Annotated in this window: 49 protein-coding genes (1 of these 49 running past the window's edge); 37 read left to right on the top strand and 12 right to left on the bottom strand. The window is 69.2% G+C overall.

Features of this window, described 5'->3' with window-relative positions; all coding sequences use genetic code 11:
- Window positions 1-564: the 3' portion of an alpha/beta fold hydrolase gene (locus tag ACXJ3V_RS19330; RefSeq protein WP_457101978.1), read on the top strand. Its footprint begins 276 nt before the window's first position; 564 of the gene's 840 nt are visible here — the last part of the coding sequence; its start codon lies off the left edge, out of view; it ends in the stop codon at window positions 562-564.
- A 6-nt stretch (window positions 565-570) separates the two neighbouring features.
- Here ACXJ3V_RS19330 and ACXJ3V_RS19325 read toward each other — a convergent pair whose 3' ends face one another.
- A complete protein-coding gene (locus ACXJ3V_RS19325) occupies window positions 571-906 on the bottom strand; it encodes a hypothetical protein (protein ID WP_457101977.1) in 336 nt (111 codons plus the stop codon).
- Window positions 907-1,124: 218 nt separating this feature from the next.
- Between ACXJ3V_RS19325 and ACXJ3V_RS19320 the strand changes: the two genes are divergently transcribed.
- The 7 genes from ACXJ3V_RS19320 to ACXJ3V_RS19290 all read left to right on the top strand — a co-directional run bounded on the left by ACXJ3V_RS19320 (window position 1,125) and on the right by ACXJ3V_RS19290 (window position 6,079).
- Window positions 1,125-1,859, top strand: a complete 735-nt coding sequence (locus tag ACXJ3V_RS19320) for a hypothetical protein (RefSeq protein WP_457101976.1) — start codon at window positions 1,125-1,127, stop codon at window positions 1,857-1,859.
- A complete protein-coding gene (locus tag ACXJ3V_RS19315) occupies window positions 1,837-2,250 on the top strand; it encodes a phage holin family protein (protein WP_457101975.1) in 414 nt (137 codons plus the stop codon). Before ACXJ3V_RS19320 ends, ACXJ3V_RS19315 begins: the two co-directional genes overlap by 23 nt.
- Window positions 2,247-2,855, top strand: coding sequence for a DUF3618 domain-containing protein (locus ACXJ3V_RS19310; protein WP_457101974.1), 609 nt, complete (start codon window positions 2,247-2,249; stop codon window positions 2,853-2,855). The genes ACXJ3V_RS19315 and ACXJ3V_RS19310 overlap by 4 nt, the downstream gene beginning before the upstream one ends.
- Before the next feature lie 73 nt (window positions 2,856-2,928).
- Window positions 2,929-3,285: a hypothetical protein gene (locus tag ACXJ3V_RS19305; protein WP_457101973.1), complete on the top strand. Its 357-nt coding sequence runs from the start codon at window positions 2,929-2,931 to the stop codon at window positions 3,283-3,285.
- 83 nt (window positions 3,286-3,368) lie between these two features.
- Complete coding sequence (locus tag ACXJ3V_RS19300) at window positions 3,369-4,184, top strand: isocitrate lyase/PEP mutase family protein (protein ID WP_457101972.1); 816 nt, start codon at window positions 3,369-3,371, stop codon at window positions 4,182-4,184.
- Between the two features lie 118 nt (window positions 4,185-4,302).
- Window positions 4,303-5,556 (top strand): amidohydrolase family protein, encoded by a 1,254-nt coding sequence (locus tag ACXJ3V_RS19295; protein ID WP_457101971.1) that lies wholly within the window; start codon window positions 4,303-4,305, stop codon window positions 5,554-5,556.
- Between the two features lie 67 nt (window positions 5,557-5,623).
- Window positions 5,624-6,079, top strand: coding sequence for an SRPBCC family protein (locus ACXJ3V_RS19290; protein ID WP_457101970.1), 456 nt, complete (start codon window positions 5,624-5,626; stop codon window positions 6,077-6,079).
- A 13-nt stretch (window positions 6,080-6,092) separates the two neighbouring features.
- Here the strand turns inward: ACXJ3V_RS19290 and ACXJ3V_RS19285 are convergent, their stop codons facing one another.
- The 3 genes from ACXJ3V_RS19285 to ACXJ3V_RS19275 are packed head-to-tail and all read right to left on the bottom strand — an operon-like array spanning window position 6,093 to window position 9,717.
- Window positions 6,093-6,473: a VOC family protein gene (locus ACXJ3V_RS19285; protein WP_457101969.1), complete on the bottom strand. Its 381-nt coding sequence runs from the start codon at window positions 6,471-6,473 to the stop codon at window positions 6,093-6,095.
- Window positions 6,474-6,514: 41 nt separating this feature from the next.
- On the bottom strand, window positions 6,515-7,633 hold the full coding sequence (locus tag ACXJ3V_RS19280) for a metallophosphoesterase family protein (protein WP_457101968.1): 1,119 nt from the start codon (window positions 7,631-7,633) through the stop codon (window positions 6,515-6,517).
- Window positions 7,630-9,717, bottom strand: a complete 2,088-nt coding sequence (locus ACXJ3V_RS19275; protein WP_457101967.1) for a DUF5054 domain-containing protein — start codon at window positions 9,715-9,717, stop codon at window positions 7,630-7,632. The genes ACXJ3V_RS19280 and ACXJ3V_RS19275 overlap by 4 nt, the downstream gene beginning before the upstream one ends.
- Window positions 9,718-9,814: 97 nt before the next feature.
- Between ACXJ3V_RS19275 and ACXJ3V_RS19270 the strand changes: the two genes are divergently transcribed.
- On the top strand, window positions 9,815-12,838 hold the full coding sequence (locus ACXJ3V_RS19270) for an alpha-mannosidase (RefSeq protein WP_457101966.1): 3,024 nt from the start codon (window positions 9,815-9,817) through the stop codon (window positions 12,836-12,838).
- A gap of 243 nt (window positions 12,839-13,081) precedes the next feature.
- Here the strand turns inward: ACXJ3V_RS19270 and ACXJ3V_RS19265 are convergent, their stop codons facing one another.
- From ACXJ3V_RS19265 to ACXJ3V_RS19250, 4 genes are read right to left on the bottom strand one after another with little or no spacing between them, the layout of a single operon-like run.
- A complete protein-coding gene (locus ACXJ3V_RS19265; protein ID WP_457101965.1) occupies window positions 13,082-14,959 on the bottom strand; it encodes a hypothetical protein in 1,878 nt (625 codons plus the stop codon).
- A complete protein-coding gene (locus tag ACXJ3V_RS19260) occupies window positions 14,956-16,401 on the bottom strand; it encodes an alpha-N-arabinofuranosidase (RefSeq protein ID WP_457101964.1) in 1,446 nt (481 codons plus the stop codon). Before ACXJ3V_RS19260 ends, ACXJ3V_RS19265 begins: the two co-directional genes overlap by 4 nt.
- A gap of 30 nt (window positions 16,402-16,431) precedes the next feature.
- Window positions 16,432-18,306, bottom strand: coding sequence for a beta-L-arabinofuranosidase domain-containing protein (locus tag ACXJ3V_RS19255; protein WP_457101963.1), 1,875 nt, complete (start codon window positions 18,304-18,306; stop codon window positions 16,432-16,434).
- 27 nt (window positions 18,307-18,333) lie between these two features.
- On the bottom strand, window positions 18,334-20,676 hold the full coding sequence (locus ACXJ3V_RS19250; protein WP_457101962.1) for a TIM-barrel domain-containing protein: 2,343 nt from the start codon (window positions 20,674-20,676) through the stop codon (window positions 18,334-18,336).
- Window positions 20,677-20,694: 18 nt separating this feature from the next.
- On the opposite strand from ACXJ3V_RS19250, the gene ACXJ3V_RS19245 reads away from it, so the two are divergent.
- From ACXJ3V_RS19245 to ACXJ3V_RS19175, 15 genes are all read left to right on the top strand, one after another.
- The gene (locus ACXJ3V_RS19245; RefSeq protein WP_457101961.1) at window positions 20,695-21,732 is read left to right on the top strand and encodes a LacI family DNA-binding transcriptional regulator; all 1,038 of its coding nucleotides are present in this window, start codon (window positions 20,695-20,697) and stop codon (window positions 21,730-21,732) included.
- Window positions 21,733-21,902: 170 nt separating this feature from the next.
- Window positions 21,903-23,720 carry a glycoside hydrolase family 2 TIM barrel-domain containing protein gene (locus ACXJ3V_RS19240; RefSeq protein ID WP_457101960.1) on the top strand — a complete coding sequence of 606 codons (1,818 nt, stop codon included), beginning with the start codon at window positions 21,903-21,905 and terminating at the stop codon, window positions 23,718-23,720.
- A 21-nt stretch (window positions 23,721-23,741) separates the two neighbouring features.
- Window positions 23,742-24,980 carry a glycoside hydrolase family 32 protein gene (locus ACXJ3V_RS19235; protein ID WP_457101959.1) on the top strand — a complete coding sequence of 413 codons (1,239 nt, stop codon included), beginning with the start codon at window positions 23,742-23,744 and terminating at the stop codon, window positions 24,978-24,980.
- Window positions 24,977-26,749: an ABC transporter ATP-binding protein gene (locus tag ACXJ3V_RS19230; RefSeq protein ID WP_457101958.1), complete on the top strand. Its 1,773-nt coding sequence runs from the start codon at window positions 24,977-24,979 to the stop codon at window positions 26,747-26,749. The genes ACXJ3V_RS19235 and ACXJ3V_RS19230 overlap by 4 nt, the downstream gene beginning before the upstream one ends.
- Window positions 26,746-28,878: a beta-galactosidase gene (locus tag ACXJ3V_RS19225; RefSeq protein ID WP_457101957.1), complete on the top strand. Its 2,133-nt coding sequence runs from the start codon at window positions 26,746-26,748 to the stop codon at window positions 28,876-28,878. The genes ACXJ3V_RS19230 and ACXJ3V_RS19225 overlap by 4 nt, the downstream gene beginning before the upstream one ends.
- The gene (locus tag ACXJ3V_RS19220; RefSeq protein ID WP_457101956.1) at window positions 28,875-30,698 is read left to right on the top strand and encodes a glycoside hydrolase family 35 protein; all 1,824 of its coding nucleotides are present in this window, start codon (window positions 28,875-28,877) and stop codon (window positions 30,696-30,698) included. Before ACXJ3V_RS19225 ends, ACXJ3V_RS19220 begins: the two co-directional genes overlap by 4 nt.
- 122 nt (window positions 30,699-30,820) lie before the next feature.
- The gene (locus ACXJ3V_RS19215; RefSeq protein WP_457101955.1) at window positions 30,821-31,825 is read left to right on the top strand and encodes an aldo/keto reductase family protein; all 1,005 of its coding nucleotides are present in this window, start codon (window positions 30,821-30,823) and stop codon (window positions 31,823-31,825) included.
- A 200-nt stretch (window positions 31,826-32,025) separates the two neighbouring features.
- The gene (locus ACXJ3V_RS19210; RefSeq protein ID WP_457101954.1) at window positions 32,026-32,964 is read left to right on the top strand and encodes an ABC transporter permease; all 939 of its coding nucleotides are present in this window, start codon (window positions 32,026-32,028) and stop codon (window positions 32,962-32,964) included.
- Window positions 32,951-33,937, top strand: a complete 987-nt coding sequence (locus tag ACXJ3V_RS19205) for a carbohydrate ABC transporter permease (protein WP_457101953.1) — start codon at window positions 32,951-32,953, stop codon at window positions 33,935-33,937. Before ACXJ3V_RS19210 ends, ACXJ3V_RS19205 begins: the two co-directional genes overlap by 14 nt.
- A gap of 116 nt (window positions 33,938-34,053) precedes the next feature.
- The gene (locus ACXJ3V_RS19200; protein ID WP_457101952.1) at window positions 34,054-35,604 is read left to right on the top strand and encodes an ABC transporter substrate-binding protein; all 1,551 of its coding nucleotides are present in this window, start codon (window positions 34,054-34,056) and stop codon (window positions 35,602-35,604) included.
- An 83-nt stretch (window positions 35,605-35,687) separates the two neighbouring features.
- Entirely contained in the window at window positions 35,688-36,347 is a 660-nt protein-coding gene (locus ACXJ3V_RS19195) for a YesL family protein (RefSeq protein WP_457101951.1), read from the top strand.
- Between the two features lie 5 nt (window positions 36,348-36,352).
- Window positions 36,353-38,746 (top strand): glycoside hydrolase family 2 TIM barrel-domain containing protein, encoded by a 2,394-nt coding sequence (locus ACXJ3V_RS19190; protein ID WP_457101950.1) that lies wholly within the window; start codon window positions 36,353-36,355, stop codon window positions 38,744-38,746.
- On the top strand, window positions 38,743-39,963 hold the full coding sequence (locus tag ACXJ3V_RS19185; protein ID WP_457101949.1) for an ROK family protein: 1,221 nt from the start codon (window positions 38,743-38,745) through the stop codon (window positions 39,961-39,963). Before ACXJ3V_RS19190 ends, ACXJ3V_RS19185 begins: the two co-directional genes overlap by 4 nt.
- A 27-nt stretch (window positions 39,964-39,990) precedes the next feature.
- Window positions 39,991-42,672 carry a beta-galactosidase gene (locus ACXJ3V_RS19180; RefSeq protein ID WP_457101948.1) on the top strand — a complete coding sequence of 894 codons (2,682 nt, stop codon included), beginning with the start codon at window positions 39,991-39,993 and terminating at the stop codon, window positions 42,670-42,672.
- A gap of 5 nt (window positions 42,673-42,677) precedes the next feature.
- Window positions 42,678-44,444, top strand: coding sequence for an alpha-galactosidase (locus ACXJ3V_RS19175; protein ID WP_457101947.1), 1,767 nt, complete (start codon window positions 42,678-42,680; stop codon window positions 44,442-44,444).
- A 5-nt stretch (window positions 44,445-44,449) separates the two neighbouring features.
- Here the strand turns inward: ACXJ3V_RS19175 and ACXJ3V_RS19170 are convergent, their stop codons facing one another.
- Together ACXJ3V_RS19170 and ACXJ3V_RS19165 are read right to left on the bottom strand one after the other, a co-directional pair.
- A complete protein-coding gene (locus ACXJ3V_RS19170) occupies window positions 44,450-45,145 on the bottom strand; it encodes an aquaporin (RefSeq protein WP_457101946.1) in 696 nt (231 codons plus the stop codon).
- Window positions 45,142-45,489: a metalloregulator ArsR/SmtB family transcription factor gene (locus ACXJ3V_RS19165; protein WP_457101945.1), complete on the bottom strand. Its 348-nt coding sequence runs from the start codon at window positions 45,487-45,489 to the stop codon at window positions 45,142-45,144. The genes ACXJ3V_RS19170 and ACXJ3V_RS19165 overlap by 4 nt, the downstream gene beginning before the upstream one ends.
- Window positions 45,490-45,536: 47 nt before the next feature.
- Here ACXJ3V_RS19165 and ACXJ3V_RS19160 point away from each other — a divergent pair, with 47 nt between their 5' ends.
- From ACXJ3V_RS19160 to ACXJ3V_RS19125, 8 genes are all read left to right on the top strand, one after another.
- A complete protein-coding gene (locus ACXJ3V_RS19160) occupies window positions 45,537-46,889 on the top strand; it encodes an NAD(P)-binding domain-containing protein (protein WP_457101944.1) in 1,353 nt (450 codons plus the stop codon).
- Window positions 46,889-47,401, top strand: a complete 513-nt coding sequence (locus tag ACXJ3V_RS19155) for an N-acetyltransferase family protein (protein ID WP_457101943.1) — start codon at window positions 46,889-46,891, stop codon at window positions 47,399-47,401. Before ACXJ3V_RS19160 ends, ACXJ3V_RS19155 begins: the two co-directional genes overlap by 1 nt.
- A gap of 39 nt (window positions 47,402-47,440) precedes the next feature.
- The gene (locus ACXJ3V_RS19150; protein ID WP_457101942.1) at window positions 47,441-48,325 is read left to right on the top strand and encodes a metalloregulator ArsR/SmtB family transcription factor; all 885 of its coding nucleotides are present in this window, start codon (window positions 47,441-47,443) and stop codon (window positions 48,323-48,325) included.
- Between the two features lie 55 nt (window positions 48,326-48,380).
- On the top strand, window positions 48,381-48,797 hold the full coding sequence (locus tag ACXJ3V_RS19145; protein ID WP_457101941.1) for an arsenate reductase ArsC: 417 nt from the start codon (window positions 48,381-48,383) through the stop codon (window positions 48,795-48,797).
- 90 nt (window positions 48,798-48,887) lie between these two features.
- Window positions 48,888-50,018 (top strand): peptidoglycan-binding domain-containing protein, encoded by a 1,131-nt coding sequence (locus ACXJ3V_RS19140; protein ID WP_457101940.1) that lies wholly within the window; start codon window positions 48,888-48,890, stop codon window positions 50,016-50,018.
- A gap of 94 nt (window positions 50,019-50,112) precedes the next feature.
- The gene (locus ACXJ3V_RS19135; protein WP_457101939.1) at window positions 50,113-51,009 is read left to right on the top strand and encodes an SDR family oxidoreductase; all 897 of its coding nucleotides are present in this window, start codon (window positions 50,113-50,115) and stop codon (window positions 51,007-51,009) included.
- A 56-nt stretch (window positions 51,010-51,065) separates the two neighbouring features.
- Window positions 51,066-51,632, top strand: a complete 567-nt coding sequence (locus tag ACXJ3V_RS19130; RefSeq protein ID WP_457101938.1) for a Dps family protein — start codon at window positions 51,066-51,068, stop codon at window positions 51,630-51,632.
- Entirely contained in the window at window positions 51,629-52,402 is a 774-nt protein-coding gene (locus ACXJ3V_RS19125; RefSeq protein ID WP_457101937.1) for an alpha/beta fold hydrolase, read from the top strand. Before ACXJ3V_RS19130 ends, ACXJ3V_RS19125 begins: the two co-directional genes overlap by 4 nt.
- Before the next feature lie 35 nt (window positions 52,403-52,437).
- Here the strand turns inward: ACXJ3V_RS19125 and ACXJ3V_RS19120 are convergent, their stop codons facing one another.
- The gene (locus ACXJ3V_RS19120) at window positions 52,438-52,797 is read right to left on the bottom strand and encodes a DUF7882 family protein (RefSeq protein WP_457101936.1); all 360 of its coding nucleotides are present in this window, start codon (window positions 52,795-52,797) and stop codon (window positions 52,438-52,440) included.
- 170 nt (window positions 52,798-52,967) lie between these two features.
- On the opposite strand from ACXJ3V_RS19120, the gene ACXJ3V_RS19115 reads away from it, so the two are divergent.
- Window positions 52,968-53,510: a MarR family winged helix-turn-helix transcriptional regulator gene (locus ACXJ3V_RS19115; RefSeq protein WP_457101935.1), complete on the top strand. Its 543-nt coding sequence runs from the start codon at window positions 52,968-52,970 to the stop codon at window positions 53,508-53,510.
- 1 nt (window position 53,511) lies between these two features.
- On the opposite strand, the gene ACXJ3V_RS19110 is transcribed toward ACXJ3V_RS19115, so the two are convergent.
- Window positions 53,512-53,979, bottom strand: coding sequence for a heme-binding protein (locus tag ACXJ3V_RS19110; RefSeq protein ID WP_457101934.1), 468 nt, complete (start codon window positions 53,977-53,979; stop codon window positions 53,512-53,514).
- A 221-nt stretch (window positions 53,980-54,200) separates the two neighbouring features.
- Between ACXJ3V_RS19110 and ppk2 the strand changes: the two genes are divergently transcribed.
- Genes ppk2 through ACXJ3V_RS19090 form a run of 4 tightly spaced genes read left to right on the top strand, consistent with a single transcriptional unit; the run spans window position 54,201 to window position 57,580 of the window.
- Window positions 54,201-55,001, top strand: coding sequence for a polyphosphate kinase 2 (ppk2, locus tag ACXJ3V_RS19105; protein WP_457101988.1), 801 nt, complete (start codon window positions 54,201-54,203; stop codon window positions 54,999-55,001).
- Window positions 54,998-56,017 carry a diacylglycerol/lipid kinase family protein gene (locus ACXJ3V_RS19100; RefSeq protein ID WP_457101933.1) on the top strand — a complete coding sequence of 340 codons (1,020 nt, stop codon included), beginning with the start codon at window positions 54,998-55,000 and terminating at the stop codon, window positions 56,015-56,017. The genes ppk2 and ACXJ3V_RS19100 overlap by 4 nt, the downstream gene beginning before the upstream one ends.
- On the top strand, window positions 56,014-56,715 hold the full coding sequence (locus ACXJ3V_RS19095; protein ID WP_457101932.1) for a phosphatase PAP2 family protein: 702 nt from the start codon (window positions 56,014-56,016) through the stop codon (window positions 56,713-56,715). Before ACXJ3V_RS19100 ends, ACXJ3V_RS19095 begins: the two co-directional genes overlap by 4 nt.
- Window positions 56,716-56,773: 58 nt before the next feature.
- On the top strand, window positions 56,774-57,580 hold the full coding sequence (locus tag ACXJ3V_RS19090) for a DUF1206 domain-containing protein (protein ID WP_457101931.1): 807 nt from the start codon (window positions 56,774-56,776) through the stop codon (window positions 57,578-57,580).
- Window positions 57,581-57,671 lie beyond the last annotated feature (91 nt).

Here is a 57,671-nt window from a genome sequence, read left to right as displayed (position 1 = left end):
GGCCTCGGAGACAGCGATCCTGCTCCGGGCCCTCGTCAGCTCAGTGACCTCGTCGGCGACCTGGAGGACTGGCTCGATGCTGCAGGGGAGACCAGTCCGTTCGTCCTCGTGGGCACCTCCGGTGGCGGCTACATCACCGCCGGCTACGCGGAGACGCACCCCGATGACGTGGCGGGGATGGTGTTCGTCGACACCGGGGCGCCCTTCCTCGACCCGCCGCAGGAGATCATCGATGAGACTCGCCCCGACAATCCGGAGAACCTGGAGCAGCGCGACTTCCTGCAGGTGGAGAAGGACGCCTGGGCGGCGCGGCGGCTGATCGGCGACATCCCGGTCACCATCATCTCCAACCACTACTCGACCGACGAGATCGCTGCGGAGCAGGATGCTTCCGCGCGGCGAGGCATGGTGGCGAATGTCGACGAGCAGAAGGGGTGGCTCGTCCTCAGCCCCCGCGCCACGCAGATCGTCGTGACCACCGGTCATGCCGTCGAGGAAGCCGACCCCCAACTCGTCATCGACGCCATCCTGGCTGTCGTCGACGACGCCCGAGGGGCAGGCTGAACCGCCTCACTCGAGGTCGGGATCGAACCCCGCACGTGGCCCGTCCTCGACCGGCACGATGACGGCTGCCGGGTGCAGCAGCCGCATGCGGCGAGCGAGTTCTTCGACGACGTCGGCGTGGCTGTGGTCGCTGATGTCGTCGCCGGCGACCGTCGCATAGAGCTGGCTGGCCGGTCCGAGCAGGAACTCTGCCGTGACGCTCTCACCCTCGTCCGTGAGCACCGGCACGGTGACGACATCGGAGCCCTGGGTCTCGGCGAGGGCTTGGGCGTAGCGGAGGAGCGCGTCGCAGACGTCGTCGGCCACCAGCACGGACTGTCCTGTGAAGTACAACGTCATCATCACCCCATGATGTCGCGCCCGATCTTCTCGGTCAGTGGGGTTGTGCGTTCCCACTCGCCGCCGTACTCTCCCGGCGCACACGGCCCGCCCCTCGCAGGGCCTCGACGACCTCCGCTTGCACACTGCGGTGCTCTTGGCAAGGCCCAGTCCGGTATCGCCGTATTGACGTAGGAAAGGGGGACGCCGGTCTCCCGACCGGCACTCGAGAGAGGGGCATCATGCCGGAGAACTATGAGCCGATTCCGCAGACCGGATCGGATGTCGCATACGGCGACACCTCGACGGTCGACGCCGCAAAGCACGAAGCCGTCGACCTGAAAGACACCGCTGTCGAGCAGGCGAAGGATGTGGCAGCGACCGTCAAGGACGAGGCATCCGTCGTCCTCGGCGAAGCCAAGTACCAGGCGAAGGACCTGTATGCGCAGACGCAGCAGGAGCTGAAGGAGCAGGCGAACACCCAGCAGCAGCGCATCGCCGCCGGGTTGAAGTCGGTCGGCGCGGAGCTGCGCGCGATGGCGGCGAACTCGGCAGGCGCGGCGAATTCGGGTGTCGCCACCGACATCGTCCAGCAGCTGTCCGGACGCCTCTCCGGAGCGGCGACATGGCTGGGTGACCGCGACGCGGGTGCCGTCCTGACGGAGGTCAAGCGGTATGCGCGGCGCAAGCCGGGCACGTTCATCATCGGCGCAGCCATCGCCGGCATCGCGTTCGGTCGTCTGACGCGGGCCCTCGCGGCCAATGCAGCCGCCGACAGCGAGGCCGCAGCCGCCCGCACGAACGCGGCAGCGCGCACGAGCCCGCCGGCGGTGGACGCGTGGCGGACGCCGAGCGCGACGACTCCCGCGGTGACGATCGCGGAGGGGGAGACCCCCMTCTACGCCCAGTCCACCGCCGCGTACGGCGATGCACTTCGCTCGGAGGGTGGCCGCGATGACCGATCCGACACCTTCTGAGACCAAGGCCGCGACGACCTCGCTCGGCGACCTGCTCGCTGAGGTCAGCCGGGACATCTCCACCCTGATGCGTCAGGAGCTGGAGCTCGCCAAGGCCGAGCTGAAGGTCTCCGCAACGCGCACCGCCAAGGCGGGCGGCCTGCTCGGCGGCGCAGGGTACGGCGCTCTGATGGCGGTGTTCTTCCTGTCCGTCGCGCTGTGGTGGTGGCTGGCGACCGGCATCGGCGGCGGATGGGCGGGCGTCGTGGTCGCGCTCATCTGGGCGGCGATCGCGCTCGTGCTGTACCTCGTCGGCCGCAACCGGCTGAAGGAAGTGAATGGGGCTCCGCAGACCGTGGAGACCCTCAAAGAGATCCCCGAAACATTGAAGAGGAATGAGGAGAACCGATGACCGATTCACCTGACCAGATTCGTGCCGACATCGAGAAAACCCGGCGTGAGCTCGGCGGCGACGTCGACGCGCTCGCCGACAAGGTGTCGCCGTCCAAGATCGTCGACCGCCAGGCCGACAAGGTCAAGCATGCACTGGGATCGGTGCGCGACAAGGTCATGGGCGCCGCCGACGACACGGGCGAGGCGATTTCGGATGCCGGATCCTCCGTCGCCGAGCACGTCGTCGATGCGAAGGACAAGGTGGTCGCCAAGGCAGAGGGCAACCCCCTCGCCGTCGGACTGATCGCCTTCGGGGTGGGCCTGCTGGCGGCATCCCTCGTCCCCGCCTCGGCGAAGGAGAAGAAGGTCGCCGCGGAGGTCAAGGACCAGGCGCAGCCGCTCATCGACGAGGTCGCCGACGTCGCGAAGGACATCGGCGCGAACCTCAAGGAGCCGGTGCAGCACGCCGCGGCCGCCGTGAAGGACGTCGCCGTGGACTCGGCCGAAACGGTGAAGGCGCAGACGCAGGATGCCGCCGCCGAGGTCACGGGACAGGCGAAGGATGCTGCGGCTGAGGTCAAGAATCAGGTGCCGGCCGCGCGCGAGAACGTTTCCGGGTACTGATCGGAATCGAATGGGCGGGGCCGCGCACAGCGCGGCCCCGCCCTCTCACGAGAGACATGGACAAGCCCACAGCATGAAGCTCGCCCCGCCCTACAAGCCGCCGACCATCAATCGCCTGTCGCGTCCCGACGTCTTCGTGCTGGCCCGCATCGATGCGGGCAGCTGGCAGATCCTGAACAAGCGTTACGGGCCAGGTGACGCGCGACTCGTCGTGGCGACGGTGCGCGAGATCCAGGCCGACGAAGTGTGGGTCGAGTGGCTTCACGCGACCGACCTCCCCACGACCTACCGGACGGCCCTCGAGGTGCTCGACAGCGCCCTTTGTAAGCCGCCCCGAGTGGGCGCGGCCTCGCGGCCGGCGCCTATTGCCCATTTCCCGCTGGCGCATAGCCGCGAGGACCACACTCGGTGGCAGAGCGCCCCGGAGTGATTCAGCCCGGCCCCTGAGCTTGTCGACCGGCCCCTGAGCTTGTCGAAGGGTCCGGGAGCACGGTTCGATGCCAGGGTGACTTCATGACCATCGAACGGGCCACCGCCCTCCTCGCCCTGCACGCCGGACCCGGCTTCGTGATTCCGAATGCGTGGGATGCCGGGACCGCTCGCATCCTCGAGCAGGTCGGCTTCCCCGCCATCGCCACCACGAGTGCCGGCATCGCCTGGTCGTGCGGTGTTCCCGACGGCGGGGCGCTCGACCTCGACACGATGCTCGAGCACGTCGGTCGGATCGTGGCCGCCGTGCGCGTTCCGGTGAGCGCGGATCTCGAGGCCGGCTACGGCGACACGGCCGAAGACGTCGGCCGCACGGTGGCGCGGGCCGTCGATGTCGGAGTGGTGGGCGCCAACATCGAGGATGCCGTCGCCGGCGGCCTGTTCGGCATCGACGAAGCCGCGGACCGTCTCGCTGCGGCACGGGCGGCAGCGCCATCGGGCACCTTCGTGCTGAATGCCCGGACCGACAGCTACTTCGCCGGCACGACCGGCGATCCGTTCGCCGAGACCGTGGAGCGTGCGCTGCGGTACATCGAGGCGGGGGCGGACTGCATCTTCGTGCCGGGCGTGAACGACGAGGACACCATCCGCCGCCTCGCCGCCGCCATTCCGGCACCGCTCAACGTCGTCGCCGGGCTCACCTCGAACATCATCGCCGCTCCCACGCTCTTCTCGCTCGGCGTCAGGCGGGTCAGCGTGGGCGGCAGCCTGGCGAGGGCTGCTCTCAGCGTGGTCGAGCATGCGGGGCGAGAGCTGCTCGACACCGGCACCCTCGGATTCCTCGACGGCGCCATCGGGTATGCCGACGTGCAGCGGCGGTTCGGGGAGCCCGGTCCCTGAGCTTGTCGAAGGGTCCGGGCGAGCATCGGACGCTTCGACAAGCTCAGCGACCGATGCTCCGCGCTCAGCGACCGATGCTCCGTTGGAGTCAGGTCGAGCCATGACATGATCGCTTCCCATGAGCGTGATCACGGGATTCCCCACGACAGGCAGCGCCACGCTGCGCAACCTCCGGCTCGTGGACGTCGGCGATGGGCGGGTCAGGACAGGGCTCGCCGTGCACGTGCGCGACGGGGTGATCTCGGCGATCACGACGGACGACGGCTCCGGCGTCGCGGGGCACCCGGTGCTCGACCTCGGCGACGCCTACCTCGCGCCCGGCCTCATCAACATGCACACCCACTTCTCGCTCTCGCTCCCGGGTGCGGGCGGCGCCGAAGTCGAGGCGATGGATGCCGCCTCCCTCGCGCTGTACATGGCTGACGGAGCGCGCCGCACCCTGCACAATGGGGTGACGACCGTGCGCTGCGTCGCGGAGAAGGGCCACGCGGATTTCGCGCTGCGCCATGCCATCGAGACAGGCCGTGTCGAGGGCCCGAGGATCTACACGGCCGGGCGAGCCCTGGCCTGCACCGGCGGGCACGGCAGCGGGTCGGATGACACGCTGGAATGCGACGGGGCCGACGAGTTCGCGCGCGGCGTGCGATCGCAGATCAAGGCGGGCGCCGACCTGATCAAGCTGATGATCTCGGGCGGGATCGCGGGGGAGCACGAGACGATCTCGACCCCGCAGCTCACATCCCTCGAGATGGCCGCGGCGATCGAGATCGCCCATGCGTGGGGGCGCAAGGTGACCGCGCACGCCGGCCCCGCGGATGTCATCGCCGAGGCGGTGCGGCTCGGCCTCGACTGCGTCGAGCACGGCTATGAGCTCACCCCCGAGGTCTGCGAGGCGATGGCCCGCAGCGGCACCTCACTCGTGCCGACGCTGATCGTCAGCCGTGCGGGATCCTTCTTCGACGAACTCGGCGTGCCGGCGTGGATGCAGGAGCGGTCGCTCAACGCGGGCCCGCGGCACCTGGAGTCCTTCCGTGCCGCGCTCGACGCGGGCGTCGACATCCTGCTCGGCAGCGACATGCCCCCGTTCTGGCCCTTCGAGGGAACGACCGCTGTCGTGCGCGAACTCGAGCACATGCACGATGCGGGTCTCGACGCGCCGGCAACCCTGCGCGCGGCGACCCTCGCGCCGGCCCGCTGGCTCGGCATCCAGGCGCAGGCGGGGAGCATCCAGGAGGGCGCGTGGGCCGATGTCATCGCACTCCCGGAGAACCCGCTGGAGAGCCCCACCGCGCTGCGCTCGATCGACTTCGTGATGAAGGGCGGCGTGGTCGTGCGAAATGAGCACCCGACCGGCGGCGCTGTCAACCCCTAGGGGGCGAGGCATCCGTTCCGGCTGAATGGATTCGTACCCATTCGAATCACGCAGCGAGGAGCACCCCATGGCGCAGATCATCGAGTCCATCGACGTCGACGTCCCCGTCCGCACCGCCTACAACCAGTGGACGCAGTTCGAGAGCTTTCCGAAGTTCCTCGACGAGGTGGAGTCGATCACGCAGCTCGACGACACCCACACGCACTGGAAGGTGCGCGTCGGCGGGGTGAAGCGCGAGTTCGACGCCGAGATCACCGAGCAGCACCCGGACGAGCGGGTCGCCTGGACCAGCACCGGCGGCGACACCGACCACGCCGGCGTCGTCACCTTTCACAAGCTGACCGACGACTCCAGCCGGGTGACGGTCCAGCTTGACTGGGCGCCCGACGGGCTGCTCGAGACTGTCGGCTCGCTGGTCGGGCTCGGCTCGCACGCGGTGAAGAAGGACCTGCAGAACTTCAAGGAGTTCATCGAGGCCTGGGGCACCGAGACCGGCGCCTGGCGCGGCGACATTCCGGCGTAGCCGGCGGCGGTTCCTAGAACTCGCCGCCCTGCTGGAGCAGCACGAACCCGTTGCCGTCGGGATCGGCGAACTGCGCCTGCACGCCCCAGCCCTGGCGCGCGGGGTCGGCGACCTCGACGCCCGCGTCGCGGAGTATCGCGACCGCGGCCGTGATGTCGTCGGTGTGCAACACGATGCCCTGCTGCCACCCCGGACCGGCCTGACCCGGGAACGGCGGGTGCAGGGTGAAGTCGACCGAGCTGCCCGCCGGGGCGACCGAGAGCCAGCGCTGATCGCCGAAGGAATTGTCGGCGCGCACCTCGAAGCCGAGGACGTCACGGTAGAAGGTCAGCGCGCGGTCCTGGTCGGCGACCGGGATTGTCACGGTCTGGATGCGCAGCGGGGGAGTAGCCATGGTCAAAAGCCTACGGAAGGCGACGACGCGTCGCGAGACGGCTACGCCAACGGTGCGAGGCGGATCTCGTGCACGACGCCGCCGGCGAGGTCGCGCATGGTGAGCACGAGTTCGGACGCGGATGCCGCTCCCTCGATCCACATCGCTGGCTCATCGCCGGCCGGATCGGCCTCGGGTCCCCCGGAGACGAGCTGACCGTACGGGAACTCGGGGGTCGGTTCGAGCCAGGCGGGTTCGTGCGTGTGACCCGACACGACGATCTGCGCACCCCAGGCGACCAGGGCGTCGTGCCAGGCATCCCGGCTCCTCCGGCTGAACTGGTCGTATTCGCCGGCGTCGTAGTCGACGGAGGACTCCTCGGTCCAGCGCAGCGGGATGTGGCAGAACACGACGCGGTAGGGGGCGTCCCGAAAACCGGGACGCGCCGCGACCTCGCGCAGCCACTCGGCCTGCTCGGCGCGCAGCGGCTCGAACGCTACGCGACCCTCGAAGGTCGGGTGGTCGTCGGGCTTGTCCTCGCCCGTGTGCAGCACGACGCAGGCGACGGGACCGATCCGGAACGCCGTGAATGGCCGGCCATCGGGGGTCGCCACGAAGTCTTCGAGCTGGTACGCCCACGTGCCGCGCACGTCATGGTTGCCCATGACCACGGCGAGCGGGCGGCCGCTGCTCACGTCGAGCCCCGCCGGGCTCAGCACGGTCGGGAGGAACAGCGCCGGGTCGGTCCAGTCGTTGCAGAGGTCGCCGTTCCACACCAGCACATCGACTTCGGGGGTGGCCGCGTGCAGCGCACGGATGGTGTCGTCGTGCTGGTGCGTGTCATTCCAGACCGCGAAATGCGCGGAATCGGATGCCGCGTCCAGCGTGCGCACCGTCTTCCACTCGCTCTCGTGGCGCTCGTGCGGCACGGCGACGGACTCCGTCACCGCGCGCACCCRCATCTCGGCGCCGGCGGGCCAACCGCTCGTGCGCACCCGCAGGACGCGGTCGCCCTGCGGCACCATGCCGAACGCGTCGGAGGTGACCAGACCGCTCGAGCCCGCGGCATCCTCCCACTCCAGCCAGCCGCGGCTCAGCCGGTTCACTCCCCACACGACTTCGAATCCGTCGGTGCGCGGCGCCATCACGACCGGGGGGCTGGTGACGAGGCGGGCGCTCATGCGAGGTCGAGGACGAAGCGGAAGCGGAGGTCGTCGTCGAACCACATCGTGAAGTTCGTGCCCCACACGTTGTTGTGCAGGTTGACGTGGAATCCGTCGTCCGGGTCGGGCACCGCGTTGTCGAATCGCAGCAGGGCGGGCCGGCCGACCGCGACCAGCGCCGCATCGAGCGGGCGGAGCGAGAACCGGCGCCCGGCGGTGTGGCTGATCTCGGCGACGGCGTGGAGGCTGCGGCCGCCGTTGCGCACGACGGACTGCGGGTCGACGGCGGTGCCGAGCTTGCTGAGGCGCCACTCGCCGGGCTTCGTCCGAGGGCGGAATCCAAGCCACCCGGCCTCGGGCAGGCGCGATGCGTCCTTGCGGCAGAGGTCGAGGGTGATCGAGATCGGCCCGGGCTGCGCGGGAAACGCATAGGTGAGGCGGATGTCGCGCGGGGCGCCCCACTCCTCCGCGGCCTGCTCGGGCAGTGCCAACTGGAGGACCACCGTCGAGCCGGCGTCTTCGCTGACCTGGTGTGCCGAGACCACGCGCGGCGCGAACGTCGTTGCCGGCAGGGTTTCGGCGATCGCGAGTCCCGGCTTCGACTGGTCGGGCACCGCCCAGAAGCCGGTGTCGTCGAGATCGCGGCAGTACTCGCGCATCCACCGCGCCTCGTCGCGTTCGTCGAAGGTCTGGTACCGATACGACGCGAGCGGATGCCGCGGCCCTGCCCACTCCACTCCGTCCGCGTCGGCGAGCCCGACGAGTGCGCCGTCGTCGCCGAAGCGCACGCGGTACGCGCCGAGGGTATGCGTGTCCGCGAGGTCGAGGGGGATCCCGCCGTGGTCGTTCGGTTTCGCGGCGGGCAGGGTCTCGTCGATCGCCGCCTGTGCTTCCGCGCGGCGCTCGGGCGACAGTGCGGCGAGGGCGCGGTCGAGGTGGGCGCGCTGCTCGGCCCACGACGCTTCGTACGCCGAGTAGAAGAGGCCCTGCGGGCTGGGGTGCTCGGTGTAGGCCCACGCGTACCCGTCGAACTCGGCCGGGTTCGTCGCCGGGTCGACGGTGTCGGCGGCGCGGGCCCGCTGGAAGTCGGCCTTCTCGTAGTTCACGTAGTCGGGCAGGTAGGTCTTCAGGTCCTCGCCCCAGGTGTGCTCGGGCACGAGGAGGAGTCCGTCGCTGAAGTCGTCGCATTCGGGCGTGCCTGGGACGAGCACGCCTGCGGCGACCCACTGGGTGCGCAGTCGCAGCAGCGCCCGCAGGCGGGCCGTCAGCACCGGGTCGCTGGCGGTGCCGTGAATCCACGAGTCGCCGATCTCCTGCTCGACGACCGGCAGGTGCGCCCGAGCGGCCACTGCCGCGGCGCCGAACGCGTCGAGCGTCGAGGCGATCACCCGGGCGCCCGGATAGGCCGCCTGCAGCCGCGCGAACAGCGCCTCGATCTCCGCCACGGGCGGCGGCCCCTGGTTGTCGCCGGTGTGGGCCAGATGCAGCGCATCGCCGCCGCCCGGCACCACGGCGACGCCGAGCTCGGTCGCGCCATAGCTCTGCGCGTAGTTCACGACCACTTCGCTCCCGTCCGGCGCGCGCCACACGAAGAACTCCGGCACGTCGGGCACCGCCGAGGCGTCGTTCACCCCGAGATGCAGGAATGCCAGCCCCGCCTGGCCGAGGAACGGCACGAGGCCGATCGTGTGGCCCGGGACATCCGTCATCTTCGCGGCGATCGTGTGCACGCCGAAGCGCGCGTCGAGACGGCGGCCGATGGCGATGGCGTGCTCGACGAGGCCGGGGTCCATGAGCTCGGTGTGCGTGGTCATGGGCAGTCCGTGCCAGCGCACGTGCCCCGCGCGGATCGCCCGTTCGAGCGCGGCTCGTTCGTCGGCGCTGCCGAGGCGGAGGGCCTCGTGGATCAGCCATGATCCGGTCGTCCAGATGAACCGGGCTGCGCCCCCGCGGCGTTCGAGCTCTTCGGCGAGGGCGATCGCGCCGGGAAGATACTCGTGCACATAGCGGTCGGTGACGCGCGCTGCGGTGTCGGTGAACCCGAGGTCGAGGTGGGTCTTGAAGACGACGTGAACAGTCGAAATCGGCGGTGATTCCTTCATGATGATCCGATGCTACGAGGTTGCGACGACGTCCCGGTAGGAATTTCCACCGCTTACCCGCATACTTTTCTCGACCCCCTGAATCACCGGAGATTCCATGCACGACAACCGCAAGATCACTGAAGGACGAATCGAGCGCTTCGTTCGCGATTCCCTCATTCCAGCGCTGTATATCGAGACCGTGCCGCTCACGCTCAGCGTGTGGGACGACCTCGACGAACCCCTGCCGTTCGCGGACGCCGTCGGCCAGTCCTACCGGCCGATCGAGCTGCCCCGCACCTGGGGCAAGGCGTGGTCGACATCGTGGTTCCACGTGACCGGTCAGATCCCCGAGCACTGGCTGCGCGGCACCGACGCCGCGACGCGAGTGGAGCTCGTGATCGACCTCGGCTTCACGCACGACCGGCCCGGCTTCCAGGTCGAGGGCCTCGTCTACCGCCCGGACGGAACGACCGTGAAGTCGATCAATCCGCGCAGCAGCTATGTTCCCGTTCCGCAGGAGGGCGGCGGCGCCATCGATCTGTACGTCGAGGGCGCGGCGAACCCGAACATCGCCGGCGACTGGACCTGGAAGGCCACGGGGCTGGGCGAGAAGTCCACCGCGGGGGACGAGCTGCTCTATGTGTTCCAGCAGTGCGACGCAGGATTGCTCGACATCACGGTGTGGGAGCTCACGCAGGACGTCTGGACCCTGTGGGGGCTCATGGCGGAGCTGCCCATCGAGTCGCCCCGTCGGCACCGCATTCTCGGCGCGCTCGAGCGGATGGTCGACGTCGTCGACCCCTGCGACGTGTCGGCGACGGCCGCGGCCGGCCGCGAAGCTCTTGCCCCCGCCCTCGCCCTGCCCGCTTCGGCGAGCAGCCACCACGTCGTCGCGATCGGGCACGCGCACATCGACTCGGCATGGCTCTGGCCGATCCGCGAGACGATCCGCAAGTGCGCACGGACGTTCTCGAGCGTGGTGGCGCTGATGGATGCCGATCCGGAGTTCCGCTTCGCCTGCTCCTCGGCGCAGCAGCTCAAGTGGATGAAGGACGGCTACCCCGAGCTGTACGAGCGGATCAAAGCGAAGGTGGCGAACGGCCAGTTCATCCCCGTCGGCGGCATGTGGGTGGAGCCCGACATGAACCTGCCCGGCGCGGAGGCGATGGTGCGGCAGTTCGTCGCGGGCAAGCGCTTCTTCCTGGAGGAGTTCGGCGTCGACACGCGTGAGGCGTGGATCCCCGACACGTTCGGCTACTCGGGCGCCATCCCGCAGATCATCAAGGCGTCCGGCACGGAGTGGTTCCTCACGCAGAAGATCTCGTGGAACCAGACCAACACCTTCCCGCACCACACCTTCCTGTGGGAGGGCATCGACGGCACGCGTCTGTTCACGCACTTCCCGCCGGCCGACACGTATGTGGGCGAAGTCTCTGGGGCCGATCTCGGTCGCGCGCAGCGCACGTTCCACGATCACCGGGACGCCTCGGTGTCGCTGCTCCCGTTTGGGTTCGGCGACGGCGGCGGCGGACCGACGCGCGAGATGATGGCGGCGGTGCGCCGCACGGCCTCGCTCGAGGGCTCGCCGACGGTGGAGATCGACACCCCGGAGCGCTTCTTCCAGCGTGCCGAGGCCGAGCTCACCCAGCCCCCGGTGTGGAGCGGCGAGCTCTACCTCGAGCTGCACCGCGCGAGCTACACGACGCAGCACTATACGAAGCAGGGCAACCGTCGCAACGAACACTGGCTCCGCGAGCTCGAGCTGTGGGCGGCGACCGCCGCCGTGCGCACCGGTGCGGACTACCCGTACGACGACCTGGAGCGGATCTGGCAGCTGGTGCTGCTGCAGCAGTTCCACGACATCCTTCCCGGCACGTCGATCGCGTGGGTGCACCGCGAGGTCGAGGAGAACAATCGCGGACTCGAGCGCGAGCTGCAGGGTCTGATCGGGGCGGCCCTCGCTCACTTCGACGCGGGCGATGGCGGCGAGTACGTCGCGAACGCCTCGCCGTTCGCGCGCGATGGGGTGCCCGCCTTGGCGGCGGCGCCGCGGGTGGTACACGACGGCACGGCGACGCTGGCGCAGACCTCCGACGGGCACGTGCTCGACAACGGCCTCGTGCGGGCCATCGTCGACGAGCGCGGCCTCATCGTCTCGCTCGTGGATGTCGCGACCGGGCGCGAGGCGATCGCACCGGGTGCGGCGGGCAACCTGCTGCAGCTGCACCGCGACCTGCCGAACCAGTGGGACGCGTGGGATGTCGACGAGCACTACTCCCGCGTCTCGACCGACGAGACCGGGGTCGACGCGATCACGGGGTCGCAGGGCGCGGACTCGGTCTCGCTGACGATCGAGCGCTCCTTCGGCACGTCGAAGGTGACGCAGCTGCTCACCCTGCGCGCCGGCGACGCGACGCTGTGGATCGACAACGACATCGACTGGCACGAGAAGCGCAAGTTCCTCAAGCTCGCCTTCCCGCTCGACGTGCACGCCGACCGGGTCGCGGCCGAGACCCAGTTCGGGCACGTGCAGCGTCCGACCCACGCGAATACGTCGTGGGATGCCGCGCGCTTCGAGCTGTGCGCGCACCGGTGGGTGCACGTCGCCGAGCCGGGGTTCGGGGTCGCGATCGCCAACGAGTCGAGTTACGGCTACGACGCGCAGCGCTCCACGCGGGCGGGTGGCGGCACCACGACGACCGCGCGGGTGTCGCTGCTGCGCGGCTCGACGTTCCCCGACCCGGTCGCCGACGAGGGCCGCCACTCGATCGGTCTCGCGGTGCGAGTGGGCGCCGACGTGCGCGCGGCGATCCGCGACGGCTATCGGATCAACCTCGCGGAGCGCTCGGCACCAGGTCCGGTCGCGCCGCTCGTGCGGGTCGACCACCCGGCGGTGCTCGTGGAGTCGGTCAAGCTGGCCGAGGACCGCAGCGGCGACGTGATCGTGCGCCTCTACGAGTCCGAGGGCGCTCGCGCCGCGGCCGAGGTGACCCTCGACTTCGACGTCGACGGGGTCACCGTGACGGACCTGATCGAGCGCGAGATCGACGCCCCCGCGGGCTTCGCGCACGACGGCCGCTCGGTGCGGCTCGCCCTGCGCCCGTTCCAGCTCGTGACCCTGCGGATCCGCCGCTCGTAACCGCTCGCGCACCGGCCGCCGGTTTGCACGCCGACCGATTCAGGACGGTCGACCGATTCAGGACGATGTTGCGGCATCCGTCCTGAATCGGTCGATCACCCTGTTCTCGTCAACGGTGGGGTGTGGCTAGTCGTGACCTGCACGCCGACCGAGTCAGGACGGTCGACCGATTCAGGACGATGTTGCGGCATCCGTCCTGAATCGGTCGATCACCCTGTTCTCGTCGACGCCCGGGGCGGGGACTCAGGACTCCACGACGGCGGTGAGGGTGAGGGAGGCCCCGGGGGCTACGGTCACGGGTGAGCCGTCGTAGGCCTCGTCCCCAAGGCGCAGGCCCCGCGACCCGGGGAAGAGCGCGCTCGCATCGATCCGGAAGGTCCGCTCGACCTCAGCCAGATTCGACACCGTGAACCCCTCCGGCGCGTACCGGTATCGCAGCCGGTAGGCGTCCTGCCCGAGGGTCACCTCGCCGAACTCTGCGAGGCGCGGCGCGATCAGCAGGTCGTCGTCGAGCGCAGGCCGCACGCCGAGGTACTCCTGGAACAGCACCCACGAGAACACGCACGGGTACTCGTAGTAGTGCTCGGCGCCGTGCCAGTTCTTGTCGTCGACGTAGTACACGTGGTTCATGTCGTAGCGCTCGCCCATGATCCAGCCGTCCTGCGCGCCCTGCTGGGCGACCCGCTCCAGCTGGTGCTTGAGCATCGCCCCCGCTCCGCGCCAGGACCAGAACGCGGCATCCCAGCACCAATACCGCCCGGCGGCGCACAGATCGTAAGGTCCGCCGTCGCCGATCTCGGCATCCGTGTAATCCGCGATGCGGGCCGACAGGAACGTCGGGAACCGCTGGAACTCGGGCAGCTCCCGTTCGACGAGGTCCAGCACGGCACGCGACTGCGCCGGAGAAGCGGCACCCACCAGCACCGGAAGGATGTTGGCGAGCAGGTGGATGTGGTCGTGCACGCGTCCCGAGCGATCGACCCAATCCACGAAGCGAGAAGCCTCCGGGTCCCACCATCCGCCCGGAAGGGGCTGGGAGAGGGATGCCGACAACCGGTCGCGCAGCCCGCGATACCGTTCCGCGGCATCCGAGCGCCCGAGCAGATCCTCCAGCTGCGCGAGCAGCTCGAACGAGCGCACCGCGAGCGCCTGCGCCATCGTCTCGCGACCGTCCTTGATGACCTGGTCCTCGTAGTAGACGTCGCCCCAAAGGCGCCCCTGCGGATCGATGTACTCTTCGATACCGGATGCCGCGCCCTCGACATCCGCGATGTTCCGGTGCAGCCACTCGACGTCTTTCGTGCGGGCCACGTAGAGCCAGATCGACTCGAGCACCTCGATGTTGCCGGTGACGAGGAACATCACCGCGTTCTCGGAGCCATCCATCGACCCGCGGCGCACGTGGTACTCGCGGTCGCCGTTCGGCTGCACGGCGCACGGATCGCGCCAGAGTCCGATGGGATCCTCGCGCATGAGGCGCAGCTGCAGCTCGAGCATGCGCCGCACCACGGCGAGGTCGAGCGGGCTGCCCCACGCGACGCGCCCTTTGATCTGGAACTCGTGGTCGACGTCGGGGTAGGTGCCGGCGTACATCCCGGCCATCGTGCTGCGCACGTAGCCGATGGCGTCGGGGTAGTCGGCGCCGGTCGTCCGCTCGATCACCGACGGCAGCATCGTGCCCCAGTAGAAGCCCGCGGCGGCGTCGGCGAGAAGGTCTCCGCCGGGCAGATCGAGCGAGAACCCACCCCCGGTGACGTCGGCGTGCGGCCGTGCGCGGTGGCGCGTGAGGCGAGCGGATGCCGCATCCACTGTCACTGTCCATCCGCTGGCGTCGGGCCGGGCCGTGATCGGCCCCTCGGCCTCGATGAGCCACGACGGCTCCGCGCCGAAGGCATCCGCGGGCAGCACCCACGCGGTGCCGGAGCCCGCCAGCGTGCGTCCGCTCGGATCGCTCGGCAGGACGAAGAGGTCGTCGTCGCCATCCAGCACGAACGCGAGCCCGGGCGGCAGCCGGAGTTCGACCGAGGCGGCACCAGCGAGCGCCGTCAGCGACCACGCCTCCGCGTCGATCGGCGCGAGAGCGCCGCTCGTAGCCGGAAGCGCGGGGGACTCCAAACTCATCCTGCGACGGTGACCCGCAGCGAGACGACGGCGCGCGCCGGGAGCGTGACCGTGATCGTGTCGCCCTGCACCTGGTAGCCGGAGAACACGACCGGGGACACGACGTCCGGCGCATCGAACGTGTTGTGCGCGTCCGACGTCTCGCCCACGAGCACCCGCGCCGAGATGACATCCGCGACGGCCGACGGCAGGCGGAAGGATGCCGCGGCCTCCCGCTCGAGCCCCGTGTTCACGACGCTGATCGTGTACGTGCCGTCCTTGCGGGAGACCGTCCAATCCAGGAACGGATCGGCGTGGTCGGCCGCGGCATCCACCCACTCCGCATCCTGGTGATCCGAATACAGGTCGAACACGTGGTAGGTCGGGGTCTTGACGAGACGGGGTCCGTCGGTGAGCAGCATGCTCTGCAGCACGTTGACCATCTGGGCGATGTTGGCCATGCGCACACGGGAGGCGTGCTTGTGGAAGATGTGCAGGTTGATGGCCGCGGCGACCGCATCGCGGATCGTGTTCTGCTGGTAGAGGAACCCGGTCTCGGTGCCCGGCTCGACGTCGTACCAGGTGCCCCATTCGTCGACGATGAGGCTCACGCGCTTCGCTGGGTCGTGGCGGTCCATGATCGCGCCGTGCCGGGTGAGCAGCTCGTCCATGTAGCGGGTGCGGCGGATCGTCTCGTGCCAGGCCCGGTCGTCGAACCCGGTGGCGGCGCCCTTCACGTCCCACTCGCCGGTCGGCAGCGTGTAGTAGTGCAGGCTGAGGCCGTCCATGTGGCCGGCCGCGCGCGCCATCAGCACCTCGGTCCACTCGTAGTCGTCGGAGTTCGCGCCGCACGCGATCTTCGAGATCGAGTGCTCGCCGTACTTGCGCACATAGGTCTGGTACTGCCGGTAGAGGTTCGCGTAGTGCAGCGGCAGCATGTTGCCGCCGCAGCCCCAGCTCTCGTTGCCGACGCCGAAGAACTCGAGCCGGAACGCCTGATCGCGCCCGTGGCGCTTGCGCAGGTCCGCCATCGGCGAGCCGGTGTCGAGGGTCATGTACTCGACCCAGTCGGCCATCTCGGGCACCGTGCCGCTCCCGACATTGCCGTTGACGTAGGCCTCGGCATCGAGCTGGTGCAGCAGCTCGAAGTACTCGTGCGTGCCGAAGGTGTTCGGCTCGACGACGCCGCCCCAGTGCGTGTTGACCATCGACTGGCGCTCGGGTCCGACCCCCTTCAGCCAGTGGTACTCGTCTGCGAAGCATCCGCCCGGCCAGCGCACGACGGGCACCTTGATCGCGCGGAGCGCCTCGATGACGTCGGAGCGGATGCCGTTCTTGTTGCGGATGCTGGAGTCCGAGCCGACCCACAGGCCCTCGTAGACGCACCGGCCGAGATGCTCGGCGAACTGTCCGTAGACGCGGCGGTCGATGTGGTGGCTCGGTGCCTCGGCGATGGTGATCATGGTGTCCTCTCCGGCGGGCGGCGTGGTCGGTCAGTGGGTGTACGGAGCCGGCTCTGCCGGCGCGGCGCTGTGCAGGTCGCGCTCGTGGAGCTGGGTGCGGCGAGCCTCGACCGATGCCTCGGCGACCGGCCAGTAGACCGTGTAGCGCGAGTCATGGATCCCCGCGAAAGGCTCGAGTTCGACGCTATCCGCGGGATCGGCCGTGCGCAGCCGGTAGCGCAGCGGCGCGATCGGGGTCAGCAGCTCGTTGGCGCCGGCATCCGAGACGATCGGCACAGCGGCGAGCGGCAGGAGCGGGCCGCCGGCGACGTGTCCCCAGCGCTGGTCGTTGCCGCGCAGCCMGGTCAGCTCGTCGTCGGGGTGGCGGGCCGCGAGCACGATCGGACCCGCGAGGAACGCCTGCCACGGCGAGCCGTCGGGCAGCCGCTCGGCGTGCAGGACGAGCGGCACGCGGAACGTGACCCTCGTGCCCGGCTGCCACTCCCGCTCGAGGACGATCGCCCCGGGTGCTTCCACGCCGGAGACGGGCACACCGTCGACGGCGAGGTGGTCGAGACCGGACGCCCACGCGGGGACGCGGAGGCGCAAGGGGAAAGCGCGCGGAGCGTCGAGGTCGAGCACCACCGCCACCTCGGGTGCCGCCGGAAAGGACGTCTCCACGCGCACCAGACCGCCGAACTCGGGGGCATTGAGCGTCGCCGGGACGAAGAGGTTGATCGCGAGGGCGTCGTCGTCGATCCCGAAGACCCACTCGCCATAGCGGGCCTGCGATTCGATCCCCGTGCCGACACAGCACCAGAAGTTCTCGTCGACGGTCGAGTACACGCGGTAGTGCTGCGGGCGCAGCGAGGTGAAGTACACGAAGCCGCCGTCGGGGTGCTGCGCGGAGAGCACGTGATTGATGAGGGCCCGCTCCGCGTAGTCGAGGTGCTCCGGGCGCAACCCGCGCTCGGCCAGGGCGCGCGTGAGCCGCAGCATGTTGTAGGTGTTGCACGACTCCGGGCCTTCGCGGTCGTCGACCATCGGCATGAAGTCGCCCGGCTCGTGGAAGTGCTCGCGCACGCTGTTGCCGCCGATCACCGCGGAGCGATGCTCGACCACGGCACGCCAGAAGACGTCGGCGGCGGCCCGGATGCCGGCATCCGGCGAAATCGCGTAGCCGACCGCCTTGGGGATCTGCGTGTTGGCGTGCAGGCCGGTCAGCGCGTCGCGCCCCTCCCGCAGCGGGTCGAGGATCGCGCGATGCGAGAACCGCAGCGCCATCGCCGCGTACTCGTCCCGGCCGGTGATCATGGCGAGGCGCGCGAACGCCTCGTTCATGCCGCCGAACTCGGTCGCGAGCATCGTCTCGAACGTCTCGTCGTCGACGTCGGCGGCGATCGCGAGCCACCAGTCGGCCAGGCGGGTCACGATCTCGAGCGCCTGGTCGGCGCCGGCGACGAGGTGAGCGTCGATGAGTCCCTGGAACGTCTTGTGCAGGTTGTACCAGGGCACCCAGTTCGGGCTCTCGCCGAACGCGCGCGCCGTTGCGACCCCGTCCACAGCCAACGCGGCGAACAGCTCGGCACCGCCTGGGACCCCGCCGACATAGCCCGTGCCCCGGGCATCCTGCGCGCGGGCGAGCTCGCCGAGTGCATAGTCGAGCCGTTCCCGCAGATCGTCATCACCCGTCGCGGCCCAGAGGTGCGACAGCGCCGACAGGTAGTGACCGCCGGTCTGTCCGCCGAGCCCCTCGCCTTCCCAGCTGCCGTACGCCGGTGCCCGAGGCGTCAGCCCGGCCTCGGACAGGAATGGTGCGAGCAGCCGATCGGTCTCGAGGGCGCGCACGTAGGCGAGGTCGACCCGCAGCGCGTCGGCGAACGGGCCACCGTCGAGCCGCACACTCGTCTGCGGAAAGAACTCCATCGTGCTCCTTGGGGTGTGGTGGAGGCGTCAGCGCAGCGAGAGCTGCTCCGCGATCGCACCCATGAGCGCCGACGGCAGCCCGAGCGCGTGCAGGTCCGCGAAGACGTCGAAGTCGGGGCGTCCGGACGTGATGATCGTGAACGCCGCCGACTTCTCCTCGTAGAGGTACTGGGCCGTGTTCAGCACGGCGAAGAGCCGCTCCTCGCGGTCGCGCGTGCGCGGACGGGGGTTGGGCGTGGTGGCGACGGCGAGGGATGAGCGGATGTCGCCGCTCACCGTCACCGACGCTCCGCGCGATGACAGCTCGGCGCCGGCGACCTCATCAGCTCCGAGACCCAGGAACGTGACGGTCCAGGTGCGCGCCCTGGGCACGACCCCGTCCGGACCGTCGGCGGGCTCGATGACGAGCTCACCCCGCTGCTGGCTCCAGCGGATCGTCGTCCGCACGACCGCGCCGCCGTCGGTGCCGTCGTCCTCGACCAGGGTGAAGGAGCCGTCCGCCCCGGGCGCGACGACGAGTTCGAACGCTGCCGGGTTGGCCGCGGCATCCGTCTCGTCCTCGCCAGCGAGGGGGAGGAGGCCGCCGGCTTTCAGGAGCACCGGGATCGAGTCGGGTCCGCGGTGCAGCTCGACCGTGCGGCCGCCCTGCAGGACGGCGCCGGTGTGGATGTCGGTCCACACGCCCGGCGGCAGCCAGGCCGTGACCGCTCCGAGCAGCGTGACGTCGTCGCGCGGCGAGGTGATCGGCACGACGAGCAGCTCGCTGCCGAAGGTGAACTGGTTCGGGACGGCGTACGCCTCCTGGTGCTCGGGCCACGTGTAGTACAGCGGGAGCACGAGGGGAGCGCCGGCGGCGGCCGCGCGGTGGTTCATCGCGTGCAGGTACGGCACGAGGCGCACACGCAGGCGGAGGGCGTCGCCGAGGGCGGCGCGGGTCTCGGCCGGGAAGGCCCAGGGCTCCTTCGCGAGGAAGGGGTTGGCGGTGGAATGCAGGCGGAGGATGGGCGAGAACACGCCGTATTGCACCCAGCGCGCGGTGAGCTCATCGTCGCGCGAGCCGAACATGTGGCCGCCGATGTCGTGGCTCCACCAGCCGTAGCCGATGTTCGACGCGGTCGCGGTGAACTCCGGCTGGAAGTGCAGCGAGTCCCAGCTGAGGACGACGTCGCCGGAGAATCCGACCGGGTAGCGGTGACTGCCCGGTCCCGCGTAGCGGGAGAGGAGGAGCGGGCGCTCGCCGCCCCGCGCGGCGTCGAGGAAGTGGAAGTGGTTGAGCATCCAGAGTGGGTCGACGCCGGTGACGCGGGAGTGCGGGCCGTGCTGCCAGTCCATCCACCAGAAGTCGACGCCCTGCGCCTCCAACGGGTGATGCAGCACCGCGAAGTACGCCGCGAGGAAGGCGGGGTCGTTGATCTCGAACGCGATCTTCTCGCCCAGCTCGGGGTCACGGCCGAGCGCCTCGGCCATCGCCGGGTAGGCGTCCTCGAAAGCGCGCACCCCGTCGGCGGGGTGGAGGTTCAGCGTGACCTTCATGCCGCGGCGGTGCACCTCGGCCAGGAAGGCCTCCGGGTCGGGGAAGTAGTCGGGCTCCCAGCTGTAGCCGGTCCAGCCGCCGTTGAATTCGGGCGGCACGCTGTCGACCCGGTGCCAGTCCATGTCGAGCACGGCGACCGAGAACCGCACGCCCTCGCGCTCGAAGCGGTCGAGCAGCTCGATGTAGGCGTCCTGCGTGTAGCGGTGGTAGCGGCTCCACCAGTTGCCGAGGGCCCAACGGGGCAGCACCGGCTGCGAGCCGGACAGTGCGTACAGGGCGCGCAGCGCCTCGCCGAAGTCGTGCGCGTACGCGAAGACGTAGAGATCGGTGCGCTCGCCTTCGCGCGGGCTCACCCAGCCGTCGTCGGTGAAGAGCATGGAGGCCGAGTCGTCGATGACGCCGACGCCCTTGCGTGAGACGACGCCGCTCTCCAGTGGCAGGCGCCCGTTGACGCCGTCGAGCGTGCGAGCGGTGCCGCCGAGGTCTTCCACCTCGCCGAACTTCCAGTCCTCGAGGCCCCAGCCCACGCCGAGCGGACGGATGCGGAGGCCGCTCGGGCTGAACGGCTTGCGGTCGTAGCGCAGGTGCAGCCGTGCGGTCAGAATCTCGAGCGTGCTGTCGCCGTCGATGACCCGGAACTCCGGCACGGCAAGATCGCGGTGCAGGGCGAAGGTGGTGGCGCGGTCCTCGAACACGCCGTCATCCGACCACTCCGCGCGCAGCAGGCCATCGGCCAGCACGGTGAAGCGCCAGCGATCGCCCTGGACGATGGCCTGCGGGTGGGCGACGGGAGTGGCCTCGACGCGGAGGTGCGGAGGAATGTCAGCGCTGTACATTTCAAAGAGGATCCTAGGATGAGCGACATGAAAAGCGGTAGACCGGGCCAGCATGTGCGTCTCGAGGACGTCGCGCTGCTCGCCGGCGTCTCGATGAAGACGGTGTCGAACGTCGTGCACGACTACCCGCACGTGTCGGCCAAGATGCGCGAGCGCGTGCAGGCCGCGATTGACGAGCTCGGCTATCGCCCCAACCTCACTGCGCGGCGGCTCGCCACCGGGCGGACCGGAATGCTGGCGCTCGCCATCCCCGAGATCGATCAGCCGTACTTCGCCGAGATCGCCCGTCAGGTCAGCGCGGAGGCGGTGCGGCGCGGCTATCGCGTGATCGTCGAGCAGACCATGAACGACATCGAGGCCGAGCGGGCAGTGCTCCGCGATCGCGAAGAGGGTCTCGTCGACGGCGTGATCTTCCAGCCCGCCCGCATCGACACGATGGAGATCGCGCGCCTGCGCCCCGACACACCGCTCGTGCTGCTCGGCGAGGGAGCGCGCCCGCTCACCACCGATCACGTCATGATCGACAACGTCGCCGGTGCCCGAGAGGGCGTGGAGCTGCTGCTGCGACAGGGTCGCACGCGCGTCGCGTTCCTCGGCATGGTGCGCGGGGATTACACGGAATCCACGGACTTGCGCCTGCTCGGGTACCAGGAGGCGCTGCACGCCGCCGGGATCCGCAGCGACCCGACGCTCGTCTTCGAGACCGACGGATTCGGCATCGACGGCGGGGTGGCCTCCCTGCTCGCCGCGATCGAGGCGGGGGTGCGCTTCGACGCCCTGATCTGCCGCGATGACCTGTTCGCGATGGCCGCGCTCCGCGGGCTCGATCGGGCGGGGCTCCGGGTGCCCGACGACGTCGCGGTGCTCGGCTGGGACGACACGGTCCTGGCGCGTCACAGCACCCCTGGACTCTCCAGCGTCTCGCCCGACAAGGAGTCGATCGCGCGCACTGCCCTCGAGCTGCTCGAAGACCGGATGGGCGGGTACGACGGCGTCGGACGCCACCGGATCGCGCCGCACACGATCGTCGAACGCGACACCACCGGCGCTCGCTGAGTCGGGCGCTCGAGCCCACCCACGCGCTGCCGAAACCGCCTCACGCGCCCGAACGCAACAGCCGCGAATGGCGGTTTCGACAGCGCGGGCTATCGCGCCGACGATCGCGCCGCCTGGGGGTGCCCACAGGGGTATTTCCAGCGCTGGAATATCTGGATAGGCTTTCCGGCATGCTTGATGAAGAGCTCCGCGCCTCGGCGCAGGACGGCACCTACCCGCGCCCGCAGCTCGTGCGTCCCCGCTGGCTCGACCTGAGCGGTGAGTGGGACTTCGCCTACGACGATGACGTCACGGTCGATCCCCGAGCCGGCCTTCCCGACGAATTTCCCCGCACGATCGTGGTGCCCTACCCGCCCGAGTCCCCGCTGTCCGGCATCAACGAGACCGGCTACCACCCCGTGGTCTGGTACCGCCGCCGCGTCCGCTGGGGCGACCTCCAGCGTGCCGACCACGCCGGGGGCCGCACGCTGCTGCTGCACTTCGGCGCCGTCGACTACCGCGCAGATGTGTGGATCGGCGGAGTCCACGTGGGATCGCACGAGGGCGGCCACACGCCCTTCACGGTCGAGGTGCCCCCCTTCGAGGAGGACTTCGACGTCGTCGTGCGCGCCGAGGACGACCCTCACGACCTCAGCCAGCCGCGCGGCAAGCAGGACTGGCAGGTCGAACCGCACTCCATCTGGTACCACCGCACCACGGGGATCTGGCAGCCGGTCTGGCTGGAGTCGGTGCCGCGGCAGCATGTCACGCGGGTGGCATGGCGTCCCGACATCCCGAACGATCGGGTGCATCTGACCCTCGAACTCGCCGCACGACCCGCAGTCCCCGCCCGCGCGCACATCACGCTCCATCACGGTGCGCAGCAGCTCGCCGAGGTGACCGTGACGATGGCCGGCCCGGTCGAGCAGATCGCGATCGCGATCCCCGCCCTCGGGACCGAGCAGGGGTTCGACGAGCTGCTGTGGACGCCGGAGCGGCCGGTCCTCATCGATGCGCGCGTGGAGCTCATCGCCGGCGAGAGCACGGATGTCGTGCACTCCTACCTCGGCCTGCGCTGGGTCGAGACCATGGGCGGCGCGTTCCTCCTCAACAGCCGGCCCTACCCGATCCACGGCGTCCTCTCGCAGGGGTACTGGCCGCAGTCCCACCTGGCCGCGCCGTCGCCTGCCGCACTCCGTGCCGAAGTGGAGCTCATCAAAGACCTCGGCTTCACCACCGCGCGCCTACACCAGAAGGTCGAGGATCCGCGGCTGATGTACTGGGCGGACCGGCTGGGCCTGCTCGTGTGGACCGAGCTGCCGAGCGCCTTCGAGCACTCGGATGCCGCGGTGACCCGCCTCACGCGGGAGTGGGCCGATGTCATCCGACGGGACTCCTCGCACCCGAGCGTGGTCGCCTGGGTTCCGCTGAACGAGAGCTGGGCCGTTCGCCACGTCGCCGTGGACGCACGCCAGCAGGCGTTCGCGCGAACCCTCTATCACCTGACGAAGACGCTCGACGGCACGCGACCGGTCATCTCGAACGACGGCTGGGAGCACCTGCAGTCGGATCTCCTGACGCTGCACGACTACGAGAACGACCACGAGAAGCTGCGCGCGCGCTACGGCACCGCGGAAGCCGTCGCGGCGGCGCTCGACGGGATCTCGCCCTTCGGCAAGCGCGTGCTGGTCGGCGCCGCCGCAGAGTCGGAGGCCACGGCATCCGCTCCCGTCGTCCTCAGCGAATTCGGCGGTGTGAGCTTCGCGCCCGAGGACGGCAGGAACATCTGGGGGTACCGCCTGGTGGGCTCGCCGGCCGACCTCGACCGCCACCTGAACGGGATCTTCGCGGCCCTGCACGCCAGCACCGCGCTCGCCGGCTGGGTCTACACGCAGCTCACCGACACGGTGCAGGAGACCAACGGCCTCGCCGACGAGAACCGCGTGCCGAAACTTCCGGCGGAGCGGATCCGCGCGATCGTCCGCGGCACCGCCGGCYCGGCGAACTAGCCCAGCCCGGAGCCCGAAACCATGCGTCCCGCCTTCCACTTCACCCCCGCCGCGGGGTGGATCAATGACCCGCACGGGCTGCGGCATTGGAACGGCGAGTACCACGCGTTCTTCCAGTACCTCCCCGAGCGCACCGAGTGGGCGGCGGACATCCACTGGGGTCATGCGAAGGGGGCCGACCTGCTGTCGCTCGAAGAGCTCCCGGTCGCGATCTTCCCCGGCGACGGCGACGGCGGCATCTGGTCCGGCTCGCTCGTCGTCGATGACGCGGGCATGGGGCGGATCTTCTACACGTCGGTCACCGACGACCACGCCCGCATCCGGGTCGCTACCCCGGACGGACCCGACTGGCTCACCTGGCAGAAGGGTGCGTTCGTCGCGGACGCCCCGGCCGAGATGGGCGCCTTCCGGGATCCGTGGGTGCTCCGCGACGCCGACGGCTGGAGCATGCTCGTCAGCGGCCGCCACCGGGATGGACGAGCGGCACTCGTCTCGTATCGCTCCGCCGACCTCGACGCCTGGACCTATCAGGGTGTCGCGCTTCGCCCTTCCGCAGACCCGAGCGCGCCGCTCTCGCAGAACACCCTCTGGGAGTGCCCGCAGCTCTTCGAGATCGACGGGCGGCACGTGCTCGTGCTCTCGGTGGAAGACGAGGGCGAGACGCCCTATGTCGGCTACGCCGTGGGCCGCTGGGCGGACGGCCGCTTCGAGGCAGCGAACTGGGGCCGCCTGTCGTTCAGCCGCAGCCACTACGCGCCGACCTTCGTGCGCGACGAGCAGGGCCGCCCCACTCTCGAGTTCTGGCTCCGCGAGATCCGCGACGACGCCGCCGGCTGGGCCGGCGCGCTCAGTGTGCCGTACCTCCTCGCGCTGCACGGCGACGAGCTCGTCCTCGCGCCGCACCCCGATCTCGAGCGCTGCCGCTCGGATTCCACGGGGACGGATGTCGCGGGCCCGGCGGCCGACATCGTCTGGGCCGCGCGGCCCGGCGCCCACCTGGCGATCGTCGCAGCGGACGGCGAGCTGGTGTCGCTGCGGATGACCGAGGACGCCCTCCACGTCTCCACCGCCGCGGAGTCCGCGGCCCTGCCGGTCGGCGGCGACGTGCGGATCGTGCTCGACGGCCCGATCGTCGAGGTGTCGACACAGCGCGGCGTCTATGGGGCCCGGATCCCGGCATCCCGTGGCTTCATCGTGACCGGCGACACCGAGGCCGTCCGGGCGTACCCGCTCAGCCGCCCGGCGGAGCAGCGCCGATGACCGCATCGCCCGCAAGCTCGCCCGTGGAGGTGGACGGCGCGCACCCCGTGCGCTCGGTGTTCCGGCTGCTCGGGCGCTACAAGAAGCGGGTGATCCCGTCCGTCCTGATCTTCCCGATCAAGGACTCGCCGCAGTGGCTCATGCCCGTGGTGACCGCGTCGGTGATCGACCTCGTCGTCGCGGGCGGACCATTGAATCAGCTCTGGTTCTGGGCCGCGCTGGCGTTCATCGCGCTCGCCCAGAACTATCCGATGCACGTGCTGTGGACGAGGCTCTTCATGGGCGCGGTGCGCCACAGCGGGGCCGACCTGCGCAACGCGCTCGCCGCACGCCTGCAGACCCTCTCGATCGGGTTCCACACGCGGGTGTCGGCGTCCATCGTGCAGAACAAAGTAGTCCGCGACGTCGAGAACATCGAGCTGATGCTGCAGCAGGTGACCCACGCCGTGCTCGCGCAGACCATGGTGATCACCGGCGCGATCGTGGTCACCGCGATCACGATGCCCTACTTCCTGCCGGTCTACGCGCTGACGATCCCGATCGCCGTCCTCCTGCGGTGGATCCTCGCGTCGCGCTCGCGGCGGCGCAACGAGGCGTTCCGCCAGGATGTCGAGGTCTTCTCGAGCCGTGTCGGCGAGATGGCGACGCTCATGCCCATCACCCGCGCGCACGGACTCGAGGCGACCGCGCAGGCCCGCGTCGCGGAAGGCGCCGAGGGCGTGCGCACCTCGGGGTATCAGCTCGACATGCTCAACGGGCGCTTCCAGTCGATGTCGTGGGTCGTGCTGCAGCTGCTCTCGGTGGGATGCCTCGTCACGGCCGCGTGGGTGGCGATCACCGACCCCGGCTCGATCACGCCCGGCCAGGTCGTGCAGCTCTCGGCCTACTTCGGACTCATCACCGGCGGGCTCACTCAGGTGCTCATGCTGTGGCCCATCGGCGCGAAGGGCATCGAGTCGGTCCGCTCGATCGCCGAGGTGCTGGCCGAGCCCGACCTCGAAGAGAACGCGGGCAAGGCGGTCGTCACGCGGGTGGGGGGAGACCTGCGGTTCGAGCACATCGTCTTCCGGTATCCCGATGCGCGGCATCCCGCCCTCGACGGCGTCGACCTTGAGATCGCCGCCGGCGAGACCGTCGCCTTCGTGGGCCCATCCGGGTCGGGCAAGTCGACCCTCCTGAACCTCGCGCTGGGCTTCATCCGGCCGACGAGCGGGCGCATGCTGCTGGACGGAGTGGATGCCGCGACTCTGGATCTGCGGACGTTCCGCCGGTACGTCTCGGTCGTGCCGCAGGAGTCGGTGCTCTTCGAGGGCTCCATCCGCGACAACATCACCTACGGCCTCGGAGACGTCTCCGACGAGCGGGTGCGCCGGGCCCTGGAGGACGCCAACGCGGCGGAGATCGTCGACGCGCTGCCGGAAGGCTGGGACGCCGTCGCGGGGCAGCGCGGTGCGCGGCTCTCGGGCGGGCAGCGCCAGCGCATCGCCATCGCGCGGGCGCTCGTGCGCGATCCGAAGGTGCTGCTCCTCGACGAGGCGACGTCGGGGCTCGACCCCGAGTCAGAGGCGCTCGTGCGCGACGCGCTGGCACGCCTGATGCGCGGGCGCACGACTCTCGTGGTCGCACACCGGCTCTCCACGATCCGCGGCGCCGACCGCATCGTCGTGCTCGATCACGGGCGCATCGTCGAAGTGGGCCGGCACGACGAGCTGGTCGCCCGCGGCGGCCGCTACGCACGTCTCGAGCGGGCGCAGAACCTTTCCGAATGACTGAGAATCCCAGCAAGGAGACGCTCCCGATGAGCACGCACGAACGCGCCGCCGACCACTATCGATGGGTGAACGACGGCGCCCTCGGCCCCGGGCGGCTGCGCTACGGCGCCGACTACAACCCGGAGCAGTGGCCGCGGGAGGTGTGGCGCGAGGACATGCGCCTCATGCAGCAGGCCGGCGTCAACATCGTCTCGCTCGGCATCTTCTCGTGGGCGCTGCTCGAGCCGCGGCCGGGAGAGTGGGACTTCGGCTGGCTCGACGACGTCATGGACCTGCTGCACGAAAGCGGCATCGACGTCGACCTCGCCACCGCGACCGCTTCACCGCCGCCGTGGCTGTCGCGGCTGCACCCCGAGGTGCTGCCGGTGACGGACGACGGCACCGTGCTGCACGCGGGCGGACGGCAGCACTGGCGCCCGACATCCCCGATCTTCCGCTTCTACGCACTGCGTCTCGCGCGCAAGATCGCCGAGCGCTACGCGGACCACCCCGCGCTCGTCGCCTGGCACATCTCCAACGAGCTCGGCTGCCACAATGCATTCGATTACTCGGATGACGCGGCCCGCGCCTTCCGCGGCTGGCTGCAGGATCGCTACCCCACCCTGGATGCCCTGAACGACGCGTGGGGCACGGCCTTCTGGTCGCAGCACTACGGCGACTGGGAGGAGATCGTGCCGCCCCGGGTCGCGCCGACCCACGTCAATCCGGGTCGTCAGCTCGACTTCGAGCGCTTCTCGTCCGATGCGCTCCTCGGCTACCTGCGTGCGGAGAATGCGGTGCTCGCCGAGGTCACGCCGTCGATTCCGCGGACCACGAACTTCATGGTCACCGAGGTCTTCCCGTCGGTCGACTACGCGACGTGGACGGGCGATGTCGACTTCGTCTCGAACGACCACTACCTCCGCCCGGGAGCGGGCGGACGCGAAGAGCTGTCGTTCTCCGCGAACCTGACCGGCAACCTCGCGCTCGGGCGGCCCTGGTTCCTGATGGAGCACGCGACGAGCGCGGTGAACTGGCGTGACGTGAACACCGTCAAGCGCGCCGGCGAATTGGCGCGGGACGCCCTGACCCACGTAGGCCACGGCGCCGATGCGGTCTGCTTCTTCCAGTGGCGCCAGTCGCGTGCCGGCGGCGAGCGGTACCACTCGGCGATGGTCCCCCACGCGGGGGAGGACAGCCGGGTCTTCCGCGATGTCGCGCGACTTGGTCGCACGCTCGGCGAGCTCGCCCCGCTGACCGGGTCGCGGCGTCGGCCCGCACGGGTCGCGATCCTCTTCGACTGGGAGTCCTGGTGGGTGGCTGAGCGCGACTCGCACCCGTCCAACCGCCTTCGCTACCGGGGCGAGGCCCTCGACTGGTACACCGCCCTGCTCGACCTCGGCGTCCGCGCCGACGTGATCCCGCTCGGCTCGTCGTTCGACGGCTACGAGGTCGTCATCGCCCCGATGCTCCACGTCGTGACGGACGAGGTGCGCACCCGGCTCGAGGCGTTCGTCGCCACCGGCCGCGAGCTCATCGTCACGTACTTCTCCGGCACCGTGGACGAGCACGACCGGGTCTGGCTCGGCGGGTATCCCGGCGCGCTGCGCGAGGTTCTCGGCATCCTCGTCGAGGAGTTCGTGCCGCTGCTCCCCGACGAGCGGATCGGCCTGTCGAACGGCACGAGCGCTGCGAAGTGGACGGAACGCGTCCGCGTCACCGGCGACGCGGTCACGGTCCTCGCTTCGTATGAGGATGGCGACCTCGCCGGGTCGCCGGCGATCACCCGCCGACCGATCCAGGGCGGGGGAGCGACCTATGTCGCCTCCGACCTCGGCGCGGATGGCCTGCGCATCCTCCTGCGCGACCTCAGCGCCGGCATCCCCGCCCTCCAGGGCGATGCCCGTGCCGCGGACGGAGCCCTCGAGCTCCTCGTGCGGGGTGACGATACCGCCGAGTACACCTTCTTCATCAACCGCACCGACGCGGAGGTCACCGCTCCGCTGCAGGGCGGCGTCCCCCTGATCGACGCACCACGCGACCATTCCACGCCTGAGGACACCGTCACGATCCCGCCCCGCGGCGTCGTCGTGACCCGGTCGGAGGCACGCGCCTCCCACGAGCAGAACGGGACCGATCCCCGATGACCACCACTCTTCCCGCGGCCGACGGCACACTCGCCGGCGCAGAGCTCTCGGCCGCGGCATCCGTGTCCCGGTTCGCGATCGGCGAGAGCGACTTCCTGCTCGACGGCGAGCCGTTCCAGATCCTGTCGGGGGCGATCCACTACTTCCGTGTGCACCCCGACCACTGGGCCGACCGCATCCGCAAGGCCCGGCTCATGGGGCTCAACACGATCGAGACCTACGTGGCGTGGAACCTGCACGCCCCGCAGCGCGGCGAGTGGGACGTCACCGGCCGGCTCGACCTCGCGCGGTTCCTGCGGACAGTCGCCGACGAGGGCATGCGCGCGATCGTCCGGCCCGGGCCCTACATCTGCGCCGAGTTCGACAACGGCGGCCTGCCCACGTGGCTGTTCACCGACCCGGAGGTGGGCGTGCGCCGCAATGAGCCGCACTACCTCGCCGCCGTGGGCGAGTACCTCGATCGGGTCAATGCCATCGTCGCGCCCCTGCAGATCGACCAGGGCGGCCCGGTGATCCTGGTGCAGATCGAGAACGAGTACGGCGCCTACGGATCGGATGCCGAGTACCTGCAGATCCTCGTAGACCGGACGCGCGCCGGCGGCATCACCGTGCCGCTCACGACGGTCGATCAGCCCGAGCCGCACATGCTGGAAGGCGGCTCGCTGCCCGGTCTGCACAAGACGGCGTCGTTCGGCTCGCGTTCCCCCGAGCGCCTCGCGGTGCTGCGCGAGCACCAGCGGACCGGGCCGCTCATGGTCTCGGAGTACTGGAACGGCTGGTTCGACTCGTGGGGCGACTACCACCACACGACCTCGGTCGAAGCCTCAGCCGCCGACCTCGACGCGCTGCTCTCGCTCGGCGCGTCGGTCAACCTGTACATGTTCCATGGCGGGACCAACTTCGGCCTCACCAGCGGAGCCAACGACCGCGGCGTGTACGCCTCGATCACCACGAGCTACGACTACGACGCGCCGCTCGACGAGGCCGGTCGCCCGACAGCGAAGTACTGGGCCTTCCGCGATGTGCTCGCGGGTCACACGACCCTGGCCGAGGACCTTCCGGCGGCCGGCGGACCGGCGCCCGAGCAGGTCGTGCTCCTCGCCGCCCGGCGTCCGTTCCTCGAGGCCATCGGATCGTCGGCCACGATCGACAGCGCCCACCTCCCGACCTTCGCCCAGGCGGGGCACGACGCCGCGATCCTCGTGCACCGCACGGAGCTGCAGCGCGACGAACCCGGCGTCCTCGTGCTCGACGACATCCGCGATCGGGTTCACGTGCTGGTCGACGGCCTGTGCGTCGGCATCCTCTCCCGCGAGCTCGGTCAGTCCACGCTCGCGCTCCCGCCGGTGCGCGAGGAGCTCATCCTGGTCGTGGAGAGCCTCGGCCGGGTCAACTACGGGCCGCGCATCGGCGAGGACAAGGGGATCATCGGCGGCGCGTCGATCGACGGCCGGCCGCTCGGCGGATGGCGGACGACCTTGCTGCGCGAGAGCGACCTCACCGACCTCGCCGCCGGCGCGGGGGAGGGGAAGGCAGCCATCGGCGCGATCCCCGGCCTCACCTTCGCGCACGCGGAGTTCTCCGTCGACGAGCCCGCCGACCGGTTCCTCGACACCGACGGCTGGGGCAAGGGGATCGCCTGGGTCAACGGATTCTGCCTCGGCCGCTACTGGTCGCGGCCCCCGCAGCGGACCCTGTACGTCCCAGGCCCGGTGCTGCGGCACGGCCGCAACGAGCTCGTCGTGCTCGAGCTCGACGGCGCCCGCACGGACGTCGCGCGGTTCGTCGGCGACGCGGATCCCGGCCCCGTCGAGTACTGACGAGGTCCTGTTCGGCGCCCGGCATTCTCACAGCCACCCGTACCGCATGATTCTTCAGGCCGCACGACGCGCCGGAGCGATGACGCTCAGGCCAGCACGACACCCATGAAGGACGCACACCGATGAAGCATCGCCACCTCGGCGCCTCCGGTCTCCGGATCTCCGAGATCACCTTCGGCAACTGGCTCACCCACGGCTCCCAGCTCGGCAACGACGCCGCGACCGCCTGCGTGTATGCGGCACTGGATGCCGGGATCACCACGTTCGACACCGCCGACATGTACGCGAACACCGCGGCGGAGTCGGTCCTCGGCGAGGCGCTGCGGGGCCAGCGGCGCGAATCGCTGGAGATCTTCACCAAGGCCTACTTCGCGACCGGACCCGGTGGCCCGAACGACTCGGGGCTGTCGCGCAAGCACCTCATGGAGTCGATCGACGGCTCGCTGCGACGACTCGGCACCGACTACGTCGACCTCTACCAGGCGCATCGCTGGGATTACGCGACGCCGCTGGAGGAGACGATGGTCGCGTTCGCCGACATCGTCCGCAGCGGCAAGGCGCTGTACATCGGCGTCAGCGAGTGGAACGCCGAGCAGCTGCGGGCAGGCTCCGCCCTGGCCAAGGAGCTGCGCATCCCGTTCGTGTCGAACCAGCCGCAGTATTCCGCGCTCTGGCGAGTCATCGAAGAAGAGGTCGTGCCCGCGTCGCGTGAGCTCGGGATCTCGCAGATCGTCTGGTCGCCCGTCGCCCAGGGCGTGCTGACCGGCAAGTACCTCCCCGGACGTGCCGCTCCCGAGGGAAGTCGTGCCCGCGACGAGAAGGTCGGCGGCGACCTCAACAACCGGTGGATGCGGGATGACGTGCTCACGCGCGTGCAGCAGCTCACGCCGATCGCCGACGAGCTGTCGTTGACGATGGCGCAGCTGGCCGTCGCCTGGGTGCTGCAGAACGACAACATCGCGGCCGCCATCATCGGGGCCTCCCGCCCCGACCAGGTGCAGGAGAACGTGGCCGCATCGGGCGTCGTCATCCCCGCCGAACTGATGCGACGCATCGACGACGTGCTGGGCGATGTGGTCGAGCGCGACCCGCGCAGAACCGACGCAGAGTCACCCGATGAGCGCTGAACGACGCCGGAAACACGGGCTTATCACGGACTCATCACGGGTTGATAACTGTGGGTTGAATTAAAACAACCCGCGAGGTAATGTGTGAAAACCGAGTTTAATCGACGGTTAGGTTAACTGGTAGGCACGTCGCGGCGAAGCGACGTAAACGAACGCGAAGAGGCGGGCGGATGTCCTTGACAGCAGTACAGGCAACAGCGGTGGAAGCTGTGCCCAAGCGGCGCAAGCAGTCGCTGTGGAAGCGATTCAACGCGAGCAAGATGCTGCTTCTGATGTGCCTCCCGGCGATCGTCTTCTTCCTGATCTTCAACTACGCGCCGCTGCCAGGCATCTGGATCGCCTTCACGAACTTCAACTACCGCGACGGCATCTTCGGCAGCCCCTTCGTCGGGTTCAAGAACTTCGAGTTCCTGATCAAGTCGGGTCAGCTGTGGCTGCTCACGCGCAACACGGTCCTCTACAACCTCGCGTTCATCGTGCTGGGGAACGTCCTGGCGATCGCCTTCGCGGTCATGCTCAACGAGATTCGCCTCAAGTACTTCAAGAAGATCACCCAGAGCATCATGTTCCTGCCGTACTTCATCTCGGTCGTGCTCGTCGGCGTCATCGCGTTCAACCTCCTGAACTTCGACAACGGCGCGGTCAACACGCTCATCGAGCAGACCGGCGGCGACCCGCTCAAGATCTACAGCACGCCCGGTGCGTGGCCGTTCATCATCACCGGAGTGCATCTCTGGCAGAGCACCGGCTACGGCACGATCGTGTATTTCGCGGCGATCATGGGCATCGACCGGGGAATGTTCGAGGCGGCCGCGATCGACGGCGCATCGGCATGGCAGCGCATCCGCTACATCATCCTGCCGAGCCTCAAGCCGATCTTCGTGATCCTGCTGCTGTTCGCGCTGGGCGGGATCATGCACGGCAACTTCGGGCTCTTCTGGAACCTCGTCGGCAACAACGCGGCGCTGTTCCAGTCCACGGACATCATCGAGACCGCCGTGTACCGCATGGTGATGTCGCAGAACAATTTCACGACGTCGACGGCGGTGGGTCTGTACCAGTCGCTGTTCGGATTCGCCATCGTGATCACGGCGAACTGGATCGTCCGGAGGATGAACCCTGACTATGCACTCTTCTGATATCGCCGACGTGCCGGTGACCGCGACCGTGACTGCGAGCAAGGCGGCCGGCCGTCGCGCCACCGCCACGAAAGAGCGCACCCGCCGCATCAAGCTCGACCGCAGCGACTACGTGATCCGAGGGATCTCGTACACCACGATCTCGATCTTCACGGTGATGTGCCTGCTGCCGTTCATCCTGATCGTCTCCGCCTCATTCTCGAGCGAGGCGGCGATCATGAAGAGCGGATTCGGGCTGCTCCCGCAGGACTTCACCTTCACCGCGTACGAGTACATCTTCCGAGCGCCGCGGCAGATCATCGGCTCATACGTCGTCACGATCGTGATGACCGTCGCCGGCACGGCGATCGGGCTGTTCATCATCGCGATGACGGGCTTCGCGCTCTATCGGCAGGACTTCCGCCTGCGCAACTACATCGCCTTCTTCATTTACTTCACGACGCTGTTCTCGGCCGGCCTCGCGCCCACCTTCCTGTGGATCGGCCGGGACCTCGGGCTCCGGGGAAACTACCTGGCGGTCTTCCTGCCGCTGCTCATGACCCCGTGGCTCATCATCCTGATGAAGAACTTCATGCGCACCATCCCCTACGAGATCGTCGAGTCGGGCAAGATCGACGGCGCCGGCGACATGCGGATCTTCATCCAGCTGTGTCTGCCGATGATGAAGCCCGCACTGGCGACGGTCGGACTGTTCCTCGCCCTCGGCTACTGGAACGAGTGGTACCTCTCGTCGCTCTACCTGGGCAGCACCGTCGAGTTCAAACCGCTCCAGTACTACCTGTACAACGTGATCAACACGGCCAATGCCCTGCGCAACTCGGTCGCCGGATCGAACGTCAGCATCACGGATCTGCCGAGCAACACCCTGAAGATGGCCAGCGCGGTCGTGGCGACGGTGCCCATCCTCTTCCTCTATCCCTTCGTCCAAAAATACTTCGTCAGCGGCATCACGGTCGGCGCCGTCAAGGGCTGACCCGCCGCTGCTGACGATGCGCGGCAGACCACCGAAGATCGGTCGCGCACCAATACGCCTCCTGTAGAGGCGGCACCACTGCAACCACCAGTACTGAGAGCCAAAGGAGCCTCACAATGGCAAGGAAATTCATCAGGGCAGGAGCGGCGGTCCTCGCGCTCGGCCTGGGCGCCACCGCACTCGCGGGGTGCGCCGGATCATCGTCGGAGGAGTCGGCGAACGGCGACCCGACCGAGATCACGATGCTCGTGCTCGGCGACAAGCCCACCAACGGCCGCCTCGAGGCGATGCTCGACAAGCTGAACGAGAAGCTCGTCAAGCAGGCGAACGCGAAGCTCGACCTGTTCTACGTCGAGTGGGCCGACTGGCAGACCCAGTACAACCTGCAGCTGCTGTCGGGCGACGACAACGTCGACCTCATCACCACGGCCACGGACTGGCTGTTCGCGTGGGAGAACGCCGAGAAGGGCGCCTTCCTCCCGCTGTCGGAGGACATGCTCAAGGAGCACGCCCCGAAGACGTGGGCACAGGTCGACGCCGATGGGCACTGGGACCTGACGAAGCTGGACGACGGACAGATCTACTTCATTCCGGAGGACAACTTCACCCAGTACACGAACCACGGCTTCTTCTACCGCGGTGACTGGGCGACGGCGGCGGGCTTCGAGAACGGCGAGATCACGAAGTTCGAGGACTTCACGAAGTACTTCCAGTGGGTCAAGGACAACAAGCCCGAGGCGTACCCGTGGGACGTCGCGGGTGACGCCTACGCCGACATCACCGGCTACATCCAGGGTCACAGCGACTTCCAGACGATCCAGCAGGTCAGCGCCGGAAACTACTACCCGTTCCAGACGACCGAGGCCGACCCGAACACGGTGACCTCGTGGTTCATGGAGGGCGACCAGCTGCTCGAGGCCGCCGAAAACGCGAAGAAGTGGAACGACATCGGCGTGTGGCGTGAGGACGCCGCGAACTACGACGGTGACACGCGCGAGGAGCTGTACGCCGGCTTGTCCGGCGTCGACCAGCACCACACGCAGACGTTCATCGGGCAGATCTACGACAACCTGTCGAAGAAGCAGCCGGGCTCCGACCCGAAGTTCTTCTACTGGGGCCAGGAGAACGGGAACGTCTTCAAGGACATCCTGACTCACGGCGCCATGGGTGTGAGCGCCTACTCCGCACACCCGGAGAAGGCACTCGAGGTCTACGACCTGCTCCGCAACGATGAAGAGGACTACCGCCTCATCAACTACGGCATCGAGGGCACCGACTACATCGTCACGGACGACGGCAAGCTCGGCTACCCCGAGGGCTACGACTCGTCGACCGACTCGCTCGGCTCCAACTTCTGGGCCGGACGCATGGACGAGTTCGAGCTGGACAAGGTCACCGACGCGCCCAACAAGCAGGAGATCTACGACGCACTCGACGCGGTCGCCGAGGACTACCCGTACTCGACCCTCCTCATCAACAAGGACGCGATCGACCCGACGCTGGCGGCCATGAGCAGCGTGCTCACGCAGTACGTCCCCCAGCTGGCCTTCGGCAAGTTCGACGACCCGGCTGCGGCCATCGCCGAGATGCGCCAGGCGCTGAAGGATGCCGGCTACGAGGACGCTCGCGCGTCGATCCAGGCCGACATGGACGCGTGGGCCAAGTAGCGGGTGCTGAGCTGACCCATTGAGACGGTCGGGCGGGTCCGCACCACGCGGGCCCGCCCGACCCATCTGGACAGGACATACGAATGAGCGGCTTCTTCGCCCCGGACTCCGCGGCAATGCGGTTCCTGACGCGGATCGCTGATCTGATGATCCTCAATGTGGTGTTCATCGCGACGTCGATCCCGATCGTGACGATCGGCGCCGCGCTGACCGGCCTGAACTTCACCGCGATGCGCCTCGCACGTGGCCAGTCCGACTCCACGACGGGCGACTATTTCCGCTCCTTCCGGCGCAACTTCCGCCAGGCGACGCTGATCTGGCTGCTGGTGCTAGTCATGGCTGCGGTGCTCGGCGCCTGGTACCTGGTGGTCGCGACCTACGTGACCGAGCCGGTCATCCAGTTCATCGTGTTCGCGGTCTGGTACCTGGTGGCGTTCGTCCTCGCACTCAACGTGCTGTGGGTCTTCCCCTACCTCGCCAACTTCGAGGGCACCATCCGCGAGGTGCTCCGCAACGCGCGGCTGATCTCAGGCAAGCACGTGCTCACGTCGCTGTCCGCCTTCGCGATCATCGCGCTCGCCGTGATCGTCTCCATCTTCTACAGCCAGGTGACGGCCTACGGACTGCTGTGGCTCGTGATCGGCTTCTCCGGGATCGCCTTCCTCACCGGCATCCTGTTCTCCCGCGTCTTCGACAAGTACGCCCCCCAACCGACACCCGACGCCCCATCCGACGAGGAATAGCGCACATGCAGACCATGCCGATCAGCCGGTGGGTGTTCACCCATTCCGACGAGCGGGGTTTCTCGGCAAAGGGCTTCGACGACACGTCGTGGCGCCCCGTCACCGTGCCCCACGACTGGAGCGTCGAGCAGGACTTCTCGGCGTCCCACTCGAGCGGCACCGGGTACCTGCCCGGGGGCGTCGGCTGGTATCGCGCCCACATCGCGCTGTCCGAACTCGGCCTGCAGCACGGGCAGCACGTGCGCGTCGTCTTCCACGGCGTGTACAAGAACTCCGATGTCTGGGTGAACGGCTATCACATGGGCGGGCGGCCCTCCGGGTACGCGCAGTTCTCCTTCGACCTCACCGAGATCCTCTCCTATGCGCCCGACGACGATCTGGTCGTGAGCGTCCGGGTGGAGCACACCGACATCTCGGACTCGCGCTGGTACAACGGGTCGGGCATCACCCGGCGCGTGGAGCTCGTGGTGGACGAGCCGGTCAGGGTGCGCGAGCACGGGACCGCCTTCACGACGGTGTCGACGGATGCCGCGGCCGCGACGGTGCGGATCGTCCAGGGCGTCGTCAACGACACGGCGACGGCGGCGACGGTGCGCGTGCGCCAGGAGCTCCGATCGCTCACGTCGGGTCGTGTCCACGAATTCGGCACCGAGATCGACGTTCCGGCGGGCGGTTCCGCCGAGGCCGCGATCACCGCCTCCTTGCCGGAGCCGGAGCTCTGGTCCGACACCGACCCTCGTCTGCACCGCCTGACGACGACCCTCGAATGGCTGAGCGATGGCGCCCTGCGCCGCGGGGTCTCCGAAGAGATCGTCGGAGTGCGCACGTTCCGCTTCGACCCCGACCACGGCTTCTTCATCAACGGCGAGGCGCGCGTCCTCAAGGGCGTGTGCCTGCACGAGGACGCCGGCCCGTTCGGCACCGCCGTGCCGGCGAGCGTCTGGCTCCGGCGACTGCTCAAGCTCAAGGAGATGGGCTGCAACGCGGTGCGGATGGCGCACAACCCGCACGCCCCCGAGCTGTATGCGCTGTGCGACGTGCTCGGGTTCTACGTCATCGACGAGGCGTTCGACGAGTGGGAGAACCCGAAGAACAAGTGGTGGCAGGGGCACAACGTGTACCCGCCTCGGCACGAGGGATATGCGCAGGACTTCCCCGCCTGGCACGAGCGCGACCTCGGCGCCATGGTCGACGCCGGCCGCAACCGTCCGTCGATCATCGCGTGGAGCATCGGCAACGAGATCGACTACCCCAACGACCCGTACGCCCACCCGCTCTTCAAAGAGGTCGTCGGCAACAACGATGCGGGCAAGCCCGCGGCCGAGCGCCTCTACGACCCGAACCGGCCGGACATCCGGCGTCTGACGACGATCGCGAAGCGGCTGGCGGACATCGTCCGTGCGAAGGATCCGACCCGCCCGGTGACCCTGGCGGCGGCGCTGCCGGAGCTGTCCAGCCAGACCGGTTTCCTGGATCAGCTCGACCTCGTCGGCTACAACTACAAGGAGCACCTGTACGAGGCCGACCACCGGCGGTTCCCCGACAAGCCGCTCATCGGCAGCGAGAACTCGCACCGCTACGGCGACTGGCTGCAGGTGGAGCGCAACGACTACATCGCCGGGCAGTTCCTGTGGACCGGGATCGACTACGTGGGCGAGGCGCGGGGCTGGCCGACCCATGGCTCCGGGGCAGGACTGCTGACGCTCGCGGGCTTCGAGAAGGACGCCTGGCACCTTCGCCGCAGCTGGTGGTCGAACGAGCCGGTCGCGCACGTCGTCACCCGCCCGCACCGTGACACCGACGCCGAGGACACCTTCCGCAGCCACGCGGTCGCCCGCAGCTGGGACGAGAACGATGGGCAGCCGCTCGAGGTGCTCTGCTTCGGGAACGGTGACGAGCTGCGACTGAGGTACGGGGACGAGGAGCTCCCGCTGGTGCATCAGGAACGCCACGGGTACTGGGCCGCGGTGACGACCACCCGCGCCGAGGCGCTGGTGCTGGAGACGCTCCGGGCGGGCGAGGTGGTCGCCCGCGACGTGCTCCGGCCGAGAAGCCGGGCGGTGCGGATCGACGCAGCCGCGTGGATCGCACCCGGAGGCGTCGTCGATCGGTGCGTCGGTGCCGGTCTCGCCGACGACCGGGTCCTGCAGATCGAGTGCACCCTGCGCGACGAGCGCGGCGACGTCGCCTGCGGCGAGCGGGTCGTGACGGCTGTCGTGGACGGCGGTGCGCTCCTCGGGCTGGAGAATGGGGATCTGAGTGACAACACCCCGTACACCGCGAACCGCCGCCGCACGCTCGACGGCCGCCTGATCGTGTTCGTGCAGCCCGGGGCGTCGGCGATCCTGACGCTGAGCTCGCCCGGCCTGCCCGACGTACGAATGGAGTGGTCAACATGAGGCGGACGTCGCGCGACATCCGCAGCGACTCCCGGCTCGACGTGCTCCACGGGGTGCTGTCCGCCGGCGAGACGACGCGGAATGAGCTCGCGCAGTCGACCGGGCTGAGCCCGGCCACCGTGGTCACCGTCGTCGGCGAGCTGCTGGCCGAAGGCATCATCGAGGAGCGGAAGGTGACGGCCGGACGGATCGGCCGACCAACCGCAACGCTGGCGATGAATAAGGCGCGCGGCCTCGTCGTGGGGGTAGACGTCGCCGAGACCTACGTCCGCGCCGTGATGTTCGACACCGCGCTGAACGAGATCAGCTCTGCGGAGAGTGCGCGGGATGAGCACGTGCTGGATCCGGACGCCGTCGTCGAGGCCATCGGCGGCACCGTCGACCGCCTGCTCGACGACGCCGGCGTCTCGCGCGCGGAGGTGCTCGGTGTCGGTGTCTCGCTTCCCGGGCTGATCCAGGGGCCGCTCGGCGTCTCGGTCGTGGTGCCGTACTGGAAGTGGCAGACCGTCGAACTGGAGCATCTGCGCGCACGCGTCGGACTGCCGCTCGTGATCGAGAATCCGCTCAAATCGATCGCGATCGCGGAGCTCTGGCTCGGCAGCGGCCGGAACTACTCGAGCCTTGCGACCATCAACCTCGGCACGGGTGTCGGCGCCGGGATCGTGCTGGAAGGCCGGATCCTGCGCGGCGCGACCAACACGGCGGGGGAGTGGGGTCACACCCTGCTGGTCCTCGACGGCCGGCGCTGCCGGTGCGGTCGGGACGGCTGCGTCGAGGCGTACATCGGCGCCCTCGGCATCCAGCAGACCCTGCGCGAGATCGCGCCAGGGCATCCGCTTGCGGACATGGACATGCAGAACGACTTCATCCTTGCGCTCGCCGCGGTTGCCGACGGGTCGGAGCCCGACCCGGCGGTCACGGAGACGATCGAGCGCACGGCGTACTATCTGGGATCGGCCCTCGCCGATCTCGTCGCCGTGGTCAACCCCGAGGTCGTGACGCTCACCGGCTGGACAACCTGGGCGCTCGGTGAGCACCTTCTCCCCGCGACGCGTCAGCACCTCCTCGAGCAGTCACCTGGTGGATCGCTCGGCGCGGAGCTCGAAGTCTCCACCGTCCGGGGCAACTCGGTGGCGACCGGCGTGGCGACCGTCGTCCTGGAGCGGTTCCTGGTCGACGCCGGGCTGCTGACCTCGACGATCCCCGTCGCCCTGTAGCGGGCCGAACCACGAAGGACGAAGAACATGGCAGTAACAGGGGTGCGCGACATCCGGACCGGCATCGACGACGCAGCGCCGCGCGCCGAGGTCACCTCGGTGGTGCGAGTGACCCCGGCGGGCCTCTCACTGCACGGGCGGGATGAGGTACTCCTGTGCGCCTCCCTGTTCCCCTTCCGCATCCCGCGCGAAGAGTGGAAGCAGCGTCTGGATGCGGTGCGCGATTCGGGCTACCAGGTCATCGACGTCTACCTGCCGTGGAACTTCCACGAGCTCTCGCCGGGCGAGTGGGACTTCACCGGCCGCCGGGACGTCGGCGTGTTCCTCGACCTCGCGCACGAGGCCGGGCTCGCCGTCATCGCCCGGCCGGGTCCGTACATCTGCTCGGAGTGGGACGGTGGCGCGCTTCCCGCCTGGCTGACCCTCGAAGACGGCCTCCGGATCCGTGACGCCGACCCGCAGTTCCTGGCCCATGTCGAGGAGTGGTTCGCGCGGGCGCTGCCGATCATCGCGCAGCGCCAGGCGGACGTCGGCGGCGCGGTCATCGCCGTCCAGCTCGAGAACGAACTCGACTTCTTCGACACCGCGGACCGGCACGGCTACCTCACTGCCCTCCGGGATCTCGCGCTCGCCGCCGGGATCACCGTCCCGCTCATCGCCTGCGCGGGGCAGGGCGACATGACCGGCGCGACGGGCGGCGTCGACGGCGTCGTGCCCACCTTCAACTTCTACCCCGACGACGACTGGGCCGAGATCGAGCCGCTGGTGCGCCGCTACACCGACCTGCTCGCCGACCGTGGACTGCCGCTGCTGGTCACCGAGACCAACCGCGTGCACCGCACCCTGCGCCGCCTGCTGGTGAGCGGCGCCCGCGTGATCGCGCCCTACCTGCAGGCCTCCGGCTACAACTTCGGGTACACGCCGTCGGTCGGCAACTGGGGCGACCCGGGCGGTTTCATGTCGCACGACTACGACTTCCACGGCTACCTCTCGCCCACCGGCGAGGCGCGCGCGGAGTATGCCGAGGCCCGGGTGCTCGCCGCGGTCGTGCGCACCCTCGGTGCGGCACTGGCGCGTGCGACGGCCGAGGCCGCACCGGGCGCCTACCGCACCGCTGCGCCGACGTCATCGTCACCCTCCCGCCTCGTGCTCGATGACGGGGCAACGCTCCTCGGCATCCCGAATCTGGGCGATGCGATGACGGATGCCGTGCTCCTGGCGCACCGCGGACTGCCCGAGGTGACGATCCCGCTGCCGCCGAAGTCCTGCACGCTGGTCACGCGGGACCTTTCGCTCGAGCGTTTCGGCCTGCCGGGCACGCTCGCCCTGGCCACTGCCGACCTCGTGGGAGCGGAGGCGGCGGGCATCGTACTGGCCACGCGCGTGCCGAGCGCCGTGGCGTTCGCCCTCCCCGAAGCGCTGGGGCACGCGGCCACGAGCCTCGGTCACCTCGTCTCCACCGATTCCGGGGTGGTGCTCGCAGAACTGCCCGCGCCGCAGCCGGGCTCGCCGATTCGCGCCGTGCTGGCGCTCGGGCCGACCGAGTGGCCGGTGACGGTGTGGCACACCGACGACCTCCCCACCGCCGACGGTTCGCCGCCCCGGGTGCCGGCGGCCCAGCGCGTTCAGCCGAGCGTGCTCACGGCGGCCAGCCGACTCGCGCTTCCCACTCGCTGCGGGACGATCGCGAGCCACGCGCTTCCTCCGGCGTCGGAGTCGCTCGGCGTGCACCGCGGCCGCGTGCACTACGCCGCCGATGTGTCCGCCACGGACGCGCTCGTCATCGTCGGAGCGAGCGACATCGTCGATCTCGCGCTCGACGGCCGTGCGCTCCCGACGATCGCCCGGTTCGGCGCCACCGAGCTCGTCCCGACCGGCGGTGCGACCCGTCTCGACGCGACAGTCGAGACGTGGGGCCACGCGAACTTCGACGACGCCCGGCTGCCTGCGCTCCGCCTCGGATCGCTCCGCGGCATCGGTCGCGTATGGGGCGTGGTGGGTCAGCGGGACGTCACCGGTATGTGGACGATCGACGGTCCCGGAACCTGGGCCGGCGCCCCCGCCCCGCTGCCGGTCCTCGGCGGCTGGAGCAGCACCCGCGTGGGCGCGACGGTCACCTACCGTCGACAGCTCGACGTCGACGGCATCCATCACCACGCCGTGCGCTTCGGAATCGTCCCCGGCACGATCAGCGTCGACATCGGCGGTCGCACGCAGATCGTGTCGGCTGAAGATCCGTGGCTGCACCTCGCACCCGGCGAGGGCCAGGACATCGCGGTCACCCTCGCGCACCAGCCGGGCGGTCTCGCGGGGGCTACCCTCTTCCGCCTGGCGGAGGTACGCGGATGGGATGTCGAACCGCAGCCCGACAGCGCACTGCTGACTCTCGCCGGGGCCGCCGCGTCGGGTACGGAGACCGCCCTCCCGCTGCGGCTTGCGCCCGGCGAAGAGGCGTGGCTCGACATCCCCGTTCCCGCAGGCCCCCTGTCCCTGCGCTTCGAGGGTTCGCACATGCGTGTGAGCGTCTTCGCCGCCGGGGAGCTGCTCGGGCGGGTGTGGCTCAGCGATGGTGCGCGGCCTCGGTTCACCGGCGGCGACGCGGGTCGCGTCCTCCTGCCGGCTTCGTGGAACAGCGGCAGCGTCCGGGTGCTCGTGCACGCCACCGCAGGAGGCGCGGCGCCCGAGCTGAGCGCGGTGCTCGCCGGCTGACTGCGATGGCCGTCGACACAGCCGAGGTGTGGGCGCCCGGCGCGCGCGCCGTCATCTCCCTCGCAGCACTTACTGGTCCGGAGGGCCTGGACGGTCGCGTCGCCCTGGCGGTCGGCGCGACCGCGGAACTCGTCGAAGCGGCCGCCGAACTCGACGCCGACGGCCTGCTGCGGCTCAGGCTGGCCACGGCCGAAGCGGGCACGATCCGGCTGGTCGCGCGCTTCGCAGTCGTCGACCCGGTGGCGCTGTGGCATCCAGGCAGCGGCGAGGGACGCGGCACGCTCCCGCCGTCGTGGGTGCAGGCGCGGACGACCCGCGCGCTCGCCGACATCCCGATCGGATGCCTCGTCGGCCGCCAGGACACCGCCCTCGTCGGCTTCGGGGTCGCAGGCGGCGGCCGGCCGGTGCAGGTCCGCGCCGGCATGATCGAGGAGTCCGGGGAGTTCCTGCTCGAACTGCACATCGCGCAGTCCCGTCAAGCCGAGATCGTCCTCGACCTGCGCGGCGCGGACTTCGCGGACTCGGTGCGGAGCGTGGCCAGGGCCATCGGGCTGCGCCGGGAGCCGGCATCCGTCCGCGACGAACAGCCCGTGCTGTGCACGTGGTACTCGTTCCACCAGGATCTGGTCGTGGACGAGCTGCTGGCGGACGCGCGCATCGCGGGGGAGCTCGGGATCGGCACGGTCATCATCGACGACGGCTGGCAGACGGCGGATGCCGCGCGCGGCTACGGGTCGTGCGGCGACTGGGCGGTCGAGCGGGGCAAGATCCCCGACCCGCGCGGCCTCGTGCGTGAACTCGACGGGCTGGGGCTGCGGACGCTGTGGTGGATCGGAACCCCGTTCATCGGGTATCGGTCGCAGACGTTCCAGGACGGGCTGATCCCGCTGGCCTACGAGGAGGCGGGCCTCGATGCCGCCGTGCTCGACCCCCGCTCGCCGGCCGCCAGGCGCGTGGTCGTCGAGCGGCTGCAGGCTCTGCTCGCCGACACCGGAGCGCACGGGTTCAAGCTCGACTTCCTCGAGCGGTTCGCGCAGGACGGTGGGCCCCCGCCGGATGACGCCGACAGGGACTCGATCGAGGACGGTGGTCTGCTGCTGCTCGATGAGATCGGTGCGCTCGGCGTCGCGGAGCCGCTCATGATCGAGTTCCGCGAGCCGTACATCACGGGTCCCGCGCTCTCGCGCGGCACGATGTTCCGCATCGCGGACTGCCCGCTCAGCCCGCTGCAGAACCGCCGCGGCATCGTCGATCTCCGCCTGCTCGGGACAGAGATGGCCGTCCACGGCGATCCGATCATGTGGACGCCCGCCGACACACCGGAGCGCGTCGCCCAGCAGCTCATCGCGTCGCTGTTCGGGGTGCCGCAGCTCTCGGTGCGCCTCGCCGAACTGTCGGCCCCGCACCGGGAGACCGTGGCGCACTGGCTCGGGTTCTGGCAACGGCACTCCGACCTCCTGCTGCACGCGCCGCTGCAGGTCGCCGGGGTGGAGCGCGACTACGCCATTGTCGAGGCCTCGGCCGGCGGGATCGCCCTGACCGTGCGCTACGGCGACGGCCTCGTTGTCCTCCCCTCGGGTGGCGGCGACGAGTGGCACGTCGTGAACGGCGGCGAAGCCGGAGTCGTTGTGATCGGACTCGACGGGTGGCCGGACTCCCACTACGAGATCCGCGACGCGCGGGGTCGCATCGTCGCCGAGGGGAGCCGCGCCTTCGGCACGGTTGAACTCCTGGCGGTGCCCGCCGGCGGGCGCTTCAGCGCCTGGCGCTGAGACTTCTACCCTTTCGCGTGTGCGACTGACGCCGACGCGGGGGCCGGAAAGAGGCCTCGAACGAGCGCCCAGCCGAGCGCGGCGCCGATGAGCTGAGCGGCGATGAACGGCAGGACGGATGCCGGGGCGATGCCCGCGAACGTGTCTGAGAACGCGCGGCCGATCGTGATCGCGGGGTTGGCGAAGCTCGTCGACGACGTGAAGAAGTAGGCGGCGCCGATGTAGGCGCCGACCGCAGGAGCGGCGAGGTGGCCGCGCCCGGTGCGGACGAGCGCGAAGATCACGAGCACGAGCCCGGCCGTGGCGACGACCTCGGCGAGCAGGTGCGGCCAGGTGGCGCGGTCGGTCGTGCTCCAGGAGATGGCGGGCTCGGCGAACATGAGGTTGGCGAGGATCGCCCCGCCGATGCATCCGAAGATCTGCGCCGGAAGATACGCGGCCGTGATCGCCCACCCCTTGCGATGCAGGACTGCGTCGACGAGCGAGACGACGGGGTTGAAGTGCGCGCCCGACACGGTCTGGAAGACGAGGATCAGCACGCCGAGGCCGAGCGCGGTCGCGAACGCGTTCTCAAACAGCTGCAGTCCGGTATCGGTGGGGGAGAGACTCTGAGCTGCGATGCCCGAGCCGATCACGACCGCAGTGAGAAGCGCGCTGCCCAGGAATTCGCCGGCGACAGCGCGGATCGCGCCAGGGTTCACGACGCGACGAGCAGCCGGGAGATGCGGTCCAGCGCCCCGGGGATGAGCCGGTAGTAGGCCCAGGTGCCGCGCTTGCTGCGCTCCAGGAACCCCGCCGCGGTCAGCACCTTGAGGTGATGCGAGACCGTCGGCTGACTGAGCCCGATGGGTTCGATCAGGTCGCAGACGCACGCTTCGGCCCCCTCGGAGGCGGCGACGATCGACAGCAGCCGCAATCGTGCCGGGTCTGCCAGTGCCTTCATGGTCGTCGCGAGCTGCTCTGCCTCGTCGGCCGTGAGCGGCTCGCGCACCAAGGGGGTGCAGCACCTGGTGGCGGAGATGTCCGTCAGCTCCAGCATCGTCATGCATCGATGCTAATCGATATTGACAGGCATCGATAGATGGTTGCAGGATGGATATCGATGTTCATCGATATCTGCTGGAGGATGCCGTGACCCTGCTCGATCTGACGCCTCGTGTCGTGGAGAACGACCGGCTCGCCACCCTGCCCGTCGTCATCATCGGCGCCGGTCCGATCGGGCTCGCCGCTGCCGCGAACCTCGTCGAGCGGGGCATCGATTTCGTGGTGTTCGAGGCCGGCGACTCTGTCGCGGCGAGCGTTCTTGAGTGGGGGCACACCCGGCTGTTCTCGCCCTGGAAGCACCTCGTCGATCCCGCATCTCGGCGCCTGCTCGAAGCTCAGGGCTGGGACCTGCCCGACCCGGAGCGCGCCCCCACCGGCGCGGAGCTGGTCGAGAAGTACGTCGCTCCGCTCGCGGCTCTCGAGTCGATCGCACCCCGGGTGCGAACCGGGGCGGAGGCGGTCGGCGTCACCCGCGAGGGGATGGACCGCACCCGCTCCCGCGGCCGCTTCGCCACTCCGTTCGCGGTGCGGGTCCGCACGTCCGACGGGACTGTGGAGGATGTCGTGGCACGCGCCGTCATCGACGCGTCGGGCACCTACCGCTCGCCGAACCCGCTGTCCTCGAGCGGTCTCGACCTGCTCGGCATGGCCGAGATCGCCGACAGTGTCACTGCGGCGCTGCCGGACGTGCTCGGAAGCGACCGCGCCCGGTTCGCCGGCCGGCACGCCACGGTGGTCGGCGCCGGGCATTCCGCCGCGAACACGCTGCTCGGCCTCGTGCAGCTCGCCCGCGAAGAGCCGGGAACTGCCGTGACGTGGCTGATCCGCAACCAGAACGCGGTCCGCGTCTCGTCGTCCGCCGATGACGAACTTGCCGATCGCGCCGCACTCGGCGGTCGCGTCGACCGGGCCGTCGCCGCCGGTGCGATCGAGGTCGTCGACGGGTTCGAGATCATCCGCGCGCAGCGCTCCCGCGACGCTGTAGAACTCGTCGGGCATCGACGCGGCGAGGTCGCCACCCACACCACGGACATCGTCGTGAACGCGACCGGGTTCCGCCCCGACCTCGACATCCTGCGCGAGATCCGGCTCGAGCTCGACGACATCGTCGAGGCTCCGAAACGCCTGGCGCCCCTCATCGACCCGAACGTGCACTCCTGCGGCACCGTCGAGCCGCACGGCTTCCGCGAGCTCACCCATCCCGAGAAGGGCTTCTTCATCGTCGGCATGAAGTCGTACGGGCGGGCTCCGACCTTCCTCCTCGCCACGGGCTACGAGCAGGTGCGCTCGGTGACCGCGTGGCTGGCGGGCGACACCGCGGCAGCCGCGAACGTCGAACTGGTGCTGCCCGCGACCGGGGTGTGCTCGACCGATGCCGGCAGCGCGGGCGGCTGCTGCTGATGACAGAGATCAGAGCGATGGATGCCGCGGACTGGCCCGCCGTCGAGCAGATCTTCGCCACGGGCATCGCCGAAGGCGAAGCCACGTTCGAGATCGAGACGCCGACGTGGGAGACCTTCGACGCGGGCAAGCTGCCCGCACCGCGGCTGGTCGCCGTCGATGCCGGCGGTGGGGTGCAGGGCTGGGTCGCGGCATCCGCCGTCTCGTCTCGAGCGGTGTATCGGGGCGTCGTCGAGCACTCGGTCTATGTGGGAACGCACGCGCGAGGGCACGGCGTCGGGCACGCACTGCTGGACGCCTTCGTGACGGCTGCGGATGCCGCGGGGATCTGGATGATCCAATCGAGCGTCTTCCCCGAGAACGTCGCGAGCCTGCGCCTGCACCAACGTGCGGGCTTCCACATCGTCGGGCGACGCGAGCGGATCGCTCGATCGAGGCTCGGTCCGCACGCCGGGCAGTGGCGCGACACCGTCCTGATCGAGCGGCGCAGCACGGTCAACGGCCTCGACTGATCAGGGCTGTCGCGGCGGCAGGCGCATAGACTGCGGTCTATGGATGCTGGTTCCGGCTCTCGCGAACTGACCGTCCTCGGCGACCCCACCCGGGCGCGGATCGTGAAGCTGATCCGCGACTCGGACGACGGTCGTGCTCTCGTGGGCCGCCTCGCGGAGGTGCTCGGGCTGCGGCAGCCCACCGTGAGTCACCACATGAAGGCGCTCGCCGCCGAGGGGATCGTCATCCGGCAGCCGGAGGGTCGCCGCGTCTGGTATTCGCTCGACCCGCGCCAGTCAGTCCGCGTGGACGCCCTGATCGGCGACGATACGACTCCGGATGCCGAACCCGATCTCACCCGGATCGTCGACGACCTCGCCGAGCGCTATCGCGGCACCTTCGGCCGTGAGACGGTCGACCGCTACGTCACCGAGAGCCACGAGTTGCTGAGCGCGAACAGCTCGGCGCCGCTGCTCGCGTCCCGCACGGCCGCGTTCGCGACCACCAGACTCGACGCGCTGGCGCGGTCCCAGGCGACTCGATCGAGCACCCCCGAGGTGCTCTTCGTGTGTGTGCAGAACGCCGGTCGTTCGCAGCTCGCGGCGGGCATCCTCCGGCAGCTCGCAGGAGACCGGGTGCTGGTGCGGACCGCCGGCTCCGCGCCGGCGGACGCGGTGCGCGCGAGCGTCGTCACCGCGCTCGACGAGATCGGCGTGCCGCTCGGCGGGGAGTTCCCGAAGCCGCTCACCGACGAAGCGGTCCGCGCCGCCGACGTCGTCGTGACGATGGGCTGCGGCGACGCCTGTCCCATCTACCCGGGCCGTCGCTACCTGGACTGGGAGCTCGACGACCCGGTCGGCAAGCCTCTCGCGGCGGTGCGGGACATTCGAGACGACATCGAAGCGCGCGTGCGCGCGCTCCTCGCCGAGCTGCTCCCTGCTTGAGCTGACTCGATAGATAGATATTGGTCTATGCTTTTAGTGAGGAAAGCGAGATGCCATGACCGACAAGCCCACTGTGCTGTTCGTGTGCGTGCACAACGCCGGCCGCTCCCAGATGGCCGCCGGGTACCTCACCGCCCTCGCGGGCGGCGACATCGAGGTGCTCTCGGCCGGCTCCGCGCCGAAAGACCAGATCAATCCGGTAGCGATCGAGGCAATGGCAGAAGACGGCATCGACATCGCCGGGAACACTCCGAAGATCCTCACGGTCGAGGCGGTGCAGGAGTCGGATGTCGTGATCACGATGGGCTGCGGCGATGCCTGCCCGTTCTTCCCCGGCAAGCGCTACGAGGACTGGGTGCTGGATGACCCGGCCGGGCAGGGCATCGAGGCGGTGCGGCCGATCCGCGACGAGATCCGCCGTCGCGTCGAAGCGCTCGTCGATGACCTGCTGCACCAGCGTCGCTCTGCCTGACCGGTCGCGCGACACCCCCGCCTTCGGCGGTTGGCTGCACGACGATGCCATGATGGGGCAGAACTTTCCGCGCTGACATCGGAGGCACTCGTGAGGACCGAATCGTCGAGGATGCCGGGGCTCAGGGCAGCCGCCATCGTGCTGGTGACGCTCGCCGCCGTCGGGCTGGCCGGCTGCTCCGACAGCAGCGGCGTGGACCGGGCCAAGGCCCAGGTCACCGCGAAGGAGAAGGCCTTGACACAGGCGGAGGCCGACTTCACGGCGGCGTCGGGCGCCTTCTGCGACGCGAGCAAGGACTACATCGTCGCGCTCGACGGCTACGGCGATGTCATCACCGCCACCGCACCCACCGTCGGTGACGTCACGGCGGCCGGCGCGGACCTCGCGAAGCCTGGCAAAGGTGCATTCGACAGCGCCGAAGCCGCGGTCGACGCCCAGCAGGCGCTGACCGTCGCCCAGCAGGAGCTCGTCGACGCCCAGGCGGCGCTGGCGCGCGCGGAGGCCGGCCCTTCCGGCTCGCCCTCCGTCGTCGCCACCGAGGTGCCGAGCGCCACGCCCTTGGCTCCTGCCGCCACCGTCGACCGGGTCGAGCAGGCCGAGGCGGACTTCGATGCGGCGCAGGGCGCGATCACCGACGAGACACCGCTGGCCGAGGCATCCGAGCACTTCAACAGCGCCGCTGTAGCGCTCGAGATGGCATGGCTGCGGCTGTTCGCCGATGCCGGCTGCGTCCCCGACGAGCAGAAGCAGCAGGCCGAGGCGGCGGTGCGCGCGTACACGACGGCGCTGCAGACCGACCTCGCCACCGCGGGCCGCTACACCGACCCGGTCGACGGTGTGTACGGACCCGCCACGGTCGCGGCCGTGGAGGGCCTGCAGGAGGCGAATGGGCTGCCGGTCACCGGCACGGTCGACAAGGCGACCGCCGCCGCGCTGCAGGGAGAGCTTCTGGCACTGGGTGGCGCCGCCACCCAGGAAGCTCTCGCAACGACGGCCGCGGTGCAGCAGACCCTCAAGCTGGTCGGGTTCTGGGACGGACCGGTGGACGGCACCTGGACCCCGGAGCTGACCGAGGCGCTCATGGCCTTCCAGACCGAGCTGGGCGTCGAGCCCACCGGGGTCGTTGACGCCGCGACCATCGCCGCGTTCGAGAAGGCGATCGCCGACCTGACGGCACCCGCATCGCCGAGCCCGGAGCCGTCGGCCTCCGCAACGCCGTAGCGCGCGCGAACGGGCCAGTGTGCCGGTATTGCGCAATCCGCGGGTGAAATCAACCCCCGTGAGCAACCCGGTGCCCTGACCTACCGTGAGTCGGGTGACACGAGACCAGTACACCCTGACCGATCCGACCGCGCTGTACCGCGACATCCAGCCGGAGAAGCAGCACCAGCCCGAGCCGGGGCTGGACGCGAAGCTGCACCCGAGACCGGACCTCGGCGAAGACACCTACCGCGGCACCGGCCGGCTGACCGGACGCAAGGCCCTCATCACCGGAGCCGACTCGGGGATCGGCGCAGCCGTCGCGATCGCCTTCGCCCGCGAGGGCGCAGCCGTCGCGATGTCGTACCTCCCCAGCGAAGAACCGGATGCCCAGCGCATTGCCGGAATCATCCGCGACGCCGGCGTCACGGTCGCCCAGCTCCCCGGTGACCTGCGCGACGCCGAGTACTGCCGGGCACTCGTCGACCGGACCGTCGAGGAGCTCGGCGGGATCGACATCCTCGTCAACAACGGCGGGAAGCAGATCTTCAACGAAGACCTCACCACCCTGGACGACGAGCAGTTCGACGACACCTTCAAGACGAACGTGTACGCCATGTTCTGGATCACCAAGGCCGCGCTCCCGCATCTGAAGCCGGGGTCCTCGATCATCAACACCACCTCGATCCAGGCGTACAAGCCGTCCGACATCCTCATCGACTACGCCTCGACGAAGGCGACGATCAACGCCTTCACGAAGGCGCTTGCGCAGCAGGTCGCGCCGAAGGGCATCCGTGTGAACGCGGTCGCGCCCGGACCGGTGTGGACCGTGCTGCAGGTGACCGACGGGCAGCCGCAGGACAAGATCGCGCACTTCGGCGAGAACACCCCGCTCGGTCGGATGGGCCAGCCCGCCGAACTCGCCCCCGCCTACGTCTTCCTCGCGTCCGCCGAATCCAGCTACGTCGTCGGCGAGACGTTGAACGTCAACGGCGGCATCCCGTCGCCCTGACCTCCAGCGACAGCCCCGACCAGACCCATCCCCAACGAGAAGCAGAGGACCACATCATGGCGACAGCAGAGAAGACGAAGAGCCCGGGTTCGACGACGGCCAAGCGGACGGCGCCTGGCGGGACCGGCGCCAAGACCACGAGACGTCAGAACGCCGAGAAGGGATTCGTCGCGACGAAGGCGCTCGGCGACAACCTGCAGGCGGTCCTGGTCGACCTGCTCGAGCTGTCGGGGCAAGGCAAGCAGGCGCACTGGAACGTGGTGGGCCGCAACTTCCGCGACACGCACCGCATTCTCGACGAGATCATCGAGGCGGCCCGCGAGTTCAGCGACACGGTGGCGGAGCGGATGCGCGCGCTGCACGCCGTGCCCGACGGGCGCAGCGACACGGTCGCCGCCACGACGACCCTGCCCGAGTACCCGCAGGGCGAGATCGACACCGCCGAGACGGTCGACCTCATCACGGTGCGGCTCGAAGCCACCATCGGCACCGTGCGCGAGGTCCACGACGACGTCGACGAGGAAGACCCGACGAGCGCCGACATCCTGCATGCCATCCTCGAGAAGCTCGAGCAGTACGCCTGGATGGTGAGTGCGGAGAATCGCACGCCCGTGAGCAGGTGAACGCGCGGGAAGAGCTGATCGAAGTCGGCGACCTCACGTTCCGGGTGCGATCCACCCGATCCTCGGGGCCCGCCGCGGAGCCGATCGTGCTGGTCCACGGCGTCGGAGTGTCGCACCGCTACCTCGACCGCCTGCAGGCCGAACTCGCGACGACGAATGACGTCTTCTCTATCGACCTCCCTGGCTTCGGCGGACTGCCGAAGCCAGGGAGGTCGCCCTCCGTGCCGGAGATGGCCCGTGCGCTCGGCGTCGCGCTGGGCCGGATCGAGGTCGGCCGGGCGATGCTGATCGGCCACTCGATGGGAGCCCAGTGGGTCGTCGAGCTCGCCGCCCAGCGCCCGGAGCTCGCAGCTCTCGTCGTTGCCATCGGCCCCGTCTGCGACAGCCGGCATCGCACGGTCGCGGCCCAATCGGTCGCCCTCGCCGTCGACAGTCTCGCGGAGCCGATCTCCGGCAACGCCATCGTCTTCACCGACTACCTGCGGTGCGGTCCCCGCTGGTATCTGGCACAGGTCCGGCAGATGCTCGAGTACCGGACGGAGCGCCACGTCGCCGCTCTCACGATGCCTCTGCTGATCATCAGGGGAGGAAACGACACGATCGCCGGGATGGAGTGGTGTCGGATGCTGCGGGACCGCGCCCGCACCGCGTTGCTGGTGACCGTGCCCGGCCATCGCCATCTCGTCCAGTACTCGGCGCCGCGCACCGTTGCGTCGGCGATTCGAGACTTCGCGGCCAGCCACCTCGGGACGGCCGCCGTCCGGAACTGACCGTCGCCTCGGTGGTCAGCCCCGGCGGCGCAGCGTCAGGCGGCGACCAGTTGGCGGTGCGTTCCCGCGTGCGCGGCGACCGCGCTGTCGTCGCTGCAGGGGTTCTCCCACTCGAGGATGATGCCGTTGACGGAGTTGGCCGCATTGGCGAGAGCGTGGAGGTACTCGGGGTCGAGCGCCTCCGGTTCGGATGCCTCGAAGACGAACCGCAGCGGAATCGCCGGCTGCATCCAGAGCGAAGTACGTCCTTCTTCGCTCCCATTGGCATGCCGCCACGTCACTGTGAAGCTCTCGCCGCGGCGCAGTTTCGTCGTCGCGACGAGCTTCAGGTGCGCGAGCACCCGATCAGGCATTTCGGCAGGCTGTGACTCGAATCCGTAATACAGGAGTCCCACGGTTCCATTCCCCTCTTGCTCGCTCCGATGAGAGAACACCCGAATGATCCCTTATTCGGTATCATTCACGGAAAGTATGTATCACACCAAGTGAGATATCAAGTAGCAAAGTTGACGAGTTTTCGGTTAGAGTGTGAGCGGAACTTGATCCTGTCCCAAGGAGGTAGCGGATGCCCAGGACCGTGGTGCGCCATGAAAGTGAGCATCTCTACGCGGACGAACCCCGCACGCCGGAAGGCCAGCGACTGAGTCGCGCCATCCTGCACTTCCGCAACGCCGAGCGAATGCAGGCCGAACGCGCACAGCGACTCTCCGGGCTTTCGAGTCTGGATCTGGCTGCCATCCGGTATCTGGTGCAGGGCACGCGCGACCAGCGGGATCTCAGCCCCAAGGACCTGATCGTGATGCTGGACACGTCGAGCGCGACCGTCACGAACGTCGTCGAGCGACTCGTCGCGCGCGGCTACCTGACCCGCGTGCAGCATCCCACCGATCGCCGCGCGCACTATCTCGTGCCCACGGAGGAGGCGGTGCGCCGAGTCGACGAAGCCTACGAAGCGCACCACTCCGCGCTCATCGACGTGATCGAAACCCTATCGCGGGAGCAGGCGGAGACCGCCGCCGATGTCATCACGCACCTCGCGGACTCCCTCGACCGCCTCGCGGCGAAAGACACCGCGTCGGAAGCGGCTCTGGAGCGCCGAGGGCGCTGACTCAGCGCGACAGGTAGCGGCGCAGTGTCTCGGCGGCGGCGTCGTGATCGACGACGTCCGGTTCGCCCGACATCGTGATCGACCCGGCCACGACGCCGGCCACGAAGATCGGGATCGACCCCCCGTGAGCGCGCATCGACCCGTGGTCGACATCGTCGCGCGACTCGAACGGGGTGCCCGTCGCCTCGTGTCGCCGACGCACGAGCAGCGACGGCTCGCCGAAGTGCTCGGCAACGAGTGCCTTGCCGCGTAGCCACGGATCGTTGCCCGGGCCGGTGGTGCCGAGTTTCGCGACGAAGACGACGTCGCCCGACACGATGATCCGCACCGCGAGGTTGAGCCCGCGCTCGCGCATCACCGCGACGGCAGTCAGGCCGAGCGCGACGGCGGCGTCGTTGTTCCATTCGGCCACCTCGGCGCGCGGCATCCGCTCGAGATCTTCCAGGGTGAACACGGGCAGGTCTGTCATGGCTCGAAGCCTACGCCCGGGGCGTTCGCTGATCTCGAGCGGCATCGCCCCGGTGACCTGTTTGTCAAGCCCATCCGGCGATCTCCAGCCCCGCCATAGTGTGAGCACGGCGACTACCCGAGCGCCGAGAATCGATTGGGGTATGACATGGGGACACACTCAGCACGATCGCGGACGATCTGATGTCGAGGAAGGCGTCTTTGAAGTCCTCCGTCGATCGCATGTCCAAGAAGGTCTACGAGGCGGAGCTGGAGCGGCTGCAGATCGAGCTCGTCGAGATGCAGCACTGGGTCGAATCCACCGGCACCCGCGTGCTGGTCATCTTCGAAGGACGGGATGCCGCAGGCAAGGGTGGCGTGATCAAGAGGATCATGCAGTACCTGAATCCCCGGCACGCCCGGGTGGTTGCCCTCGACAAGCCGTCCGAGAAGGAGAAGGGGCAGTGGTACTACCAGCGGTACATCGAACGCCTCCCCACGAAGGGCGAGATCGTGCTGATGGACCGATCCTGGTACAACCGGGCGGGCGTCGAGCGGGTCATGGGCTACGTGGACGAGGACGACTACCAGCGCTTCCTGCAGCAGACGCCGACCCTCGAGCGCATGCTCATCGACGAGGGCATCATCCTGATCAAGTACTGGTTCTCGGTCTCGGATGAGGAGCAGCAGTACCGGTTCGCGGCGCGGCTGAACGATCCGATCAAGCGGTGGAAGCTGTCGCCGACCGACCTCGAGTCGATCCTGCGGTGGGAGGACTACTCGAAGGCGAAGGACGCGATGTTCGCCGTCACCGACACCAACGGATCGCCGTGGTGGACGGTGGAGAGCGACGACAAGCGCGCCGCGCGCCTCAACACGATCACTCACCTGCTGAGCAGCATCCCGTACAAGCATCTCGACCATGAGGACGTCTCAATCCCCGATCGCCCCAAGGCGAGCGACAAGGACCGACCGCCGCTCGAGGACTTCCGCTTCGTCCCCGACATCGCCGGCGAACTCGACGCGAAGAAGGGCAAGTCATGAGCGGCGAGACGACCACCAAACAGGCGTCGACCAAGACCCGGGTGGCCGCGGTCGTCTACAACCCCATCAAGGTGGACCTGGATGCCCTCAAGGCCACGGTCGCGAAAGAACAGGGCGCCGCCGGCTGGGGCGAATCACTCTGGTTCGCGACGACCGAAGAAGACCCCGGGCAGGGGGCGACCGAGAAGGCGCTCGCCGAGGACGTCGCGATGATCCTCGTGGCCGGCGGCGACGGCACGGTGCGTGCGGTGGCCGAGGCAGTGCGTGACCATGATGTCGTACTGGCCCTCGTCCCGTCCGGCACAGGCAACCTGCTCGCCCGCAACCTCGAACTGAAACTCGAGGACCCCGAGGAATCGGTCCGCTCGGCGTTCACCGGCAAGGACCGGAAGATCGATCTGGGCGTGGTGGAGGTCCGTCGCGCCGATAAGAAGACCGACACGCACGCGTACGTGGTGATGGCCGGGTTCGGCCTGGACGCGAACATGCTCGCCCGAACCGATGAAGAACTCAAGGACAAGATCGGGTGGCTCGCGTACATCAAGGCACTCAGCCTTGCGCTGCGGGACACCGACCTGCTGCATCTCCGCTACAACCTCGACGGCGGCGGCAATCGAGCGGCCAAAGCCCACACAGTCATCGTCGGCAACTGCGGCACGCTCCAGGGCAATATCGAGCTGCTTCCGGACGCGACCCTTGACGACGGTCGGCTCGACATCGCACTCATGCGACCCGAGACGCTCTTCACCTGGGCGCAGACCCTCGTGAAGATCTTCTGGGAGAACGGCGTGCTCCGAAAGACCCGGGTGGGGCGGAGCATGCGCACGAAGGACGTGAATGCGCTCGCGTACCTGCAGGGCGAGAAGTTCACGATCACGCTGAGCCGCCCCGAGAAGCTCGAGCTCGACGGCGACGAGTTCGGCGAGACCGTCGCCATCCGCACGTGGATCGAGCCGAAGGGGCTCACGATCCGGGTGCCGGCGGAAGACGCGAGTGACACCGAGGAAGCATCATGACCGACACCCAACCCGTCGCACCACGTCCGTCCGCAGATCTTCGACCGTCGGCCGAACCGGATCCGCGTCGCCAGATCGCGCTCATCGTCGGGCTCTCGGCCACTGTCGCGTTCGTCATCCTTCGCGTCGTGGTCGCCCTCGGTGGCCACGACCCGCTGCCGATCGACGTGTGGTGGCACGCCCTCATGGTCGCCACGCTCACCGACGTGGGAGTGCTGATCGCTTGGATCCCCTCGATCGTCGGCGGCACCATCGGCGGGTTCGTGCTCGGGATCGTGGTGGTGATCGTCTTCCTGGCTTTCAAGCGAAAGTGGGATGCCGCGACCTTCGCGCTCGCCGTCATCGTCGTCGTCGCGATCGGCGCGCCGATGTCTTACATCGTCGGTCGGGTGCGCCCTGCCGACTCGCTCGCTGAGAGCATCGCGACCTCATTCCCCTCGGGGCATACCGCAGTGGCCACCACTATGGCGATCATTCTGGGCCTCCTGCTCCGGCGCTGGTACGTCTGGGTGGGCGGTGTGGTGTGGGTCGTGTGGATGATGTGGGCCCGTGGGTATCTGCACGCGCACTGGCTCAGCGACATCGTCGCGGGGCTGCTGGAGGGAATCGCCGTCGCCTGCCTGGTGTGGTGCGCCGTCGAAGCCTTCCGTGACCGGCGAGCGGTGCGGGCACGACACGAACCGGCGACGCAAGCATGAACCCCGCGGCGAAATCAAGCCCCTGCCCGGTATATCAGCGTCTGGATACGGTTCGATCATGACCACCACTCCCAAGGAAGCCGCGGCCGCGGCGCAGCGATCGCCTGTCTTCGAAACGATCGCGCGCATCGGCTACATCGTTCTCGGCATCGTCCACATCGTCCTCGGATGGGTCGCGATTTCGATCGCGACCGGTGGCGGCGGAAGTGACGCCGACCAGGGYGGCGCCATGGAGCGGATCCGGCAGGCGCCCCTCGGCGTACTGCTGCTGTGGATCATCGTGATCGGCCTGCTGGCGCTGGCGATCTGGCAGATCGCCGAGGCCTTCCTCGAGCGCGAGCCCGACACGAAGAAGAAGTGGGGCCTGCGGATCAAGTACGTCGGCACCGCGGTCATCTACATCGCGATCGCGTGGACGGCGCTCATCTACGCCCTGGGCGGCGAGTCGGACTCCTCCAACTCGACCGAGTCGTTCACGGCCGGCCTGCTCGCGTCGGGTGGAGGGATCTTCCTGCTCGTCCTCGTCGGTCTCCTCGTCCTGGGAATCGGCGTCGCGTTCATCATCCGCGGTGTCACCCGTGCGTTCGAGAAGCGCCTCAACCTGCCGGCCGACGTGACGCGGCCGGGCATCGTCACCTTCGGCGTGGTCGGCTATATCGCCAAGGGGATCGCGATCGCGGTCACCGGCGTGCTCTTCGTCGTCGCCGCCTTCACGCACGACCCGGAAGCCGCCGGGGGGCTGGACGACGCACTCCACGCGCTGGCAGCGCTGCCCTTCGGCCCCGTCATCCTCTGGATCGTCGGTGCGGGGCTCATCATCTACGGCATCTTCTGCTTCGCCCGCGCGCGCTACGCCAAGATGTGAGCGCCTGACGAAACATCAAGAGGGCGGTCGCCTCAGGGCGACCGCCCTCTTGCACGTCTCGATCAGCGTTCGTCAGGACTCGCGTCCACGG

The sequence above is a fragment of the Microbacterium sp. P5_E9 genome (genome assembly GCF_054049175.1).
The sequence above is the reverse complement of the archived record's forward strand: the minus strand, read 5'-3'. Positions and strand labels throughout refer to the sequence as shown.

Coding starts and splice junctions, on each gene's coding strand:
- ACXJ3V_RS19270 (WP_457101966.1), top strand. CDS start 9,815: ATGCACGACAACCGCAAGATCACTGAAGGACGAATCGAGCGCTTCGTT.
- ACXJ3V_RS19275 (WP_457101967.1), bottom strand. CDS start 9,717: ATGAAGGAATCACCGCCGATTTCGACTGTTCACGTCGTCTTCAAGACC.
- ACXJ3V_RS19230 (WP_457101958.1), top strand. CDS start 24,977: ATGACCGCATCGCCCGCAAGCTCGCCCGTGGAGGTGGACGGCGCGCAC.
- ACXJ3V_RS19310 (WP_457101974.1), top strand. CDS start 2,247: ATGACCGATTCACCTGACCAGATTCGTGCCGACATCGAGAAAACCCGG.
- ACXJ3V_RS19225 (WP_457101957.1), top strand. CDS start 26,746: ATGACTGAGAATCCCAGCAAGGAGACGCTCCCGATGAGCACGCACGAA.
- ACXJ3V_RS19325 (WP_457101977.1), bottom strand. CDS start 906: ATGATGACGTTGTACTTCACAGGACAGTCCGTGCTGGTGGCCGACGAC.
- ACXJ3V_RS19165 (WP_457101945.1), bottom strand. CDS start 45,489: ATGACGATGCTGGAGCTGACGGACATCTCCGCCACCAGGTGCTGCACC.
- ACXJ3V_RS19235 (WP_457101959.1), top strand. CDS start 23,742: ATGCGTCCCGCCTTCCACTTCACCCCCGCCGCGGGGTGGATCAATGAC.
- ACXJ3V_RS19285 (WP_457101969.1), bottom strand. CDS start 6,473: ATGGCTACTCCCCCGCTGCGCATCCAGACCGTGACAATCCCGGTCGCC.
- ACXJ3V_RS19130 (WP_457101938.1), top strand. CDS start 51,066: ATGGCGACAGCAGAGAAGACGAAGAGCCCGGGTTCGACGACGGCCAAG.
- ACXJ3V_RS19205 (WP_457101953.1), top strand. CDS start 32,951: ATGCACTCTTCTGATATCGCCGACGTGCCGGTGACCGCGACCGTGACT.
- ACXJ3V_RS19155 (WP_457101943.1), top strand. CDS start 46,889: ATGACAGAGATCAGAGCGATGGATGCCGCGGACTGGCCCGCCGTCGAG.
- ACXJ3V_RS19095 (WP_457101932.1), top strand. CDS start 56,014: ATGACCGACACCCAACCCGTCGCACCACGTCCGTCCGCAGATCTTCGA.
- ACXJ3V_RS19215 (WP_457101955.1), top strand. CDS start 30,821: ATGAAGCATCGCCACCTCGGCGCCTCCGGTCTCCGGATCTCCGAGATC.
- ACXJ3V_RS19315 (WP_457101975.1), top strand. CDS start 1,837: ATGACCGATCCGACACCTTCTGAGACCAAGGCCGCGACGACCTCGCTC.
- ACXJ3V_RS19200 (WP_457101952.1), top strand. CDS start 34,054: ATGGCAAGGAAATTCATCAGGGCAGGAGCGGCGGTCCTCGCGCTCGGC.
- ACXJ3V_RS19290 (WP_457101970.1), top strand. CDS start 5,624: ATGGCGCAGATCATCGAGTCCATCGACGTCGACGTCCCCGTCCGCACC.
- ACXJ3V_RS19300 (WP_457101972.1), top strand. CDS start 3,369: ATGACCATCGAACGGGCCACCGCCCTCCTCGCCCTGCACGCCGGACCC.
- ACXJ3V_RS19110 (WP_457101934.1), bottom strand. CDS start 53,979: ATGACAGACCTGCCCGTGTTCACCCTGGAAGATCTCGAGCGGATGCCG.
- ACXJ3V_RS19190 (WP_457101950.1), top strand. CDS start 36,353: ATGCAGACCATGCCGATCAGCCGGTGGGTGTTCACCCATTCCGACGAG.
- ACXJ3V_RS19150 (WP_457101942.1), top strand. CDS start 47,441: ATGGATGCTGGTTCCGGCTCTCGCGAACTGACCGTCCTCGGCGACCCC.
- ACXJ3V_RS19100 (WP_457101933.1), top strand. CDS start 54,998: ATGAGCGGCGAGACGACCACCAAACAGGCGTCGACCAAGACCCGGGTG.
- ACXJ3V_RS19245 (WP_457101961.1), top strand. CDS start 20,695: ATGAGCGACATGAAAAGCGGTAGACCGGGCCAGCATGTGCGTCTCGAG.
- ACXJ3V_RS19160 (WP_457101944.1), top strand. CDS start 45,537: ATGGATATCGATGTTCATCGATATCTGCTGGAGGATGCCGTGACCCTG.
- ppk2 (WP_457101988.1), top strand. CDS start 54,201: ATGTCCAAGAAGGTCTACGAGGCGGAGCTGGAGCGGCTGCAGATCGAG.
- ACXJ3V_RS19220 (WP_457101956.1), top strand. CDS start 28,875: ATGACCACCACTCTTCCCGCGGCCGACGGCACACTCGCCGGCGCAGAG.
- ACXJ3V_RS19115 (WP_457101935.1), top strand. CDS start 52,968: ATGCCCAGGACCGTGGTGCGCCATGAAAGTGAGCATCTCTACGCGGAC.
- ACXJ3V_RS19265 (WP_457101965.1), bottom strand. CDS start 14,959: ATGAGTTTGGAGTCCCCCGCGCTTCCGGCTACGAGCGGCGCTCTCGCG.
- ACXJ3V_RS19250 (WP_457101962.1), bottom strand. CDS start 20,676: ATGTACAGCGCTGACATTCCTCCGCACCTCCGCGTCGAGGCCACTCCC.
- ACXJ3V_RS19195 (WP_457101951.1), top strand. CDS start 35,688: ATGAGCGGCTTCTTCGCCCCGGACTCCGCGGCAATGCGGTTCCTGACG.
- ACXJ3V_RS19295 (WP_457101971.1), top strand. CDS start 4,303: ATGAGCGTGATCACGGGATTCCCCACGACAGGCAGCGCCACGCTGCGC.
- ACXJ3V_RS19305 (WP_457101973.1), top strand. CDS start 2,929: ATGAAGCTCGCCCCGCCCTACAAGCCGCCGACCATCAATCGCCTGTCG.
- ACXJ3V_RS19180 (WP_457101948.1), top strand. CDS start 39,991: ATGGCAGTAACAGGGGTGCGCGACATCCGGACCGGCATCGACGACGCA.
- ACXJ3V_RS19260 (WP_457101964.1), bottom strand. CDS start 16,401: ATGATCACCATCGCCGAGGCACCGAGCCACCACATCGACCGCCGCGTC.
- ACXJ3V_RS19185 (WP_457101949.1), top strand. CDS start 38,743: ATGAGGCGGACGTCGCGCGACATCCGCAGCGACTCCCGGCTCGACGTG.
- ACXJ3V_RS19175 (WP_457101947.1), top strand. CDS start 42,678: ATGGCCGTCGACACAGCCGAGGTGTGGGCGCCCGGCGCGCGCGCCGTC.
- ACXJ3V_RS19145 (WP_457101941.1), top strand. CDS start 48,381: ATGACCGACAAGCCCACTGTGCTGTTCGTGTGCGTGCACAACGCCGGC.